Raw genomic sequence first — 54673 nt, forward strand, 5'->3', positions numbered from 1 at the left:
TGTCGAACACAGCGTGGTGTCGAGCAAGCTCGACACTACGATTACCGGTGGCCGCGCTCTTCGCGGGCGCGTGCGCGGCGGTCGAACAACAGCGCACTGGTGATGATGCCCAGGCCCAGGAATACGCCGATCAGCATCAATATCATCGCGATGGCCGGATACCCGAACAGGTGCACGCCGTTGTCCACCTTCATCATCAACGCCGACGCCAGGATCAGCGCGGCAGTGACGATGCCGGCGGACACGCGGTTGGCGATCTTCTGCAGGTTTTCCATCAGCCGCGATTCTTCCAGCCCGGTCACCTTCATCTGCAGGCGGTTCTCTGCCAACAGCGCCAGGATGTCGGTCATCTTGCGCGGACCGACCCGCAGCAGTTCCTGCACTTCCATCGCTTCGCTGGCCAGGTTGGCCGCCGACAGCGATTTCTTCAGGCGCGCGCGCATCACATGCTGCAGCTGCTTTTCCACGATGCGCCGCGTATCCAGCGTCGGCGACAACAGCCGGCACACGGTTTCCAGGTTCAACAGCGCCTTGCCGATCAGGCTCAGCTCCGGCGGCGTGCGCAGGCCGCTGGCGGTGGCGATGCGCACCATGTCCAGCACCACGCGGCCTTCGGAATAATGGTTGCTGGCGGCGTAGCGGGCGATCATCTGCCCGGTCTCGCGCAGGTAACGTTCTTCTTCGAACGATTCCAGCCGCGTGCTGATGGCGATGATCTCATCGGCCACTTCCTCACCGCGTCCGTCCACGGCGGCAAACAGCACCTTCAGCAGGCGCTCGCGCAGCCGCGGTGGCATGTGCGCGACCATGCCGAGGTCGAAGATCGCCAGGCGGCCGTCATGGGTCACCCGCAGGTTGCCCGGATGCGGATCGGCATGGATTTCGCCGTGCACGAAGATCTGGTCCAGGTAGCCGCGGATCAGCGCGGCCGCCAGCGGATCCATCGATTGTTCGGTGCGGCGGATGTCCGGGATCATGTCCACGCGCACGCCGTCGGCCAGCTGCATGGTCAGCACGCGATGGCTGCAGTAGTCCCACACCGGCTGCGGTACCCACAGCGGCTTGAAGGGGCGCAGGTGCTGGCCGAAGCGCTGCAGGTTCTCCGCTTCGGCCTGGTAGTCCAGCTCCTGCATCAGGGTCTTGGCGAACTCGTTGAGCCAGTCGCGCAGGCGCACCCGGCGGCCGACCTGGGTCAGGTGATCGGCGGCCAGCGCGAAGCTGCGCAGCGCTTCCAGGTCCGAACGCAGCTGCGCGGCAACCTCCGGCTTCTGCACTTTCACCGCCACTTCGCGGCCATCGCGCAGGGTGGCGCGGTGGACCTGGGCGATCGATGCACAGCCCAGCGGCACCGGATCGAAGCTGGCGAACAGGGTGGACACCGTGGCGCCCAGCTCCTTTTCGATGATGGTGTGGATGCGTTCGACCGGGATCGGCGCGACGCTTTCCTGCATCCGTTCCAGCGCCGTGGCGAACTCCACCGGCACCATGTCCGGACGGGTGGACAGCATCTGGCCCAGCTTGACGAAGGTCGGGCCGAGCGATTCCAGATCGGTGACGAACTGCTCCGGGTTGCCGTCCGGCGGCACGTCGGGGGCGCCAGCGGCTTCCAGGTTCATTCCGGAGAAAACGCCGGAATTGCGATAGCGCATCAGCAGGCGGAGGATCTGGCTGCGACGGTTCATGCCGGTGATCAGGGGCGGGTTGGCGGGCGCGGCAGACGGGTTGTTCAAGCAGGACTCCGCGACGGTACGGGAGGCCCAGTGTGGCTGCGCCCAGGTAGTGGAGTGGTGAATCCGGACGCCGTCTTTCAGGATTCACGCCTTTTCGGTCAGAATCCAGCCTCGACCTCCCTTCCAACATGGACCTTTCATGGCCGGCGCCAGCCTGTTCACCCTGCTCGATGACATCGCCACCCTGCTGGACGATGTGGCGGTCCTGACCAAGGTCGCGGCAAAGAAGACCGCCGGCGTGCTGGGCGATGACCTGGCGCTCAACGCGCAGCAGGTCACCGGCATGAGCGCCAACCGGGAACTGCCGGTGATCTGGGCGGTGGCCAAGGGGTCGCTGGTCAACAAGCTGATCCTGGTGCCGGCGGCGCTGGCGATCAGTGCGCTGGAGGCCTGGCTGAAGTCGCGCGGCTACAACGTGCCGCTGATCGTGCCGCTGATGATGCTGGGCGGTGCCTTCCTTTGCTACGAAGGCGTGGAGAAGCTGGCCCATCGCTTCCTGCATCCGGCCGAAGAAGATGAGGCCAAGCAGGCGGAGCGGCGCCAGGCGCTGGCCGATGAGCAGGTGGACATGGTCGCCTTCGAGAAGGACAAGATCAAAGGAGCGATCCGCACCGATTTCATCCTGTCGGCCGAGGTGATCGTGCTGACCCTGGGCGTGGTGGTCACCTCCGGCGCGGCATTCACCCAGCAGCTGCTGACCCTGAGCGTGGTGGCCGTGGCGATGACCGTCTTCGTCTACGGGCTGGTGGCCGGCATCGTCAAGATCGACGACGCCGGGCTGTACCTGGCCAGGAAGGGCGGCGCGGTAGCGGCCTTCGGGCGCGGCATGGTCGCCAGTGCGCCATGGTTGATGAAGTTCCTGTCCATTGCCGGCACTGCCGCGATGTTCCTGGTTGGTGGTGGCATCCTGGTGCACAACGTGCCGGCGCTGCACCACTGGGTGCTGGAGCATGGTGGTGAAGGGCAGTGGGCGTGGCTGGTCAACGCGCTGGCGAACGTGGGCGTGGGCGTGGTGATCGGTGCGCTGGTGCTGGGCGCGGTGATGCTGGTGCAGAAGCTGCGCGGCAAGCCGGCGCATTGACGAACAGGTGGCCTTGGTGGGTGATGACCGTTGGTCGTCACGCTTCTGAGGATCGAAGGCTGTGACGACCAACGGTCGTCACCCACCGAGAGCGGCCGTCACTATCGGGCGGTCATTACCCTTCAGCCGGCCTGCACGCGGTTGCGGCCCAGCCGCTTGGCCGCGTACAACGCTTCGTCGGCGCGTCGCAGCAGCGACTCTGCGGTATCGCCGGCGCTCCACTGCGCCAACCCGGCGCTGAAATGCACCGGAACGCGCTGGTCCTGCACGTTCAGCACGCGCTGGGCGAATGAACGCTGCAGGCGCTGCAGGGTCGACATGCTGTCTGCACCGGGGGTGTCCGGCATGACCAGCACGAACTCGTCGCCACCGAGCCGCGCCACGTTGTCGCTGGCACGCAGCAGCAGTTGGCAGACACTGACGAAATGCTTGAGCACGGCGTCGCCGCCGGCGTGGCCGAACTGCGAATTGGTCTGGCTGAACTCATCCAGATCGATCACCGCGACCGCCAGCGCAGTGCCGGCCCGGCCCGAACGTGCCAGTTCGGACTGCAACAGCTCGTCCAGTCCGCGGCGGTTGAGTGCGCCGGTCAGTGGGTCGGTACGGACCAGGTCGGTCACCTCGCGCAGGTCCTGTTCCAGCTGGGCGATGCGCTGTTCGGCCACTTCCACTTCCAGCCGTGCGTTGGCCAGATGGTCGCGTGCCTGCGCAGCCTGCTGCTGCACCCGGCCGGTGTCCTGCAGCACGCCCTGCAGCAGCTGGTTGAGGTCGGCGATGCTGCGTGCTTCACGCAGCGCCAGGGCGTAGCTGCTGATGCGGTCGTGGTACTCGCCGGTGCTGTTGGCCATGCCGTCCAGCTGTTGCACGAAGTCGCCCATCAGCCCGCGCATGGCGGCCTTGGATTCGCTGATGCCCTGCTTGAGCAGGCCCTGCTTGTAGATCACCTGGCGCAGTTCACTGCGGGTCCGCTCGACCGCCGCGGTGTCCAGCGGACCGGACAACAACTGGCGCACCGCGTCGATCTGTCCGTGCAGCCAAGCCCCGTCATCGAGCAGTTCGCTGATGTTTTCCAGCAGCAGGTCGAACAGGCCCAGCAGCAGCTCGTCGCGTTCCTGCCAGGCCTCGCTGCGCACGCCGATCTGGTGGCCCAGTTCGCGCTGGCCCTGTTCCAGCGCGTCCAGCGGCTGGCCGGGCTGCCATTGCTTCCATGCGGCGGCCTGCGCCACGGCCTGTTCGCGCAGCTGCGGATCGTGCTGCAGCAGGCCGGCCACGGTGATGCCCAGCACCTGGCGCAGCTGTTCGCGCAGGCGATCGCCGTCGGGCGGCGCATCGGGGGCATGCAGTTCGATGGTGCGGATGTACTTGTCGATCAGCTGGCGCATCGCGCGGCCGTAGCGTGGCCAGTCCGCATCGGCCTGCGCCGACTGCAGGCGGTCGCCCATGTCGCCGAGCTCCCCGGGCAGGGTCGCCATGCCATCGGCAAAGGCCGCCAGCAGGGATTCGGGGTGTGCGGCGTGCGCGAACAGCTGCTGCAGGCTGAGTCCGTTGCCACCGCGGGTCACTGCGCGGGGACCGGCGCCGCCCACGGCGGCCGCACGGACCAGCGCCAGCGGTCCAGGCTGGGCGCCGGGGGCGGGGCGGGAGTCACGGCGGTCCGTCATGCAGGAGTGTCCGGGGGAGGCCAAGGCTGGTGACAGCATATCGGCGCAGCCGTCGTTGGCTTTATACCCGTCCAGCGTTCACGATGGGGAAAATCAGCCAGGGGAGAAGGCGATGCGGGTAATGCTGTTGGGCGCGACCGGACTCGTAGGGAGCCAGGCACTGGCGTTGTTGCTGGACGATCCGCGCTGCACGGGGCTGGTGGCGCCGAGCCGGCGGCCGCTGCAGGCGAGCGCGTCCAAGCTGGACAATCCGGTGCTGGATTTCGAGCACCTGCCCGGCACCGCGCCGTGGTGGGCGGTGGATGCGGTGATCTGCGCGCTGGGCAGCACGATGGCCCAGGCCGGCAGCCGCGAGGCCTTCAAGCGCATCGACCACGACTACCCGTTGACCTTCGCCGGCCAGGCCCTTGCGCATGGTGCCGGCACCTTCGTACTGAACTCCGCGGCGGGCGCGGATGCGGGATCGCGGATCTTCTACAACCGCGTGAAGGGTGCGCTGGAACAGGAGCTGCGCGGGCTGGATTTCGATTCGTTGACGCTGGTGCGGCCCGGGCTGATCGGCGGCCAGCGTGCGCACAAACGCACCGGTGAACAGCTGGCGCTGCAGGTGCTGGGCGTGCTGGGTCCGCTGTTGCCGCGCGGCTGGCGGATCAATCCGGCGGAGAACATCGCGGCCGCGCTGGTGGATGCCGCATTGGCACCGCGGCCCGGCGAACACGTGGTCAGCGCCGCTGAGCTGGCCTGAGCACGTGTGGGTGACGACCAACGGTCGTCACCCACAAGGGCCGTCATTACCGCATCAGTTGGCCAGGGCCAGGTCGTCCATCATCGCGCGCAGGAAGCGGGCGGCTTCGCCGCCGGTGGCCACGCGGTGGTCGAAAGTGACCGACAGCGGGATCACCTTGTGCGATTCCACGCCGCCCATTACCGGAGTCATCTGGTAGCGGGCACGCCCGGCACCGACGATGGCCACGCACGGCGGCACCACCACCGGGGTGGCGTAGCGGCCGGCGAACATGCCGAAGTTGGACAGCGAGATCGTGTAGCCACTCAGTTCAGAGGCGGCGATCGAACGCGCTTCGACCTGCTCACGCAGGCGGTTGACGCCTTCGCGGATCCCGCGCGCATCGAGCATGTCGGCGTTGCGCAGGGCCGGCACGAACAGGCCTTCCTCGGTGTCCACCGCGATGCCCACGTCCACGTGCGCGTGCAGGGTGCGGGTCAGCGCTTCGCCGTCGAACCAGGCGTTCATCGCCGGGACCTTCTGGCAGGCGACCACGATCGCGCGCACCAGACGGGCGGTGACATCGTTGCCCGGCAGCCACGCATGCAGGTCGGCATCATCGTTCAGCGTGGTCGGCACCACCTTGCTGTGCGCATCGGCCATCACCCGCGCCATGTTGCGACGCACGCCCTTCAGCTGCTCCGGCTGGCCCTTGGCGGACACGCCCGGCGGCTGGGTGCGCATCGGCTTGCCGGCGGCCGACATCGGCGCGCGCGGGCTTTCCACGCGTGCCGGTGCCGGTGCGGACACCTGCGCGGCCTGCGGCGCCGCCGCTGCAGTCGGTGTAGCGCCGACCTTGGCACTGCCATCGGCGGCGGCCTGCTTGACGTCGGCCATGGTCACCGCGCCATCGGTACCGCTGGCACGCACGCGCGACAGGTCCACGCCCAGCTTGCGCGCCATCGCACGCACCGCCGGCACGGCCTTGACGCCGCCGACAGCGACCGCTTGTTCGGCGTGCACGGTGTTGGAGCTCTGCATCGCGCCGACCACGGTGCCGGCGTCATCGCGCTCGCCGGCGTCCTTGATCGCGCCGCCTTCATCAGAGGCCACCACGGCATCGGCCTGGGCCGGCGCCGGCTGCCCGGTGCTCGGCGTCGCCGCCGGTGCAGCGTGGCCGTGACTGTGGCCGGTGTCCTGGCCGTCCGCACGCTGCGGCAGGTTCGGGTCCAGTTCGAAACTGGCCAGCACCGCGCCGGTCGGGATGATGTCACCGGCCGCGCCGGACAGCTTCAGTATCCTGCCGGACACCGGCGAAGGCACTTCCACCACGGCCTTGGCCGTCTCCATCGATACCAGCGGCTCATCCAGGCGGATGGTGTCGCCTTCCTTGACGAACCATTCCACGATGGTGGCGTCCGGCAGGCCTTCGCCCAGGTCGGGCAGGTTGAAATTCTTGGTCTGGCTCATGTGCAGTTCTCTTCCAGCAGTTCCAGTTCGTGGGCCGGCAGCCAGCCCGTCGCGCCATTCGCGCGCTCGGACCACCACCAGCCCCCATGTTCATGATGCAGCCGTACCATCTCGCCGTTTTCCACGTCCAGCTCGCGGGCGTCATAGTCACGCAGGGCTTCTGCCTGGCCATCGTCCAGCAGCTGCAGCCAGGCGACCGGCGCCCAGCCTGCGCCACCTTCGCGGGTGCGCACCCAGGCGAATGCCGGCCATTCTTCGTCACGCACGCCGACCTCGACGATCTGGCCGGTGCGCAACCGGAGCGGGTTGGGGTACTGGCTGCGGTACGGGCCGAGAAGACGGGCCCGCATGTCAGCCTGCCGCAACGGCGCGCTTGGCCGCCGCCACGATCCGCTCCACGCTGGGCAGGTACTTCATTTCCAGGCGGAACAACGGAATGTGGGTGTCATAGCCGGTGACCCGCTCAACCGGTGCCAGCAGGTCGTAGAGCGATTCCTCGGCCAGCCGCGCGGCGATCTCCGCGCCGAAGCCCGCGGTCTTCGGGGCCTCCTGCACGATCACGCAGCGGCCGGTCTTGGCCACCGATTCAGCGATGGTGGCGAAGTCCAGCGGGCGCAGCGTGGCCACGTCGATGACTTCGGCACTGATGCCTTCGCCGGCCAGCTTGTCGGCTGCTTCCAGTGCTTCCTTCACCTGTGCGCCCCAGGTCACCAGGGTCACGTCGGTGCCGTCGCGCAGCACGAAGCAGACGTCCAGCGGCAGCGCTTCGCCATCGTTGGCCACCACTTCCTTGTACTGCCGGTAGATGCGCTTGGGCTCCATGTAGATGACCGGATCCGGTTCGCGGATCGCCGCCAGCAGCAGGCCGTAGGCGCGCTGCGGCGAGGACGGCAGCACCACGCGCAGGCCGGGCACGTTGGTGAAGATCGATTCGTTGGCTTCGCTGTGGTGTTCCGGGGCCCGGATGCCACCGCCCCACGGCACGCGCAGCACCATCGGGCAGTGCAGGCGGCCACGGGTACGGGTACGCAGGCGCGCGGCATGGCAGATGATGTGGTCGACCATCGGGTACATGAAGCCGTCGAACTGGGCTTCTGCGATCGGCTTCATGCCCTGCGCGGCCAGGCCGATGGTCAGGCCGGCGATGGTGGTTTCATCCAGCGGAGTATCGAGGATGCGGTTGGCCCCGAAGCGCTGCTGCAGGCCGGCGGTGGCGCGGAACACGCCGCCGTTGACGCCCACGTCCTCGCCCAGCACCAGCACGGATTTGTCGTGCTCAAGCTCCCAGGCCAGCGCCTGGGTGATGGCTTCGATCAGGGTGATGGGGGTGCTGGTCATGACCGTGTCTCCACCGGCGACAGCGGCGCTGTCGGCGGCATTGGTGCGGGAAGCAGGAACGCCGTGCTTGATGTCATCCATGACGCTGCTCCAGGGCAATGGCGGCAGCGCGCTGGGCCAGCAGGTCCGGTGGCGGATCGGCATACAGGAAATCAAACATCGCTTCGACCGGCTGCACCGGGGTGTTGAGGTACTGGTTCACGTCCTCGTCCACGCGCGCGCCGCACTGCTCGATCCAGGCCTTTTCTTCGGCTTCGCTCCACACGCCCTGGTCGGTCAGGTACTTGCGCAGGCGCAGCATCGGCTCCAGCAGCCAGGCATCCTTCACTTCGGCGTCGTCGCGGTAGCGGCGCGCGTCGTCGGCGGTGGTGTGGTCGGACAGGCGGTAGGTCATCAGTTCCAGCACCGTACCGCCGTTGCCGGACAGGCCGCGCTCGCGCGCCTGTTCCATCGCCGCCAGCACTGCGATCAGGTCGTTGCCATCCACCTGCAGGCAATGCAGGCCACCGGCCAGGCCCTTCTGGGCCAGCGTTTCGGCACCGGTCTGGGCCGAACGGGGCACTGAAATGGCCCAGCCGTTGTTGACGATGCACAGGATCAGCGGCAGCTTGTAGGCGCCGGCCGAATTCAGTGCCGCGTAGAAGTCGGTCTTGGAACTGCCACCGTCACCGCACACCGCCACGGCGATCTGCTTCTCCTCGTTGAGTTTGAACTTCAGCGCCGCACCGGCCGCGTGCAGGCACTGGGTGGAAATGGGCACGCAGAACGGGAAGTCCTTGGCCGCATTGCCGCCGTAGTCGTTGCCGCGCTCGTCGCCGCCCCAGTACATCAGCACGTCGTAGGGGCGCACGCCGCGCATGAACATGGCGCCGTATTCACGGTAGCTCGGCGCGAACACGTCGCCCGGATGCATGGCTGCACCGATGCCGACATGCGCGGCTTCGTGGCCCAGGCAGGCGGCATAGGTGCCGAGCTTGCCGGTGCGCTGCAGGGCGATGGACTTGCTGTCGAAGACGCGCACGTAGAGCATCTGCTTGAACAGCGGGACCAGCACCTTGGGATCCCGCAGCGAAGCGGGCAGGTCATCGCGGACGAGCTTGCCGTCTGCGTTGAGGTACTGGAGGTATTCGATCTTGAACTCAGCGGCAACTGTCATTGCGGACTGCACCTTCGACAGGAAGTTACAAATGATATGAATCGCCATGTTAAGGACGGCGTATGAAAAAGCTGTCCTGCGGCGCAGCAAGGGTTTCCCCCGCCAGGCTCCTGCCGGCGGGTAGGCGGCCCGTGACAGCAACGTATTCAGCCGTTGCTGCAGAGCACCAGAATACGCCCGTGAGGGCAGGGATGGGACCCTGCGGAAGCGGTTCCACGCGCCGGGAGGCGGGTTTGTGCGTTCCACGGGGCCTGTGACGACCAACGGTCGTCACCCACCGAAGCCAGCGGCCCACGGTCCTCACCCCCCGCACCGGCGATCCGCGGTCGGCCTGCTACGCTTTCTCTTTTCAGCCGGTCCCGCCCCATGTCCGTCGACAACAACCAACGTGATCTCGAAGCCGGCATCCTGACCGACCTGCAGGACCGGCTGACCTATGGCGGCTACCTGCGGCTGGACCAGCTGCTCGCCGCGCAGCAGCCGCTTTCCAGCCCGCCGCACCACGACGAGATGCTGTTCATCATCCAGCACCAGACCTCCGAGCTGTGGCTGAAGCTGCTGGCGCACGAGCTGGGCGCGGCGATCGGCTTCCTGCAGCGTGACCAGGTCTGGCAGTGCCAGAAGGTGCTGGCGCGCAGCAAGCTGGTGCTGCGACAGCTGACCGAGCAATGGTCGGTGCTGGAGACGCTGACCCCGTCCGAGTACATGGGATTCCGCGATGTGCTGGGCCCTTCCTCGGGCTTCCAGTCGCTGCAGTACCGCTACATCGAGTTCCTGCTGGGCAACAAGAACGCGCAGATGCTCAAGGTGTTCGAGCACGACGAAGCGGGCCAGCAGCGGCTGCGCCAGGCACTCCAGGCGCCGAGCCTGTACGAGGAATTCCTGCAGTACCTGTCGCGCTTCGGCCACGACATCCCGGCGCAGTACCTGGACCGCGACTGGTCACTGCCGCACGTGGCCGACGATGCGCTGCACCCGGTGTTCGAGCGCATCTACCAGGACACCGACCGCTACTGGCGCGAGTACGCGCTGTGCGAGGACCTGGTTGATCTGGAGACGGCCTTCCAGCTGTGGCGGTTCCGCCATATGCGCACCGTGATGCGGGTGATCGGCTTCAAGCGCGGCACCGGCGGCTCGTCCGGGGTGGGCTTCCTGGCCAAGGCGCTTGACCTGACCTTCTTCCCCGAACTGTTCCAGGTGCGGACCACGCTGGAAGGCTGAGCGGCCGGTCTCGCCCATTCAGATTGTTGCAGATGCAAGTTCCGCGACCGGGCAGTGACCTGCTTCGATCGGTGTGTATTTGACGTGAACGCCAGAAGTCGGTGATCCTCGCGCGTTAGCTCGGCACAGCGGACGTGCCTGTCATCCACCGAACCAGGAATCCCGCATGAGCCTGAACGCCACTGCGAATACCCCCGAACCGGCCGTGCCGGAATTCAAGACCACATTGGGCCACCCACGCCCGCTGTGGATGCTGTTCATGACCGAGTTCTGGGAACGTTTTGCGTTCTACGGCATCCGCTGGGCACTGGTGCTGTACATCGTCTCGCAGTTCTTCAACGGCGATGCCGGCGGTGAAGCCGCGGCCAGCCGCACTTACGGCGCCTACCTGGCGCTGGTGTACGCAGCGGCCATCTTCGGCGGCTACATCGCCGACCGCGTGCTGGGCTACCAGCGCTCGATCCTCACCGGCGCGGTGATCATGGCGGCGGGCCTGTTCATGATTTCCCTGCCCAACCACCAGGTGTTCGAACTGGGCCTGGCCACGATCATCGTGGGCAACGGCCTGTTCAAGCCGAACATCTCCACCATGGTCGGCAAGCTGTACGGCCTGAACGATCCGCGTCGCGACTCCGGCTTCACCATCTTCTACATGGGCATCAACATCGGCGCGATGATCGCCCCGGTGCTGACCGAATACCTCGCACGCAAGGTGTTCGGCACCAGTGCGATGCCGTCCTACAAGGTGGTGTTCATCGCCTCCGGCGTGGGCATGCTGATCAGCCTGGTGTGGTTCTACATCGGCCGCAAGGGCCTGAACGGCATCGGCGCACCGCCGGCCGGCGCCGAAGGCTATGGCCGCATCGTGATGGTCGCGGTGGGTTCGCTGGTGGCCATTCCGGTGGCGTTCTTCCTGCTCTCCACCGGCGCCACCGCGTTGGCCTGGATCCTGCTGGTGCTGTTCATCGCGCTGGCCGTCCTGCTGCTGGTCGAAGGTGTCCGCAACGGCAAGGTCGCGCGCGACCGCGTGATCGCCATGCTGATCATCTTCGCCTTCAACGTGATGTTCTGGATGTTCTTCGAACAGGCCGGCAGCTCGTTCACCTTCCTCGCCGACAACATCGTCAACCGCAACCTCGGCGGCTGGGAATTCCCGACCGCCTGGTTCCAGTCGGTGAACTCGGTGGCCATCATCACCCTGGCCCCGATCATCGCGTGGATCTGGGTGGCGATGGGCCGTGCCAACCCGTCCATCCCGCGCAAGTTCGGCCTGGGCCTGCTGTTCAACGGCGCGGCCTTCGCCCTGCTGATGTTCGCGTTGTCGCAGCTGGTCGTGGACGGCAAGATCCCGTTCTGGACGCTGTTCATGGTCTACGTGATCCAGTCCATCGGTGAGCTGTGCCTGTCGCCGATCGGCCTGTCGATGGTCACCAAGCTGGCCCCGGTCCGCCTGGTCGGCTTCGGCATGGGTGGCTGGTTCCTGTCCACCGGCATCGGCAACAACCTGTCGGGCATCTTCGCCGGCGTGGTCAGCGGTGAAGGCGGCATGACCGTGGAATCGGCGCTGAAAGGGTATACCTTCGGCTTCTGGGCGTTGATCGGTTCGGGTGTGATCCTGTTCCTGCTGGCGCCGCTGATCAACAAGCTGATGCACGGCGTCAAGTAAGAGGAAGAGCGAATGCGCAAGACCGCAGGTTGGATGTCCATGGGGGTTCTGGCCGCTGCACTGGCAGCGTGCTCGCAACCCGGTTCCGAGTCCGCCAAGGCGCCTGCGCAGCCGCTGGATACGCGTCCCACCGAGGCACCGGCCGCTGATCCCAGCGTGCCGGTGGCCTCCGGCAACACCCCGGCGGCCGCGGACATCGCGGCCATCGCCGCGCTCAACGCCTCGTTCGATCCGTCCCGCGACCCGGCCGCCGACCTGGAAACAGCCAAAGTGGAGGCGCAGCGAGGCAACAAGCGCATCATCCTGGACGTGGGCGGTGAGTGGTGCCCGTGGTGCCACATCCTGGACAAATTCGTCGAAGGCGATGCCGAAGTGCGCCGCCTGCGTGACGCGAACTACGTGTGGATGAAGGTCAATTACAGCGAAGACAACGAGAACAAGGCGTTCCTGTCGCAGTTCCCGGAAGTGAAGGGCTACCCGCACCTGTTCGTGCTGGACGCCGAGGGAGGCCTGCTGCATTCGCAGTTCACCGGTGAGCTGGAGCAGGGCAAGAGCTACGACCGCGCGAAGTTCCTCGCCTTCATGAAGGAATGGGCGCCGCGCTGAGGCGCGATGCCAGGCCGCAGCGCTCAATTCCGCCACGCTGCGGCCGCTAACGCCAAGGTACCGACGCCACGCTGACCGTGGCGCACGACCTGGAGCGTCCGATGCACAGCGAGCTGATCGACCATCCCCCTGCCGACACCGTGGCACTGCCTGCGGTGGATGTGCTGATGGACGATGGCGCTGCGGTGGCTGCGGTGGCGATACCGCCCGGCACGCACAAGCTGCCCGTGGTGGCGCTGCCGGACAACCCCGCATTGGCCGCTGCGGTGCAGAAGCTGGTCGAACAGAAAGAACGCCTGGACCTGCTCGCCCGTGACCCGAAACTGGCCGGCCTGCTGCCGTTGGAATGGCTGGGGCAGGGCGGACGGGCGGTGGACGTGGCGGCATTCGTGCAGGGCGTGCTGCCGTTCCTGCAGGCCGCCGAACGGGGCGAAACCGCGCCGATGCGCCTGCCGTTGCGGCATGTGCTGGGCGACAGCGGGCGCTGGTCGGTGGCCGATGTCGCCGAGCCGCAGTCGCTGGCCTGGTTGCTGGCCAGCGATGATCGCGCGACGGTCGGCAGCCGCGACCATGCCGACGCCCTGCTGCTCGGCGCGTTGGGCTTGGCGTGGATGCAGGAAGGACGCAGCCGTCCGGGCTTCCTGCGCGCGATGGGCGTGGACACGCTGGCCGCGCGGACCACCATGCTCGGCTACCCGCCGCCCGAAGAACTGGCCCTGTACGAGGTCACCGCGCATGGCCAGCGCGAGGTCTGGTGTGTACACGGACGCCGCCGACTGCGACCGCTGCCGACGCCCTGGCTGAGCGTGCCGCTGCTGGTCGCCTACGGAGTGAGGCCGCCGCAGCCGTGGCCGTCCAGCTATCCCGCCATCGAGGCGGTGGCGCGCGAGCTGGCCACTGCTCGGCAGGGCCGCGCGCTGCCGGAAATCAGCCTGCCGGTGGTGGTGCGCAAGATCGCCGAGGACGCCAACGGGGACATCTGGCAGCCGGTCAGCCTGCTGCAGCTGGGCACCTGGGTGCCGCGCTGGCCGTTCTTCCTGGCCATCTTCGTCGGCCTGCCCTCGCTGCTGCTGGTGACCGCTGCCCTGGCGCTGCCGGGGGCGATCGAAGCGGCCACGGTGGCGGCCTCGCTGGGCTTCGCCGCCGGTGCCATCGGCGCGCTGGCCGCGCCCTGGGTCTACGCCCGGCGCAAGCACCTGAGCTGAGGATCGGCTCTGGCCGGTGTCCAGGGCAGGCCGACGGAGTCGGCTCTACCCGACGCCCGTTCTTATTCGGCCATCCGCTGCAGGCCCTCACCGGCCAGGCGCAGGATCAGCTTTTCCAGCAGCTGTTCCTCGTCTTCGCTCAGCACGGACATCAGCTTGCGGGTGGTCTCGATGACCAGCGGGGCGATGGTCTCGTACACCTCGAAGCCGGCCGCCGACAGCGCCAGCACCGAGCGGCGGCGGTCATCGCCATGGGTTTCGCGCTTGATGAAACCGCGTTCCAGCAGGCGCGCCACCGCGCGGCTGACCGCGACCTTGTCCATCGCCGTGCGTTCGGACACTTCGCTGGCCGACGAGCCGGGGTACAGCGCCAGGATGGTGATCACCCGCCACTCCGGAATCGCCAGGCCGTAGCGGTCACCGTACAGTTTGGCGATGTTGCCACTGACCCGGTTGGAGAGCACGCTCAGCCGGTAGGGCAGGAACTGTTCCAGGTCGAGCAGGACGTGCGAGGCACGCACGCTGGTGGAAGCGGGATCGGGTGGGCTCATGCTGCGGTGCACCTTGCTGGTGGTTTCAGGTGTAACTATAAAGGGGATGTACTGGCCCTGCATTGTCGCGGGTCCCTCTGTCGCCCGCACCTGGTTTGATGCGGAAAAGATTCGGAGCCTTATGCCATGAATACCACCGTCCAGACCGCCTCGCATCCCAATCCGGGCATGCAGGTGACCACGTTCGAAAACCCGATGGGCATCGACGGCTTCGAGTTCGTCGAATTCGCCGCCCCCGCCGGGCGCGGCCAGGAGCTGCATGCCTACTTCCGCAGCATGGGATTCACCGCCGTGCTGAAGCACACCACCCGCCCGATCACCGTATACCGGCAGGGTGGCGTCAACTTCCTGGTCAACGAAGACCCGGATTCGTTCGCCGCCGACTTCGCTGAAAAGCACGGTCCGTGCGCCTGCGGTTTCGCCATCCGCTTCCAGAAGCCCGGTGCCGAGGTCTACCAGACCGCGCTGGGCAATGGCGCCGAGCCGGTCGACTTCAAGCCGGACTCCAAGGCGGTGGATGCGCCAGTGATCAAGGGCATCGGCGACTGCATGCTGTACCTGGTGGACCGCTACGGCGACGCCGGCAGCATCTACGGCGATGACTACGAAGCCATCGAGGGCGCCGACCAGGCACCGAAGGGCTTCGGCCTGACCTTCATCGACCACCTGACCCACAACCTGTACTTCGGCAACATGCAGCAGTGGTCGGACTATTACGAGCGGCTGTTCAACTTCCGCGAGATCCGCTACTTCGACATCAAGGGCCTGAAGACCGGCCTGGTGTCCAAGGCGATGACCGCCCCGGACGGCATCGTGCGTATTCCGCTCAATGAATCGTCCGATCCGAAGAGCCAGATCAACGAATACCTGGACGCCTACAAGGGCGAAGGCATCCAGCACATCGCCTGCTTCACCGAGAACATCTACGAGACCGTGGAAGCCATGCGCGAGCAGGGCGTGCAGTTCCTGGACACGCCGGAAACCTACTTCGACGTGATCGACCAGCGCGTTCCGGGGCATGGCGAGGACGTGGCGCGACTGGCCCGCAACAAGATCCTGATCGATGCCGATCCGGAAACCCACCAGCGCAAGCTGCTGCAGATCTTCACCCTGAACTGCATCGGTCCGATCTTCTTCGAGATCATCCAGCGCAAGGGCAACGAGGGCTTCGGCGAAGGCAACTTCACCGCGCTGTTCGAGAGCATCGAGCGCGACCAGATGCGCCGCGGCGTACTGTAAGCGGCATATCGCTCGGGTAAGGTAGGTGCCGGCAACGCGCCGGCACATGACGGGATGCCAGACATGACCAGCACCATCGAAGCACGCGGCTACCAGACCGGGTTCGGCAACGAGTTCGCCAGCGAAGCGCGGGCCGGTGCGCTGCCGATCGGGCAGAACGCGCCGCAGACCGTGGCCCACGGGCTGTATGCCGAACAATTGTCCGGGACCGCATTCACCGCTCCGCGCGGCAGCAACCGCCGCAGCTGGCTGTACCGGATCCGCCCGGCGGTAACCCATGGCGAGTTCACCGCGTTCGCGCAGGATCGCCTGCAGGGCCGCTTCCACGGGCTGCCGGCGGCGCCGAACCAGCTGCGCTGGAGCCCGCTGCCGCTGCCCGAGGCACCGACTGATTTCGTCGAAGGCCTGTACACGATGGGCGGCAACGGCGGCCCGGATGCGCATGCCGGTGTGGCCATCCACCTGTACGCCGCCAACCGTGACATGCAGGGGCGTTATTTCTACAACGCCGACGGCGAGCTGTTGATCGTCCCGCAGCTGGGACGCCTGCGCCTGCTCACCGAAATGGGCGTGGTCGAGGTCGAGCCGCAGCAGATCGCGGTGATCCCGCGCGGCGTGCGTTTCCGCGTTGAATTGCCGGACGGGCAGGCGCGCGGCTATGTCTGCGAGAACTTCGGTGCACTGCTGAAGCTGCCCGACCTGGGGCCGATCGGCTCCAATGGACTGGCCAATCCGCGCGATTTCGAAACCCCGCATGCGGCGTTCGAAGACCTCGACGGCGAGTTCGAGCTGGTGGCGAAGTTCGACGGCCAGCTGTGGCGGGCGCGCATCGACCATTCACCGCTGGACGTGGTGGCCTGGCACGGCAACTACGCGCCGTACCGCTACGACCTGCGCCGCTTCAACACGATCGGTTCGATCAGCTTCGACCACCCGGATCCGTCGATCTTCCTGGTGCTGCATTCGCCGAGCGATACCGCCGGCACCAGCAACATGGATTTCGCCATCTTCCCGCCGCGTTGGCTGGTGGCCCAGCACACGTTCCGCCCGCCGTGGTTCCACCGCAACATCGCCAGCGAGTTCATGGGCCTGGTGCACGGGGCCTACGATGCGAAAGCCGAAGGCTTCGTGCCTGGCGGTGCGTCGCTGCACAACTGCATGAGCGGCCACGGTCCGGATGCGCCGACCTTCGACAAGGCATCGGCGGCCGACCTGTCCCGCCCGGACGTGATCAAGGACACCATGGCGTTCATGTTCGAAACGCGCGGCGTGATCCGCCCGACCGCGCAGGCCCTGTCGGCCGCCCATCGCCAGGGCGACTACCAGCAATGCTGGAACGGCCTGCGCAACAACTTCCGCTGATAAAAAGGGGACGGAGGGAGTTAAGTCGTTTCCGGCACTGCCGGAAGTGACTTAACTCCCTCCGTCCCCTTTTTGAACGTGTTGAGGTGTTCATGCGGGATGACTTCCAGCAGCCGGCCGTGGACGCGTTCTGCGTAGCCGGCCGAGGTCAGGCCGGGGAGGGCGTCGAGGGCGCCCTGCATGGCGTCCACCACGTCGCCTTCCTGGCGCGCCTGCTGCAGTTCGCGCAGCAGCGCGGCGGCCTGCGGGTGGCGCTGCATTTCCAGGATGCCCAGCAGGTAGATGCGCGCGGCGGCCATCGAACGCCGGCGTTCAGCGGATGGCGCGGTCGGGGCAGCTGCCGGCGATGGCGCCGACATCGGTGAGACCGGGCGGGCAGGCGCTATCGGCGTGGGAGCTGACGCCTCCAGCACCTCCGGTGTGGTCACCAGATAGCCGGCCTGGACCAGCTGGATCACCATCGCCGGGGCATCCGCACCGATCATCGTGGTCAACGCTGCGAGGTCACGTTGGCCGTCGCAGAGGATCAGCAGGCGGCGCTGGCGCATGTCCAGCGGGGCGCGGTGGGCCTGCAGCGCGGTTCGGGCTTGGTCGGTCTTGCGCGGGAGCATGGGCGGCTGCAGAGAAGGCGGTGCAGGCCGAGCCTGAATGTCCGCCGTGAAACCCTGATGACAATGCGGCGCGTGCACATCCGGCGCGGTAGCGTTCGCGCACAGCCTTCCAGGAGATGTCCCGATGAAAGCCTTCCCCGTAGCCGGCCTGCTGGCCCTGTCCCTTGCCGCCTGCAGCCAGGGCCCGGAATCGAGCCCGGAGGCGACCTCGCCGATGACCGAAGCGGCCACCAACCCAGCCAAGGACGCCGACCTCTCCGCCGATCCCGACCTGAACAACGCCTCGCCGATCGATCCGCGGCGTGACAGCCCGGCGCGCCTGGACGGCTTCGGCGCGGTGGACCTGGGAGCGAGCCTGGACGATGTCCGCGCTCGATTCGGTGCACCGTTGCAGGGCGACGTACCGAACGATGAATGCCATTACATCCGCCCGCAGAAGGAGTCGGCCGAAGGCCCGTTGCTGATGATCGAAGGCAACAGGCTGGTGCGCTACGACGTGCGCGGCCCGGGCATTGTCGCCCCCGGCGGCGGTCGCGTGGGCATGAGCCTGGGTGAGCTGCAGCAGCTGTATCCCGAACGCGCCGATCTGGGCCCTGACAAATACGATCCGCAGGCCCAGCACCTGCGCGTGCGTCCGGAGCAGGAAGGGCACGGCATCATCGATTTCGCGCTTGGCGCCGACGGCAAGGTCAGCGCGTGGCGGGTGGGCCTGCCGCCGCAGGTGGATTATGTGGAAGGGTGTGGTTGAGGGGTGAGGGGTGAGGTGACCCTGTGACGACCAACGGTCGTCACCCACCAGAGGGGGAGCCCCACCCACCAGAGGCGGGGCCTCACCCACCAGAGGCGCGGCGTGACCCACCGGGACACGGGGATCCACCGTAGAATCGCCGTGACTCCCGCTCAAGGACTGCCTGATGATCGCCCTCGCCATCGCCTGGTTCGTGCTGGGCATCATCCTGCTGGGTCTTGGCGGCGACACCGTCGTCAAGGCCGCTTCCGGGCTGGCCCAACGTTTCGGCGCATCGCCCTTCACCGCTGGCCTGTTGCTGCTGGGCGTGGCGACGTCCGTGCCGGAGCTGGCAGTCAATGCACGCGCGCTGGCCGTTGGCCAGCCCGAGCTTGCGCTCGGCAATGCGGTGGGCAGCACGCTGGCCAACCTGGGCTTGACCCTCGCGCTGGCCGCACTCGCCGTCCCTCTGCTGATGCGCGCGCGGGTGATCGTGGCGAGCTGGTTCGGCGTGCTGGCGGCCGCGCTGCTGCTGATCGTATTCGGCCTGGATGGACAACTGCTGCGCTGGGAAGGCGGCGTGCTGTTGGCGGCCTTCGTCCTGTTCTTCGTACTGCTGCTGCGCCGTGGCCGGCATGAGGCGCCGCAGGTACAGGCGCTGATCGCCGACGCGGCGGTATCACGCCCGGGATTGGCCTTGAACCTGGTGCGCTTGGCGATCGCCGCATTGACGTTGTACTGGGGCGCCCGGCTGGTGGTGGGCGCCGCTGCGGACTTCGGCGCTGCGCTCGGCTGGACGCCATTGCTGGTCGGCCTGTTGCCGGTGGCGATCGGCACTGCGCTGCCTGAAGTCGCCGCTGCGGTGATGGCCGCGCGGCGCGGGCAGGGCGACATGGTGGTGGGCCACGTGCTGGGTTCCAGTGTGGTCAACCTGCTGCTGGTGATCGGCGTGATGGCGCTGGTGCAGCCGCTGGCACTGCCGGCTTCGTTCGTGCGGCTTGAACTGCCGGCCGTGCTGGCCTTCGCGCTGGTGCTGTACCCGATACTGCGCGGTGACCTGCGCATCAGCCGCGCAGAAGGCGGTGTGCTGCTGGGCGCATTCGTGGCGTGGGTGGGGTTGGAGCTGGCACTGTTGGTGGCCTGAGCCACGTAGTGTCGAGCTTGCTCGACACTCATCCCGCTCGGCTCGTCGAGCAAGCTCGACGCTACGGGCCTGTTATCGCTTGCTCTCGTTGGAGGTATACACATCGTCAGTCGCTTCCACGACCTTCTCGCGTACCGGCTCCGGCGGCGGCAACTGTTCTTCTTCGGCGCGTTCGTTGCCCGGCAGCGTGGGGCGCGTTTCCATCAGCAGCGACAGCGCCGCCTTGGCCATCAGGTGCGCGCTGATCGGTGCGGTGATGAACAGGAAGATGGTGATCAGCAGTTCGCGCGGCTGCGGGTCCTGGCCGAGGAAGATGTGGTAAGCCACCGAGGACACCAGCACGCAGCCGACGCCCAGCGTGCTGGCCTTGGTCGGGGCGTGCAGGCGCTTGAAGAAGGTGGACAGCTTCACCAGGCCCAGCGCACCCACCAGGATGAAGAAGCAGCCGAACAGCAGCACCACCGACAGCACGATCTGGATGGCGGTGATCATTCGACGATATCCCGGCGCAGCACGAACTTGCTCAGCACCACGGTGCTGCCGAAGCCGAGCATGGCGATGATCAGCGCGGCCTCGAAGTAGATCGCCGAATTGAGGTACATGCCGAACAGCATCAACTGCGCGATGGCGGTCACCGACAGGGTGTCCAGCGCGAGGATGCGATCAGGCACGGTGGGGCCGCGCAGCAGGCGCCAGGTCGACAGCAGCATGGCCAGCCCGACTACGTGCATGCACACCACCAGGGTGTTCTGGATGACATCGAATCCGGTCATGGGAAGATCTCCATCAGCGGGGCCTCGTAGCGACGTTTGATTTCGGTGATCAGGTGCTGCTCATCGTCCAGGTTCAGTACGTGGACCAGCAGGTACTTGCGGTCATCGCTCAGTGCAGCCGACACGGTGCCCGGTGTCAGTGTGATCATGCTGGTCAGCGCAGCGATGCCGTGCACATTGGCGATGTCCAGCGGAATCCAGACGAAGCCCGGATGGATCCTGCTTTCCTTGCCCAGCACCTGTCCGGCCACTTCGATGTTGGATACCAGGATGTCCCACAGGGTGGTCATCAGCAGTTTCGGTACCGGCCGCAGCGTACCGATGCGGGCGAACTCACGGTCCAGGCGCGCGGCGAACAGTGGCACCACCAGGCCCAGCAGCAGGCCCAGTGCGAGCAGGCCAACGCTGAAGCTGTCCGACATCAGCAGCCAGAACACGATGACCATGACGGTGAGCGGCAGCGAGGGAAAGATCCGGCGCAGCAGGGGGCGTTTCTGGTTCATGGGTGACGGATCTCCGGCTGTTCGCCACGCACCTGGTCGACATAACCGGAGGGCTGCAACAGGTCACTGGCGATGGCATCGGCGTGGCGCATCAGCGGGGCCGCGAAGACGGTCATGCCGATTCCGTACAGAAGGAGCAGGCAGGCGGCCAGCAGTTCCACCCGGCGCGTGGGCGCCTTGCGCGGCCGGGGACCATCGGGTTCGGCATGCGGCACGCGCCAGAACAGCCGGATGCCACCCCGCGCCAGCCCCATGATGACCAGCAGGCTGCTGCCCAGCACCGCCGTCCACACCGGTGCGGTCAGCTGTGGCGGCATGCCCTGCAGCAGCGCGGCCTTGGCCAGGAACCCGGACAGCGGCGGCAGACCGGCGATCGAAATGGCGGCGATCAGGAACAGCACCGCCGGTGTCTGCTTGCCCGGCATCGGCGCGATGACTTCCTTGCGGTCGCTGGCACCGCCGCGACGACGGCGGATCAGGTCGGCGATCAGGAACAAGGCGGCCGCCACGAAGGTGCTGTGCGGCAGGTAGTACAGGCCGGCTGCCAGCACCTGCTGGTTGCCGACCGAGAAGGCGATGAACAAGGTGGCGGCCGACACCACCACCAGGTACGAGATCAGCACCCGCAGGCGGACGGCGGCAAGCACGCCCAGCCCGCCCAGCACCAGCGTGGCGATTCCGGCCCACAACAGCCAATCGCGGCCATACCCGGCCATGGCACCGGCCTCATCACCGAACCACAGGCTCTGGATGCGCAGCACGGCGTACAGGCCGACCTTGGTCATGATGGCGAACAGCGCAGCCACTGCCGCCGGTGCGCGCGCATAGGATTCGGGCAGCCACAGGTACAGCGGCATCAGCGCCGCCTTCGCGCAGAAGACCAGCAGCAGCAGGCCCATGGTCGACTTGACCAGCACCAGGTGCGAGGGCGGTACTTCGGCGATGCGCTGGGACAGTTCGGCCATGTTCAACGATCCCAGCGAGGCGTACAGCAGCCCCAGCGCGATCAGGAACAGGGTGGAGGCGGTCACGTTGAACACGACGTAATGCAGGCCGATGCGCATGCGCAGGCCACGCCCGCCGCTGAGCAGCAGGCCATACGAAGCGATCAGCATCACTTCGAAGAACACGAACAGGTTGAAGATGTCGCCGGTAAGGAACGCACCGTTCAGGCCGACCAGCTGGAACTGGAACAAGGCATGAAAATGTGGGGCGCGCCGGTCCCAGCCGGAACAGGCATGCATCAGGCAGCCGATCGCCAGCAGCACGGTGGTCAGCAGCATCCAGGCAGAAAGGCGGTCGGCCACCAGCGCGATGCCCAGCCGCGCCGGCCAGTCGCCGAGCAGGTAGACCATCGCCGTGCCATCGGCAGTGCGTGCGAACAGCAGCAGAACCGAAGTGAACAGCGCGGCCATCGCCGTCCACGACACCGCACGCTGCACACGCGGCCCGTAGCGGCGATGTTCAACGAACAGCGACAGCGATGCGCCGAGCAGCGGGACCAGGATCGGCAGGATCACCAGATGGTTCATGCGTGGTCCTCGTCACGGCGCCGCGGAGCATCGTCGTCGGGCTCGTGCGCGTCGACGTGGTCGCTGTGGTTGTCACTGCGGCTGCGGATGGCCAGCACGATGGTGACCGCGGTCATGGCGAAGGCGATCACGATGGCGGTGAGCACCAGCGCCTGCGGCAGCGGGTCGGTGTAGTTGCCCAGGTTCGCGTCCAGGCCTTCCTTCAGCACCGGCGGCCTGCCGGCGACCAGTCGTCCGCCGGCAAAGATCAGCAGGTTGGTGGCATAGGAAAGGAAGGTCATGCCCAGGATCACATCGAAGCTGCGCGCGCGCAGCAGCAGGTACACGCCGAGCATGGTCAGCACGCCGATGGCGCTTGCAATGGCCAGTTCCATCAGTGCATCTCCCCGGTCAGTGCCGAACGCTTCTGCGGATCGATCTCGCCGCGACGCGCGGTCCGTGTCCGCGACGGCTTGATCGTGCCCATCATCGACAGCATCAACATCGCCCCGCCAAACACCACCAGGTAGACGCCGGTATCGAAACCGATCGCACTGGCCAGCGGCACTTCGCCGATGATCGGCAGGTGCAGGTCCAGGTGGCCGCTGGTCAGGAACGGTACGCCGAACAGCATCGAAGCCGAGCCACTGGCCACGGCGATCAGGAGGCCTATACCGATGCAGCGGACGTAATCGAAGCCGAAGCGCGACTCGACCGAGGCGGTGCCCTGGATGACGTACTGGATCAACAGCGGTACGGCCAGGATGAGGCCGGCGATGAAGCCGCCGCCCGGCGAGTTGTGGCCGCGCAGGAACATGAAGATCGACACGGTCAGGGTCAGCGGGAACATGATCTGCGCCAGGTCGGCCGGCACCGGCAGTTTGATCGGCGGGCCCGGCATGATCTGCTCCGGCGCCATGCGCGAGCGCCGCAGCATCGCATGCACCACCAGCGCGGCGATGCCGAACACGGTGATCTCGCCGAAAGTATCGAAGCCGCGGAAGTCGACCAGGATGACGTTGACCACGTTGCTGCCGTAGGCCTCCGGCAGGGAACGGGCAAGCATCTCGCCGGCCATCGTGTTCGGGGGCAGGGTCATCGCGGTGTAGGCCAGCGCGGCCAGTCCGACGCCGGCGACCAGCGCGATCGCGGCATCGCGGTATCTGCGCAGCTTGGAGCGCTCGGTCACCGACTGGGCGGGCAGGTAATTCATGCCCAGCAGCATCAGCACCAGGGTGACCATCTCCACCAGCAGCTGGGTCAGCGCCAGGTCCGGTGCGGACAGGAACACGAAGGTCATCGCCACCATCAGGCCCACCCCACCCACCAGCAGCACCGCCAGCAGGCGCTGCTTGTACATGCGCAGGGTGGCCATGGCGCAGGCCATCATCACCGCCCACAACGCCCAGCCCAGCAGCGGCATCGGCTGCGGAGAGGGCCAGTTCGGCCACGCCGGGGCGGCCAGCCAGGGCGCTGCGGCGGCCACCACCGCCACCACCACCAGGCCGAGCAGCATGCGCTGCAGGCTGCCGTTGGCGATGGCGCCGGTCAGTTTCTGCGCCAGCGCGGAAAGCAGGTCCAGCTGCAGATGGAAGGCGTCGCGGCCCGGCGTGGTGTTGCGCACCGCATACAGGTCGATCAGCCGGCGCAGGCCGAAATACAGCACCACGCCGCCCAGCACGCCGGCCGCGCTCATCGCCAGCGGCAGGTTGAAGCCGTGCCAGATGGAGAGGCTGTATTCGGGCATCTGCGCGCCGAGGATGGAGGCCGCACCGGCATGCAGCACCGGGGCGATGGTCAGCGCCGGGGCGATGCCCACGGCCACGCAGATCACCACCAGGATCTCCACCGGCACCTTCATCCAGCGCGGCGGTTCGTGCGGCATGCGGTCCAGGTCATGCGGGCCCTTGCCGAAGAAGGTGTCGTGCACGAAGCGCAGGCTGTAGGCCACGCCGAAGACGCCGGCCAGCAACGCGGCGATCGACATGGCCATCTGCATCAGCGCCGGACCGCCTGCATCGAGGGCCTCGGCGAACAGCATTTCCTTGGACAGGAAGCCGTTGAGCAGCGGAATGCCAGCCATCGCCAGCGAGGCGATGATCGCCAGCGCACTGGTGAACGGCATCAGCCGCCGCAGGCCGCCCAGCTTGCGCATGTCACGCGTGCCGGTTTCATGGTCGATGATGCCGGCGGCCATGAACAACGACGCCTTGAACGTGGCGTGGTTGAGGATATGGAACACACCGGCCACCACCGCCATCGGCTTGGACAGGCCGAACAGCATGGTGATCAGGCCCAGGTGGGAGATCGTGGAATACGCCAGCAGGCCCTTCAGGTCGTGCTGGAAGATCGCGTTCCAGGCCCCGACCAGCAGGGTCAGCGCACCGATGCCGCTGACCGTGTAGAAGAACAGGTCAGTGCCGGCCAGCGCGGGGTGCAGGCGGGCCAACAGGAACACACCGGCCTTCACCATGGTGGCCGAGTGCAGGTAGGCCGACACCGGGGTGGGCGCGGCCATGGCCTGTGGCAGCCAGAAGTGGAACGGGAACTGCGCGCTCTTGGTGAAGATGCCGGCCAGCACCAGGAACAACGCATACGGATACAGCGCGCTGGCACGGATCTGGTCGCCGGCGGCCAGCACCACGTCCAGGTCGAAGCTGCCGACGATGCGCCCGATCAGCAGCACGCCGCCGAGCAGCGCCAGGCCGCCGCCGCCGGTGATGACCAGGGCCATGCGGGCGCCGTCGCGGGCGTCCTGGCGGTGCGACCAGAAGCCGATCAACAGGAACGAGCTGATGCTGGTCAGCTCCCAGAAGATCATCAGCAACAGCAGGTTGCCGGACAGCACCATGCCCAGCATGGCGCCCATGAACAGCAGCAGGTAGCAGAAGAAGCGGTGCGCGTTGTCCTGCGGGCTCAGGTAGTAGTGGGCGTACAGCACCACCAATGAGCCGATGCCCAGCACCATGCCGGCGAACATCCACGCCAGGCCATCCAGGCGCAGGGTGAAGTCCAGACCGATCTGCGGCAGCCATTGGCCACTGCTGCGCAGCACCTCGCCATCCAGCACGGCGGGTGTCAGCGTGGCGAGGATGGCCAGGCCAGCCAACGGCGCGGCCGCGGCTAACCAGGCGGCCGTGCGGCGGGAACTTCGTGAGAATGCGGCAACCGCCACGGCCAGGATGAAAGGCAGGGCGAGCAGCAGGATCAGGCTTGGGATCATGCAGGGAATACGCGATTCACGAGCAGGTCATGCAGTCTAACAGGCCGACATTTGCTGCCGATACCCACGAATACGCCACCAATTGCAGGGAACGTGTGCTGATTCATTTTCTTCCCCTGTCGATGCCGGGCCGGCAGGGCTTGACTCGACCGGCATTGCTACTTTGCCGCATCTGTCGCGAATGGCGCGTGCAGCTCCAAGGTGCCCGTACGGCAGGGGCTGCAAAGGGATGGTGTGGCGCGTCGTGCACGCCGACGGCGCCTGGACGGGGACCCCGCATCGCCGCCGCGGGCGTCGAAAACAGCCCGCCCGCTCGTTCAGGGAATAAAGGTCAGTAACGCCAATCGAGGCGGCGGTAGACCTTGGCCAGCACCCAGGCCGGGCCGATCAGCAGGTAGGTGAGGTCGGTCAGGAAGCTGGGCCTGCGGCCTTCGAGCTTATGGCCGAGGAACTGCGCGATCCACGCCAGCACGAACACCACGCCGGCCAGGCGGGCCAGGTTGCCCAGCCCTATTTCCGCTTCCAGCAGGCGGCAGGTGCAGCCGATCACGAACAGCACGGCCAGCATGCCCAGCCCCAACGGGCGCGACAGGCGGTTGTAGAAGCACCACGCCCCGAACATCGCCAGGCCCGCCCAGATGCCGTTCTGGAACCAGGTGATCAGCGGCGGCAGGCACCACAGCAGGGCCACCACCGACCACAGGATGGCCGGCACCGCGACCACGTGGATGCGCTGGTTGGTGGGGTTGCGGTGGTCGTCGGAATAGCTGGCGAAATAGCGGTCTACGGGGCGGGCAAGCGAGGTGCTGGACATGGTGCCTCCGATCGTGCCGGCACATGGCCGGCGAGCTTTCCAGAGGAGGGCGGGCAGCGCCCGGCGCCCCCTCAGTCGACGCTGATGCCAGCCAGTCGCTGCAGGGCTTCGGCGTACTTGGCACGCGTGCGCTCGATCACTTCAGCTGGAATGGACGGGCCCGGTGCGGTCTTGCCCCAGTCCAGCGTCTCCAGGTAATCGCGCACGAACTGCTTGTCGTAACTGGGCGGGCTGCTGCCCACTTCGTACTCGTCGGCCGGCCAGTAGCGCGAAGAATCCGGGGTCAGCATCTCGTCCATGATGTACAGGCGGCCGTCTTCATCGGTGCCGAACTCGAACTTGGTGTCGGCCAGGATGATGCCGCGCTCACGCGCGTAATCAGCGGCGAAGGCATAGATGCGCAGGGTGGCATCGCGCACGCGTTCGGCCAGGTCCACGCCGACCGCCTTGACCATCGCATCGAAATCGATGTTCTCGTCGTGGTCGCCGACGGCGGCCTTGGTGGACGGGGTGAAGATCGGCTCGGGCAGTTTTTCGGCCTGGCGCAGGCCGTCGGGCAGTTCAATGCCGCTGACCTTGCCGGTGCGCTGGTAATCCTTCCAGCCGCTGCCGATCAGGTAACCGCGGGCGATCGCTTCCACCGGTACCGGTTTCAGCTTCTTGGTAACCACCGCGCGCTTGGCGTACAGCGCCGCGTCCACGCCGTCGGGCAGCACGCTGGCCACGTCGATGCCGGTCAGGTGGTTGGGCATCAGGTGCGCGGTCTTGGCAAACCAGAAGTTGGACACCTGGCAGAGCATTTCGCCCTTGCCCGGGATCGGGTCGGGCAGCACCACATCGAAGGCCGACAGGCGATCGGTGGCTACCATCAGCAGGTAGTCCCCCGGCGGCGTGCCTTCGGGCATGCGCTCGCGCGGAATATCGAAAACGTCACGCACCTTGCCACGATGGCGCAAGGGCAGGCCGGGAAGATCGGATTGCAACAACGTGGTCGGCACGGGCACTCCTGGGGGCTTCGTCGATACGAGCTGCCCAGGGACCCGGAGGGCCCGCCGGCCAGCGGGCGGCCTAGTGTAAAGCCGTCCGGGGCGGCTGTGACGTAAAATGGAAAGCCAATTGGCCAAATCTGCCCGGAGCGCCATGCGCTGGTACGGAAAACTGCTGGGTTTCATCGCCGGGGCCCTGCTGTTCCGGCCCAATCCCCTGTTTGGCGCGGTGCTGGGCCTGCTGATCGGCCATGCGTTCGACGCCGACTGGTTCCGCCTGAACAAGGAAAACCCGTATCGCGAGCTGGGCCTGACGTCTTCAGCCACGGAGGCGGAGATCGACCTGGCCTACCGCCGGCTGATGTCGCAATACCACCCCGACAAGCTGGTCGGCGCCGCGCCGGAACTGCTCAGGCAGGCCGAGGCCAAGAGCCGCCGCGTGAATGCCGCCTACGACCGCATCAAGACCCTGCGCAAGCGCTGAGTCCTGACCCTCTTTCTTCCTGCTCCGAAGGCCCCGGCCATGTCCAACTGCATCATCGCCCCGTCCATCCTGTCGGCTGACTTCGCCCGTCTCGGCGAAGAGGTCGACAATGTCCTCGCCGCCGGCGCGGACTGGGTCCATTTCGATGTGATGGACAACCATTACGTGCCCAACCTGACCATCGGCCCGCTGGTCTGCCAGGCGCTGCGCAAGCACGGCGTCACCGCGCCGATCGACGTGCACCTGATGGTGGAGCCGGTGGACCGGATCATCCCGGACTTCGCCGAGGCCGGCGCGACCTATATCAGCTTCCATCCGGAGGCCAGCCGCCACCCCCACCGCACCATCCAGTTGATCCGCTCGCTGGGCTGCAAGCCGGGCCTGGTGCTCAACCCCGGCACGCCGGTGGACATCCTGGACTGGGTGCTGGACGACCTGGACCTGGTGCTGCTGATGTCGGTGAACCCGGGGTTCGGTGGGCAGGCCTTCATTCCGTCCGCGCTGGACAAGCTGCGCGTGGTGCGGCAGAAGATCGATGCCAGCGGCAAGGACATCCGCCTGGAGATCGACGGCGGGGTGAAGGCCGAGAACATCGGGGCGATCGCCGCGGCCGGCGCCGACGCCTTCGTGGCCGGCTCGGCGATCTTCAACGCCCCGGATTACCAGCAGGTGATCAGCGCGATGCGCGCCAACGTCGCCGCGGCACGATGAGAAAAAAGGGGACGGAGGGAATTAAACTCGTTTAATTCCCTCCGTCCCCTTTTCTGCCCATGAACATCCGTCCGGCCACCGTCGCCGATGCAGGCCTGATCCTGCGCTTCATCCGCGAACTGGCGATCTACGAGAAGGCCGAATCATCGGTGCAGACCGACGAAGCGGGGATCGCCGCCAGCCTGTTCGGGCCCGATGCCAGTGCCCAGGCGCTGGTCTGCGAAGCCGACGGTGAAGCGATCGGCTATGCGGTGTATTTCCATAACTATTCCACGTGGCTGGGCCGCAAGGGCATCTACCTGGAAGACCTGTACATCAGCCCGGACAAGCGGGGGTCCGGCGCCGGCAAGGCAATGCTCAGGCACATCGCCCGGCAGGCGGTGGCCGAGGGTTGCGGGCGTTTCGAATGGTCGGTGCTGGACTGGAACCAGCCTGCGATCGATTTCTACGTCGCCGCCGGCGCGCGGCCACAGGACGAATGGACGGTGTACCGGCTGGAAGGCGATGCATTGCGCGCCTTCGCCGCCGCCTGAAAAAAAGACCACGCCGCTGCCGGCGTGGCCCTGCTGAAATAGTGGGAGGCTGATCCTGCCTCCATCCGTCTTCCCTGCTATGGCCTCCCATGTTCCGCGCTATCGGTGACAGGCCGATGACATTCACCGGCAAAGAACGCACGACTGCTAGCCTGTGCCGCCCCCACCCCCGGAACCCCCCATGAGCCTTTCGCGCTGGCGCTTGATCCTGAACGGAAAATCCGCCGGGGACGTCGATGTGCGCGACGCGGTCACGGCCTGGCGCGAACGCGGGATCGACCTTGAAGTGCGGGTCACCTGGGAGGCGGGCGATGCCGAGCGCTACGTGGCCGAAGCCATCGACAACGGGGTGGAGGTAATCATCGCCGGGGGCGGGGATGGCACCCTGAGCGCGGTGGCGGAAACGCTGGCGCACCGCGACGAACCTGCCGATGCGCTGCCCTCGCTTGCATTGTTGCCGCTCGGTACCGCCAATGATTTCGCCACGGCGGCGGGCTTCCCGGAAAGCCCCGCCGAGGTGCTGGCGCTGATCACCGCACAGGCCCCCCGCGCCATCGACCTGTTGCGTATCGACGCCGATGGCAAGGTCTGGTGGTGCGCCAATGTCGCCAGCGGTGGCTTCGGCACGCAGGTGACCGTGGAAACCGATGAAGGCCTGAAGAAGGTGCTGGGTGGCCTGGCCTACGTGCTGACCGGCATCTCCAAGCTGGGCCGCATCGAGCCGATCCTGGCGCGCGTGCACGGCCCCGGCTTCGACTGGGAAGGCGGCTTCATCGCGCTGGGCATCGGCAACGGTCGCCAGGCCGGTGGTGGCCAGGCGCTTTGCCCCCAGGCGGTCATCGATGATGGCCAGCTGGACGTCACCATCATTCCCGAACTGACCGGCGAAGTCGGCGCGATGCTGGGCCAACTGGTGACCGGCGGCAAGGAGGCTGCGCTGGAGCATGTCGCAACCCGCACCCGTTTGACCCGGGTGGAGATCCGCGCCGAAAAACCGCTGACCCTCAACCTGGACGGTGAGCCGGTGGAAGCACGGCATTTCCGCATCGAATGCGTGCCGCGCCGCGTGCGCATGCATCTGCCTGCGGATTGCCCGCTGCTGTCCCGGTCGACACGCTGATGGGTCTGGCATACTGGATTTGACCCGCGCAGCACGTCCCTGCGGTCAGCTTCATAACTCACTCACAAGGAGTACATGCCGTGAAATCAGCTGTCATCTCATTGGCTTCGATCACCCTGCTGGTTGCATTGACCGGTTGCAGCACGATCGCCGCGAAGACGAACGTTCTGGATGACGACAAGATCAAATCGCAGTCGGCCGGCGCCCTGGGCTACGAGCCGTCGCAGTTGACCCTTGTCAGCCGTCGCACCGAAGGCACCAACACCTACGCCAATCTGAAAGCATCGGACGGCAAGGAATTCGTCTGCATCATCAACGGGGGCAACCTGCTCTCGATGGGCATGACCAACCCGCCCGCCTGCAATAAGAAGGGTGAGCCGATCAAGGCCAGCCCGTTCCAGCGCTGATAAACGCACCTCGATTGCCGTAGCGGCGGCGCCGTCCCGGAAAGGGCGGCGCTGCCATGGCGTAATGCGTAGCGCGCGGATTGCGGCAGGTTGAGGAGTGTCACCGCCCCACAGCAGCGGGAACAGGAGCAGCAGGGCACGCGAACGGTAGCGCCGAGCCGTGCTCGGCGAGTGCAACGGCCAAGGCGTGACGACCAGCGGTCGTCACCCACCAGAGCAGAGGCTGACGGCCAGCGGTCGTCACTACCAGCGGGCCGCCCTGCGCATGGCCCGGCCCAGGGGAGGGGCACAGCCAGGCGCGGTGGACGGCTTCCGCCCGGGGCGGCCCATGCGGTACAGTGCCCGGGTGTCCATCCTGACGACCCCGCGATCCGTTTCTTCCGCACGCCGTAACTGGCGATGGTGGCCCGTAGCCGTCGTCCGCCCAGAAAACGCCGTATCCCGGAAGGAAAGTCGTGTTGAACACCCCCGCCCAGTTCCAGCAGCAGGCCGCTGAAGGCCACACCCGCATCCCCGTCGTCCGTGAAGTGCTGTCCGATCTGGACACGCCGCTCTCGGTCTACCTGAAGCTGGCCGACGGGCCGCACACCTATCTGTTCGAATCGGTCGAAGGCGGCGAGCGCTTCGGGCGCTATTCCATCATCGGCCTGCCGGCGCGCCGCGTGTACACCTTCCGCGGGAACACCCTGACCATCGCCGAACACGGCCAGGTCGTGGAAACCCGCGAAGTGGCCGACCCCTTCGCCGAAGTCGAGTCGCTGCGCAGCGCGCATTCGGTACCCAAGCTGGACGGACTGCCCGGCTTCACCGGCGGGCTGGTCGGCTGGTTCGGCTTCGAGTGCATCGGCTACATCGAACCGCGCCTGGCGCCGCCGGCCGGGCGCGATGAGCTGGACACGCCGGACATCCTGCTGATGCATTCCGAAGAGCTGGCGGTGTTCGACAATCTGAAGGGCCGGCTGTACCTGATCGTGCATGCCGACCCGCGCCAGCCCGGTGCCTGGGACGAGGCGCAGGCGCGGCTGGATGCACTGGCTGGCAAGCTGCGTGCACCCGGCGCCGGCTATCCCGCGCCGCTGCACAGTAACGTGCTGGACGAGGGCGACTTCATCTCCGGCTTCACCCGCGAAGGCTTCATCGATGCGGTGGAGCGCAGCAAGGACTACATCCGCTCCGGCGACATCTTCCAGGTGGTGCTGAGCCAGCGCCTGAGCGTACCCTTCAAGGCGCGGCCGGTGGATGTCTACCGCGCGCTGCGGGCGCTCAATCCTTCTCCGTACATGTATTTCCTGGATGTCGGTGACATGCAGGTGGTGGGCTCCTCGCCGGAGATCCTGGTGCGCCTGCAGCACGACGCCGATGGGGTGGGGCACGTCACCGTGCGGCCGATCGCCGGTACCCGGCCGCGCGGCGCCACGGTGGAAGAGGACAACGCGCTGGAAGCCGAGCTGCTGGCCGACCCGAAGGAACGCGCCGAACACCTGATGCTGATCGACCTGGGCCGCAACGATGCCGGCCGCGTCTCCAGCGCCGGCACGGTGGAGGTCGGCGAGCAGTTCGTGATCGAGCGCTACAGCCATGTGATGCACATCGTCAGCGAGGTGACCGGACAGCTGCAGCCGGGCCTGAGCTATGCCGACGTGCTGCGCGCCACGTTCCCGGCCGGCACGGTCAGTGGCGCGCCGAAGATCCGCGCGCTGGAAGTGATCCGCGAACTGGAGCCGATCAAACGCAACGTGTATGCCGGCAGCATCGGCTACATCGGCTGGCACGGCGATGCGGACACCGCCATTGCGATCCGCACCGCGGTGATCAAGGACGGACGCCTGCACGTGCAGGCCGGCGCCGGCATCGTCTACGACTCGGACCCGCAGAAGGAATGGGACGAGACGATGAACAAGGGCCGCGCGCTGTTCCGCGCGGTCGCCCAGGCGGCCAAGGGCCTGTAACGCACATCACTTTCCTGGCGCGCGTCCTGCGCGCCCGTCTCCCTACGCAGTCTGGAACCTGATCCATGTTGTGGATGATCGACAACTACGACAGCTTCACCTACAACCTCGTGCAGTACCTGCAGACGCTGGGTGCCGAGGTCAAGGTGGTGCGCAACGATGCGATGACGGTCGATGAGATCGCCGCGCACAAGCCCGAACGCATCGTGATTTCGCCCGGCCCATGCACGCCCAACGAGGCCGGCATTTCGCTGGAACTGATCCAGCGGCTGGGCCCGACCACGCCGATCCTCGGCGTCTGCCTGGGCCACCAGGGCATCGGCCAGGTGTACGGCGGCACGGTGATCCGTGCGGGCAACATCATGCACGGCAAGACCTCGCCGATCCGCCATGAAGGCAAGGGCGTGTTCGCCGGCCTGCCGGATCGCTACCAGGCCACCCGCTACCACTCGCTGGTGGTGGACAAGACGCGGCTGCCGGCGTGCCTGGAAGTCACCGCCTGGACCGAGAACGAAGACGGTTCGGTGGAGGAGATCATGGGCCTGCGCCATCGTGAACATCCGGTGGAAGGCGTGCAGTTCCATCCCGAATCCATCCTTACCGAGCACGGCCACGCGCTGCTGCGCAACTTCCTGCAGCGCTGAACTGCACGCCCACCCCAGGAGTCCAACGATGCGCTTCTCCCCCCAGGAAGCCCTGCAACGCACCATCGAACACCGAGAGATCTTCTTCGAGGAGATGGTCGACCTGATGCGGCAGATCATGCGCGGCGATGTGTCGCCCATGATGACCGCCGCGATCCTCACCGGGCTGCGGGTCAAGAAGGAAACGGTGGATGAGATCGCCGCCGCCGCGACCGTGATGCGCGAGTTCGCGCTGCCGGTGCCGGTCACCGATACCCGCCACATGGTCGATATCGTGGGCACCGGCGGCGATGGCTCGCACACCTTCAACATCTCCACCTGTTCGATGTTCGTGGCCGCCGCTGCGGGCGCGCGCGTGGCCAAGCACGGCAACCGCAGCGTGTCGTCCAAGTCCGGCAGCGCCGATGCGGTGGAAGCACTGGGCGCGGTGATCGAACTGCAACCGGCGCAGGTGGCCCAGGCCATTGAACAGACCGGCGTGGGCTTCATGTTCGCGCCCATCCACCACCCGGCGATGAAGGTCGTGGCGCCGGTGCGGCGCGAGATGGGCGTGCGCACCATCTTCAACATCCTCGGCCCACTGACCAACCCGGCCAGCGCACCGTCGGTACTGATGGGCGTGTTCCATCCGGACCTGGTCGGCATCCAGGCGCGCGTGCTGCGCGAGCTGGGAACCGAACGCGCGATGGTGGTGTGGGGCCGCGACAACATGGATGAGATCTCGCTCGGTGCCGGCACCCTGGTCGGTGAGCTGCGCGACGGCACGGTCCGCGAGTACGAGATCCATCCGGAAGACTTCGGCATCGCCATGTCGGCCAGCCGCAACCTGCGCGTGGACGGCCCGGAACAGTCCATCGCGATGCTGCGTGCGGTGCTGGACAACGAACCCGGCCCGGCGCTGGACATCGTGGCGCTGAACGCGGGTGCGGCGCTTTACGTGGCCGACGTGGCCAGCGACATCGCCGATGGCCTGGCGCGTGCCCGCGCCGCGATCGCCGATGGCAGCGCCCGCGCGCGCCTGCAACAGTACGTCGACATCACCCGCGTGCTGGCAGGCTGAGGCGGCAACGCTGGAACCGACTTGACTCCCTCCGTCCCCTTTTTCGTGTGAACACCATGAGCGACATCCTGCAGACGATCCTGGCCCGCAAGGCCGAAGAAGTGGCCCAGCGCCGCGCCGCCGTGCCGCTGGAACAGCTGCAGGCCCGGCTGGCCGATGCGCCGCCGGTGCGCGGGTTCGTGCGTGCGTTGCAGGCAGCGATCGCCAACGGCGACCCGGCGGTGATCGCCGAGGTCAAGAAGGCCAGTCCCTCCAAGGGCGTGATCCGTCCGGATTTCCATCCGGCCGATATCGCGGTCAGCTATGAATTCGGCGGAGCCAGCTGCTTGTCCGTACTGACCGACGTGGACTTCTTCCAGGGCAGCGATGCCTACCTGCAGCAGGCACGCGAAGCCTGCACGCTGCCGGTGCTGCGCAAGGACTTCGTGGTCGACCCGTACCAGGTGGTCGAAGCGCGCGTGCTGGGCGCCGACTGCATCCTGTTGATCGTCGCCGCGCTGGAAGACAGCCAGCTGGCGGAATTGTCCGAACTGGCGATCAGCCTGGGCATGGACGTGCTGGTGGAAGTGCACGACATCGATGAGCTTGAGCGCGCGCTGCAGGTGCCGGCGCCGATGATCGGCATCAACAACCGCAACCTGCGCACCTTCGAGGTGTCGCTGCAGACCACGCTGGACATGCGCAGCGCGGTGCCGAAGGACCGCCTGCTGGTGACCGAAAGCGGCATCCTGGGGCCACAGGACGTCGGCCTGATGCGTGATGCCGGGATCAACGCGTTCCTGGTGGGCGAAGCGTTCATGCGGGTGGAGGAGCCAGGCGAGGGCCTGCGTCAGCTATTCTTCGCTGCATGAGCACGATCTATCCAACCCCGCAGGACAATGCGCCGCTGGTGGTGTTCGATTTCGACCACACCCTGTATGACGGCGATTCCGGCAGCCATCTGTTTGCCACTCTGATCAAGCGCAATCCGTTGCGGTTGCTGGCTGCGCTGCTGGTGACGCCGATCGCCGGCCCGCTGGTGGCGATGCTGCCCACCCGCCGCGCCGGCATTTCGATCTACGTTTGGATCGCCACCTTCGGCATGCACCGCGCACGCGAGTTCAACCGCGTCATCGATGCCTATGTGCTGAAGCACGAACCGACACTGCGCGCGAAACTGCTGCCGCAGGCGCTGGAGGTGTTCGCCGCGCACCGTACCAAGGGCGACCGCGTGGTGGTCGCCACCGGCGCGCCGCCTGAGTTGGCGCGGGCGATCCTGGCCTTCGTCGCGCACGTGGACGTGCCGGTGATCGGCAGCGAAGTCGGGCCGCGCTTCGGCGCCGTCGGCGCCACCCGCCACTGCCACAACGAAGAGAAGATGCGCATGCTGCGCGAGCGTGGCTACGGCAACATCGATGTGGCCTACTCCGACAGCACCGCCGACCTGCCGCTGCTGGTGGCGGCCAAGGCACCGGTGGTGGTCAATCCCAAGCGTGGCAGCGTGGACTTCTTCCGTCGCGTGTTGCCCGAAGGTACGCGCATCCTCAACTGGGGCTGCGAAGACCGCGGCGGAGAAAAAGCCTGAGGCCGCGGGTCCGGTAGTGACGGCCGCTGGCCGTCAGCTTCTGCTGTGGTGGGTGACGACCGTTGGTCGTCACGACATTGCTGCCGCCCCCGCCTTAGGCGCTACCGCTGCAGCAGGCCGAACAGGGTGTGGCCGATCTGGTACAGGCTGATCGCCAGCACCAGCACGCCTACCGCGACCAGCACCCAGCGTTCCTTGACCCGCTTCACCAGCACTGCGGCCAACGGGGCGGCCATCATGCCGCCGATCAGCAGGCCGGCGACGATCTGCAGGTGCTGCAGCCCCATCGACAGCAGGAAGGTCGCCGAGACCGTCAGCGTGACCACGAATTCGGCTGCATTGACGGTGCCGATGGTGGTCCGCGCCTGGCCGCCGCGTGCCAACAGCGTGGAGGTGGCCACCGGCCCCCAGCCGCCACCGCCGCTGGCATCCAGGAAGCCTGCGATGGCACCCAACAGCGGTACGCGCTTGATGTCGCCCTTGGGCATCAGCCGACCGGCCGCGCGCAACAGGATGACGATGGCGAGCACCAGCAGGTACAGATAAATCAATGGCCGGATGATGTCGCCAGGCAGCTGGGTGAGTCCGTATGCGCCGACCGCCCCGCCGATCGCGCCGGGTATGGCCAGGCGGAAGAACAATCCGCGGTCCACGTTGCCGGCCATCAGGTGGGAAACCCCCGACGCGCCGGTGGTGAAGACTTCGGCGGTGTGGACGCTGGCGCTGACCTGTGCCGGTGGCAGGCCCATGCTGAGCAGCACCGAAGACGACACCAGGCCGAACGCCATGCCCAACGCGCCGTCGACCAGCTGCGCGCCGAGGCCGATCAGGATGAACCACCAGAACTCGCTGCTCAGCTCCATCACATCATCCTGCAGGACTGCCGTGCACCGGCAGGTGACGGCGGGGGTGACGCAGTGACGACCAACGGTCGTCACCCACCAGGGGCAGGGTCACCCACCAAGGGCAACGTCACCCGCCAAGAGACCTTCAGCGCGTGCCGTACAGCACCACGGTCTTGCCACGGGCATGCAGCAGGCCGTCCACCTGCAGCTTCTTCAGCACCCGGCCGGCCATCTCGCGCGAGCAGCCGACCAGCCGCGCCAGTTCCTGCCGGGATACCCGCAGCTGGCTGCCTTGCGGGTGGGTCATGGCCTCCGGTTCTTCGGCCAGGTCATGCAGGGTGCGCACGATCCGGTCGGTCACGTCCAGGAAGGCCAGGCGGCTGGCCTTGCGGCTGGTATCGAGCAGGCGCTTGGATATCTGCTGGCCCAGCGCGTACAGCAGGCGCGGCGCATCGTTGGACAGCGGGCCCAGGAACAGCTGGTGCAGGCGTTCGTAGCTGATCTCGGCCAGTTCGCAGGCGGTCCGGGTGCGCAGGATGACCTCGCGGCGGTCCGATTCCACGAACAGGCCCATTTCACCAACGAACTCGCCGGTGCCGAAGTAGCCGAGCACCAACTCGCGCTCCTCGTCCTCTTCAGCAATTATTGAAACCGACCCACTGATCACGTAGTACAGGGTCCCGGCCGGGTCACCGGGACGGAACACATCGGTTCGGGCAGGGTAGCGACGCCGGTGGCTGTGGGCCAGGAAGCGGTCGATGGTAGCGATGTCCAAAGCCAAAGGACTGGTAGCAAGGCGCACGGTTGACACGATGGTGGCGCTCCCTCTGCGCATGAACGGATTCACGGGGTGGAGAGCAGCTTAGCGGAGCGCAAATGTTAAGAGCAAACAATTAGCCGTTCACGGCAGCCCGTTCAGGTCCCCCCTCGGGGAACAATTGCCTCATAATTGATCCTTTCCCCGCTCTTACAGGATCGCCGCCCGTGGTCAAGCCGTTGCCTCGCCTGAGGTTGCAAGGTTTCAACAACCTCACCAAGGCGCTGAGCTTCAACATCTATGACGTCTGTTACGCCCGCACCGAGGAGGAGCGTCAGCGTTACATCGACTACATCGATGAAGAGTACAACGCCGACAGGCTGACTCAGATTCTCACGGACGTCGCCGAGATCATCGGTGCGAACATCCTCAACATCGCGCGCCAGGATTACGATCCGCAGGGTGCCTCGGTGACGATCCTGATCTCCGAAGAACCGGTGATCGACAAGAAGCAGGCCGGCAAGGAGTTGATCTCCGATGCCGTGGTCGCGCACATGGACAAGTCGCACATCACCGTGCACACCTATCCGGAAACGCACCCGCAGGAAGGTATCGCCACCTTCCGCGCCGACATCGATGTGGCGACCTGCGGCGTCATTTCGCCGCTGAAGGCCCTGAACTACCTGATCGAGAGTCTGGAATCGGACATCGTGATCATGGATTACCGCGTGCGTGGCTTCACCCGCGACGTGAAGGGCAAGAAGCATTACATCGATCACAAGATCAACTCGATCCAGAACTTCCTGGCCAAGAACATCAAGTCGCGTTACGAGATGTTCGACGTCAACGTCTATCAGGAAAACATCTTCCACACGAAGATGCACCTGAAGGACTTCGACCTGGACCAGTACCTGTTCGAAGAGAAGGCCAAGAACCTGTCCTTCAAGGAACGCATGAAGATCGAGGCGCTGCTGCGCCGTGAAATCGAAGAACTGTTCCACGGGCGCAACCTGTCCGAGTGATACCGGCAGGGTCCTCCGGGGCCGTGCTTATGAAGGCGGGACGTTCCGCCCCGTGGAACCCCGATCTGCGCAGATCAGCGTTTCACGGCAGTCGACCGACCGACGGCCCGGTGTGAAGACACCGGGCCGTTTTGTTTTCGTTTAAAAAGTTGAGGAGTACCCCCATGCCCTGGATCTATCTGCTGCTGGCCGGCATCTTTGAAATCGGCTTCGCCATCGGCATGAAATATTCCGACGGTTTCAGCAAGCCGTTGCCGACCGTTGCCACCGTGGTAGCCGCATTGATCAGCCTGTTCCTGATGAGCCAGGCGATGAAGACCATCCCGGTGGGTACCGCCTACGCCATCTGGACCGGCATCGGCGCACTGGGCGTGGCGGTGCTGGGCATCTTCCTGTTCAACGACAGCGCTTCACCGGCCCGGCTGGGCTGCGTGGCGCTGATCGTGGCCGGTGTGATCGGCCTGAAGCTGGTTTCCACGCCCTGACCGGCTCATAAAAAAGGGGTCAGAGTCCTTTTCCGCAGGAAAGGACTCTGACCCCGGTTCCGACCCCGGTTTCGAGGCCATGCCCGGCGCCGCCTCACAACCGGTAGGCGATCGTCTTCATCACTTTCGATGCCAGCGCCATCGCGCCGGGAATCGGGAACGGCAGGCGGCGCGCACCGGCCTGCTCGGCGTGCTCGGCATGCCGGGCTTCGTCTTCCTTCATCACCTTGATCACTTCGCGGCTGCGCAGGTCGGCTGGCGGCAGCGTCTCAAGGTGCTCGTCCAGGTGGGCTTCCACCTGGCGTTCGGTCTCCACCACGAAGCCGAGGTTCCAGCCGTCACCCCGCAGCCCGGCCAGCGTGCCGATCGCATAGCTGCCGGCGTACCAGACCGGATTGAAGCGGCTGGGGCGGCTGTCCAGCTCGCCCAGCCGGATCGCACACCAGGCCAGGTGGTCGGTTTCTTCCTGCGCCGCTTCCAGCAGGTGGGCGCGGGTTGCCGGATCCCGGGCGACGGCCGCCTGGCCGAAGTACAGCCCCTGTGCACAGACCTCGCCGACATGGTTGATCCGCATCAGGCCGGCCGCATGCCGCCGCTCGCCAGCGCTCATCCCGGGCTCGGCCGCGTTGGTGGCGGGGTAGGGGCGTTCTGCCGGCGGATTGCCGAACACCGTGTCCAACGCACGCTGTGCCTCGGTCAGCAGGTGGTCCAGCGGGGTGGTCTGGCGGAGCGCGCTCATGGTGGGGCCGGTGACGTCAGGGGAGCCTTGATTCTCGCCGCCCGGCGCGCCCCTGCCAACCCATGGGCGTGGGTGAACTTGCGCGGCGGGACGAAGCTGGGTAAAATCCCGCCTCTTGCGTTTCACCTTCACAACGCGTGGCAGAGTTCCGGCCCTCCTGGCCGCAATGAGCCCGACGACCTACATAGAGTTCTTCATGAGCACTTTCACCGCTAAGAACGAGACCGTCCAGCGCGACTGGTACCTCGTTGACGCCGAGGGCAAGACCCTGGGCCGTCTCTGCACCGAGCTGGCCCGCCGTCTGCGTGGCAAGCACAAGCCGGTCTACACCCCGCACGTTGATACCGGCGACTACCTGGTCGTCATCAATGCAGAAAAGATTGTCGTCACCGGCAAGAAGCTGCAGGACAAGATGTATCACCGTTTCACCGGTTACATCGGCAACCTGAAGACCGAATCGCTGGCCCAGGCGCTTGAGCGCCACCCGGAGCGCGTGATCGAGATCGCCGTGAAGGGCATGCTGCCGAAGGGTCCGCTGGGTCGCCAGATGTACCGCAAGCTCAAGGTCTACGCAGGCACTGAGCATCCGCACGCCGCACAGCAGCCGCAGGTTCTGGATATCTAATCATGGCTATCACTCAAAACTACGGCACTGGCCGCCGCAAGTCCTCCACTGCCCGCGTGTTCCTGCGCAAGGGCTCTGGCAAGATCACCGTCAATGGTCGTCCGCTGGACGAGTTCTTCGGTCGTGAGACTGCGCGCATGATCGTGCGCCAGCCGCTCGAGCTGACCAAGAACACCGAAAGCTTCGACATCCTGGTCACCGCCGCTGGCGGCGGCACCACCGGCCAGGCCGGTGCGATCCGCCTGGGCATCGCCCGCGCGCTGGTCGAGTACGACGAAACCCTGAAGTCCGAGCTGCGCAAGGCTGGCTTCATGACCCGTGACGCCCGTGAAGTCGAGCGTAAGAAGGTCGGCCTGCACAAGGCACGTCGCGCCACCCAGTTCTCCAAGCGCTGATTTGCCGCGTCTGGGGTGGGGTCATTCGTGGCCCTCCTGGGAGGAAAGCAAAAACCCGGCTTCGGCCGGGTTTTTGTTTGCGCGTTGTTTGGGTTTTTGACCCTGCGTGTCGAGCAAGCTCGACACGCAGGGACCCCATCCGGAGTAGAGCCCCCTTGTTGTTCAAGGGGGCGCGCCAACGGCGCGGGGATAAGGTGGAATGCGCGGACATTTCCGCGGCGCCGCAGGCGCGGCGAAAATGTTCAAGGGGGCGCGCCAACGGCGCGGGGATAAGGTGAAATGCGCGTCCAAATACTAAAAAAGGCCTGATCAAAGATCAGGCCTTTTTTAGTATTTGGCTGCCCCGGATGGATTCGAACCACCGAATGCCTGAGTCAGAGTCAGGTGCCTTACCGCTTGGCGACGGGGCAAAATAGGTGAAGCAATTGTCTCACTTTCCAAGTCGAAAACCAACCTCGACATGGTGGCTATGGGTGGACTCGAACCACCGACCCCAGCATTATGAGTGCTGTGCTCTAACCGGCTGAGCTACATAGCCTTGTGTGAGCCGGCTATTCTGGGCATGTGTACGAAACATGTCAATAGTTTTGTGTGCTGCTTGTGGGCCGACAGACGGCATGGGATAGTCCCTGTCAGTAGATTTCTAGGAGTCCGCATCGTGATCGATCCGGACGGCTATCGACCGAACGTCGGCATCGTGTTGATGCGCCAGGACGGTCAGGTGTTCTGGGCACGTCGAGTGCGCCGGGATGGCTGGCAGTTCCCACAGGGCGGAATGAACACCGATGAGACGCCCGTCGAGGCCATGTATCGTGAACTGCAGGAAGAGACCGGCCTGCTGCCCGAACACGTTGAAGTGCTCGGTGCTACCCCCGGTTGGCTGCGTTACAAGCTCCCTGCGCGCGCGATCCGCCGCAATGAGCGCCAGGTGTGCATCGGCCAGAAGCAGGTCTGGTTCCTGCTGCGCCTGACCGGTGACGAGTCGCACGTTCAGCTGGACCTGACCGAGACCCCCGAATTCGACAATTGGCGCTGGGTCGATTTCTGGTATCCGGTCGAGCACGTGGTGATGTTCAAGCGCGGCGTGTATGCGCGTGCGTTGCGCCACCTCGCACCGATGGCGCGGGGCGTGGCCGGTGCCGGGGTGACGCAGATGCCGACGGGTGCGCAGGAAGCCTGGATGCCGGGGCATGCGGCAGGCCACGATCGGCCGCGCAAGCGTCCGACCAAGCGCGGTTACTGGCCCAAAAAAGTGCAGGGCGATCCCACCTGATGATCGCCCCAGGCTGAACTCCATCGAGAATGATTCAGCTTGTCAATTGACAACCATTCGCGTTTGAAGTGGAATATCGGCAGGCCAGCATCGGCCTGCCAACCCCGGCCGCCATCGTGTACGTCTGCATCTGCAACGGAGTCACCGACCACCAGATCCGCGAAGCTGCGGTGGATGGCTGCATGACGGTGGCCGAACTGACGATGCGGACCGGTTGCGGTGCTACCTGCGGGTCCTGCCTGGACATGGCCGGCGACCTGCTGGCCAAGGCACGCAACACGCACGGTCTGCCCCTGCCGGTTCTCGGCAGCCTGCAGGCCGCCTGACCGCGCGCGCCTGCGCGGCGACGCGCAACTGAGCACGATTCGCGTTCCTTCATCGCCGGCGCAAAGCCGATACAGTGCCTGCGTTTTCAGCGTGCAGGAGCACCCCCATGAAAGGCGACGCCAAAGTCATCCAGTACCTCAACAAGGTGCTGTACAACGAACTGACTGCGATCAACCAGTACTTCCTGCACGCCAAGATGCTGAAGAACTGGGGCATCAAGGAACTCGCCGAGCACGAGTACAAGGAATCGATCGAAGAGATGAAGCATGCCGACATGCTGTCTGATCGCATCCTGTTCCTCGAAGGACTGCCGAACTTCCAGGCGCTGGGCAAGCTGCGCATCGGCGAAAATCCGTCGGAGATCCTGCAGTGCGATCTCGCCCTGGAAAGCGAGGCGGTCGAGGTGCTGCGCGAAGCGGTGGCCCACGCCGATTCGGTTGGTGACTACGTAAGCCGCCAGCTGTTCACCAAGATCCTGGATTCCGAAGAAGAGCACATTGACTGGCTGGAAACCCAGCTGGAGCTGATCGGTCGCCTTGGCGAGCCGAAATACCTGCTCAGCAAGCTGGAAGACTGAGCGGGGGCAGCGGTGCCGACCAAGGTCGGCACTACGGTCGGCACTACCGCCGCTGCCAGCCTGCCAGTGCCATGCGTGCACGCGCGAACTCGGCGACCACGCGCGCGGCGGCGACTACCGGCATCTGCAGCGTGCCGTTGCGCGCCTCAAGTTCGATGCGCCGCGCAGCAGAAGACAGGGCCATCGCGCCGACATTCGCACTGGATGACTTCAGGCTGTGCGCCAGCGCGCGCAGCTTTTCCTGATCGTCTTCCTGCGCCGCCGCCTGCAGCTGCTGCACCGCGATCGGTGTGTCATGCAGGAACGCGTCGATGATCGCCTGCGTGCTCGACCCGATCACCTCGTACAGTTCATCCAGCACGGTCGGGTCCAGTGCGGCCTGCGACGACTCCGCATCCTCGTCCGCTGCGACCAACGGGTGTCGCGCTTCGGTGCTGCCGATGTCCTGCGCGCCCAGGGTCCAGCGCTTCAGCATGCTTCGCAACGCCGAAAGTTCAACCGGTTTGGACAGATAGTCATCCATGCCCGCCTGCAGGCAGCGCTCACGGTCACCGGCCATGGCATTGGCGGTCATGGCGATGATCGGCATCCGGGGGCGGGTGGATGTTGCTTCCTGCGCGCGCCATTGGCGGGTGGCGGCGTAGCCATCCAGCACCGGCATCTGGCAGTCCATCAGCACCACGTCGATACCCCCTGCGTGCAGTTCGCCCAGCGCCTGTTGGCCATCGTGCGCGGTGCGCACCGTGCAGCCCATCACCTCCAGCACGCGCTCGGCCACCATCAGGTTGACCATGTTGTCTTCCACCAGCAGCACCCGCAGGTCCAGGCGGTCGGGCGTGCCCGCAGTGGAGGGAGCCAGCGTTGCATCGCCAAGCAGCGCCGCAGGCCGCGCCGAGCGCGTTGCAGCCGGCACCAGTACCGCGTGCAGTGCCGCGTCGGCCTGCAGTTCGTCCACCCAGTGCTGGCCGTTGCGTGCGGGTGCGTTGCCCAGGTGCAGCCACAGCACCTGGGGTGCTTCGGTACCGCGTTCGGCGAGCGCCCGCTGCACGGACGCATCGCCGTTGCGCAGCAGGCGTCCATCGACCACCAGCCAGGCCAGTGCACGGGTCCTCGCGCGGACGGCCTCCAGTGCCAGCGCCAGCGTCTGCACGGCCTGCACCTGCAGGCCATGCTGCGCGCCGACGCGCTGCACGCGCTGCTGCAGCAGGGGGTCGCAGCTGAGCAGCAGCAGGTTGCCCAGTTCCGGGCCGTGCCCGCTGCGGGTGTCTCCCAGCGCCTTCAACAGCGGGATCTCGAACCAGAACGTGGCGCCTTGGCCGGGCGCGGAATGCACGCCGATCTGGCCCTGCATCAGCTCGATGATGCGGCGGCAGATCGCCAGCCCCAGGCCGGTACCGCCGTACATGCGCGTGGTGGACGCGTCGGCCTGGCTGAAGGACTGGAACAGGCGCGACTGCTGTTCCTGGTCGATGCCGATGCCGGTGTCGACGACCTCCAGACGCAGCTCGTGCCGGAACGCGGTCTCCCCCAGCCGGCGCACCTTCAGCGTGACCTGGCCGCGGGCGGTGAACTTGATCGCGTTGGCCAGCAGGTTGCCGAGTACCTGGCGCAGCCGCACCGGATCGCCGCGAACCGACAAGCGCACGGCAGGGTCCAGCTCCAGCACGATGCGCAGGCCCTTGGCCTCGGCCGCACGCTGCATCAGCTGCACCACGCCTTCCAGCAGTTCGCGCAGGTTGAAGGTGGTGGTCTCCAACACCAGTGCATTGGCTTCCAACCGCGAGTGATCGAGGATGTCATCGACGATGCGCAGCAGCTGTTGCGAGCTGGTGACCGCGGTGCCGAGCATCTGCCGCTGCTCCGGTTCCAGGCTGCCGCGCCCGATCAGGTCGAGCATCGGGATGATGCCGTTGAGCGGCGTGCGGATTTCATGGCTCATGGTGGCCAGGAACTCGCCCTTGGCCAGTACCGCTGCTTCGGCGGCCTGCTTGGCCAGCAGCAGCTGCTGCTCCAGCTGTCCCTGCTGTTCATGCAGCCGTTGCAGGCGCTCCAGTTCCTGCTGCAGTTGGCGCAGGCGCTGCTCGGCCTCGGCCGGGGCTGCCCCGTGCGCGCGGTGCTGCTGCGCCCGCAGCGGCCACAGCAGCAGCGCCACGCAGGCCGCTACCAGCCCCAGCCACGGCCAGGGGCCGTTCCAGCGCAGTGCCACGGCCAGCAGGCAGCCCACGCTGATGGCCGCCGCTGCCAGCCCGGCCCGGTAGATCCATCGGCCCCGTCCGTGGGTCACCGGGTCAGAGCACCGCGTTGAGGAAATCGAAATCCAGGTCGCTGCCGGCCGACTGCACCATGTTGCCCTGGATGAAGTCCACGCCGCCTACCCACATCGCGGCCGCGGCTTGGGGATCTTCGATCTGCTGGCCGATGATCAGCAGGTTGGCGCGGTGCGCCACGTCGATCGCAGCGCGCATTTCGTCGCGCGTCTGCGGGTTGGCGTGGCTGCTGGAGAAACGTCCTGCCATGCGCACGAACGACAGCGGCAGCTGGGTCAGCAGGGCATTGGCCTCCGGCCCGGGTTCGAACTGACTCAGGCAGAAGCGCACGCCCAAGGCACCGACCCGCGTGCAGAACTGCTGCAGGGTGACGGTGTGGATCAGCGCATCGGGCAGGCGCACGTCGACCACCAGTGCACTGCCGTCCAGTTGCCGCTGCTGCAGCGATTCGATCAACCAGTCGGCGAACGCATCGCGTGCCAGCGTGCGCAGCGACTGCGATACGAACAGGTGCAGCGGTGGCGTGGCATGGCGGTAATGGTCGAGCAGGCCCAGCGCATGGTCGATCACCTGCTGGTCGAGGTCGGCGATGCGGCCAGCCGCCTCGGCCGCAGGTATGACCTGACCGGCGGTCAGCACGCTGCCATCGGCCTGGCGCAGCCGCAGCAGCACCTGGTACTGCGCGTTGCCGCCGCCGGCCACGGCGACGATCGGCTGGTAAGCCAGTTCCAGCTGGCCGTCCAGCATCGCCAGGTGTTCATCGCTGCTGGTTTCTTCGTGCGGTACGAACCCGGCTACACCGGCGGTCAGCAGGCGTGCCTGCAGCGTGGTGCGCTCGATCGCCTCCAGCGCGCTGCCGACGTCCGGGAAGCCCGGCGACAGCGCCGCGAAACCGATCACCCCGCGCAGGTGCACCGATTCATCGTCGCGGATCACGAAGGCACGGCTGGACAACTGTTCGCGCAGCGACTGCGCGGTGGCGTCCAGCTGCTCTTCGTCCACGCCGCGTGCCAGGGCAAGGAAACTGTTGTCGTTCAGGCGTGCCAGCAGGTGCGGCTGTGCGGCTTCGGCCAGCCGTTGTCCAGCCTGCACCATCAGGCGCTCGAAGGCGGCATAGCCATAGCGCTCGCGCAGGCCCAGCGCGCTGGCGATTTCGATGAAGAACAGACCGCCGCAGTCGCGGTGGCCGAGCGCGGCAGACAGCTGCTGCAGCAGGTGGTGGCGGGTTGGCAGCCCGGTTTCCGGATTGTTGAGCAGCGGGCCGCCACGGTCACCGCTCTGCGCCGCCGCCTGCGCACGTGCGCGACGGATGCGGTTGGAGACCGCCGCGATCAGGTGGCGCGGGCGGATCGGCTTGCTCAGGTAATCATCGGCGCCGCTGTCGAGGACTTCGAACTGGCGTTCCGGATCGGGATCACCGCTGAGGAAGACGATCGGCAACATCTGCAGGCCGGGCAACTGGCGGATCATCGCAGTGAGCCGCATGCCATCCAGTCCCGGCAGATGCAGGTCCATGAGGATCAGGTCCGGCGCATGTTCCTTGAGGGCCGGCTGCACGCTCTCCGCATCGCCCACCACGATCGCCTCCATGCCGGCGCCGTGCAGCACGCTCTGCGCGAACAGGGCCTGCGCCCGGTCGTCTTCCACCACCAGGATGCGATAGGGCGCGTCGCTGGGGATGAAACCGGTCGGTAGATCGTCTTGTGCATCAGCGGCGGTGTGCAGCGGGGGCGGTGTCGCACCGGGCAGCGCGATGACATTGTCGTCTGCCGCAGTCGTCGTCGCAGCGCTGGACGGCGTCTGCGAGGGCGCGCTGGCCCAACGCTGCCAATGATCGGCGGGCGGAGTTTCTGCACGCGCGTTGCGTGGCGGGTGGGTATCGTTCACGGATTCGCCGGCAGGGGAGTAGGGGGAGTAAGGGGATTATGCGGCAGGCCCGGTGCGGGGCGCGTCGCGATCGCTACCGGCCAGCCAGCGCACGCCTTTCCAGAGTGCGCGCCAGACCAGCCAGACCGTCAACGCGCCGGCCAGGCTGCAGGCCAGCACCACGCCCAGCGCAAGCCACGGATGGGCCAGCGCCAGCGCAAGGCCGCCGACCACCACGGTATCTTCGGCCGCCGAGGCGACCCAGTTGCTGGCCGGTTCAGGCGAGGTATTGAGCAGTGCGCGGGTGCCTGATTTCAACCCATGGCTGGCCAGCGCGACGCCCGCACCGGCCAGCAGCGTGCCGGTGCCGAGGTCCCCATCGGGCGACAATGTCGCGGCGGCGAGGAAGGCGCCGGCCGGCACGCGGGCCAGGGTCTGCAGCAGGTCCCATGCCGAATCCACGCCGGGGATCTTGTCGGCGAAGAATTCAGCGACGGCCAGTACCGCCGAGGTGCCCAGCACCCACCACGATTCGGTGGCCTGCAGGGCCGGTGGCAGGTCGACCCAGCCCAGCAGCCCGGCCAAGCCCACGCCGAACACGGTGAGGTAGACGCGGATGCCGGCCAGCCAGGCCAGCAGGATGCCGATCACGAACAGGTGGGCGTCGGTCATGGCGAAGGCTCCGGTCAGCGACGTGGAAGTGCCTGCCGCGGGTAGCCGGCCAGCACGAACGGCACGTTCGAAGCCTGCACTATCGGCGATGGAGAGGCTGAACGCCACAGCTGCGGTCATGGACGGCAGCCAGTGTCACCTGCGTCGTGAACTACAATGGCCCGACTGATCCGCCGAGGCCGAGCCTGCATCGCACTGACCGATGCTCCGGAGACCTGCCATGAACAACCGTCCGCCTTCGCGCGTCCAGATCCGCATGCCCGGCCAGGCCGCCGGGCCGCATGACCGTCGTCGTCTCTGGGTGCTGGCTGCCGGCGCCCTCATCGCCCTCCTGCTGGCCGGCCTGCTCGGCTACTGGCTGGGTCGTCCGGGCGGTGAACTGGGCGATACCCTGGAAGGCGCGCAGCAGCGTGCCGAAAGCCTGCAGCAGCAGCTGGTCGAACTGCGCCAGAAGCAGGCCACGCTGGAGGCCTCCGACCGCATCAGCCGGGCAGCCAACAATGAGGTGCAGGCCTCGCTGGCCGAACGTGATGAGGAAATCGCCGGTCTGCGTGCCGATGTCGCGTTCTATGAACGGCTGGTCGGTGCCACCAGCCAGCGCAAGGGCCTCAACACCCATTCCATTGAGTTCCGCCCTGAAACGGCGGGGACCTGGCAGTACAGCGTGGTGCTGACCCAGAACCTCAACCGCGGCGCCATCAGCCAAGGGCAGATGCGCTTCACCGTGGAAGGGGTGAAGAATGGCCGGCTGGCCACGGTCAGCTGGGATGAGCTGCACCAGCGCAGCAACGTTCCGGGGCAGGAGTATTCTTTCCGGTACTTCCAGCAGCTGGGCGGCAGCGTGATCCTGCCGGCGGACTTCACCCCGCAACGGGTTAAGGTGACACTGGGAAGTGGGACGGGGGGTTCCACGCAGGTATTTGACTGGAAACAGGCCGGGGCACCGGCCGCGAACGGGGAGTAGGCAGATGTTTGGAAGCAGCAAGTCCAGCCGCGACGGACAGCTGGTGGTCGATGCGTTGATCGGCAGCCAGGTGGTGATCCGCGGCGACGTCGAATTCAGTGGTGGGCTGTACGTCGAAGGCCGCATCCACGGCAAGGTCATTGCCCAGGAAGGTGCAAGCAACGCCAACATCACCCTGGCCGACAATGGCGTGGTGGAAGGCGAGATCCGCGCCCAGGTGGTGGTCATCAGCGGCCGCATGGACGGCGACGTGCACGCCAGCGAGCGGGTTGAGCTGACCCCGAGCGCGCGGGTGAACGGCAATGTCCACTACCAGGTGGTGGAGATGGCCGCCGGGGCGCAGCTGAATGGCCGACTGATCCACGCCAGTGCGCCGATGGCCGCGCTTCCGCCGCCTGAAGGCGCTGCCGACGCGACGGGCACCGGCAAGGGTGATACCGCTGCGCGCCGCAAGCTGGCCGAGGCCATGGCTTGAAAGCCGGCGCGGGCGGCCCCATGCTGACCGCATGAGCACGCTGATTTCACTACCCGGTACCGCCGAAGCGGCGCCGGGCTACCAGTCCCTTGACCGCCCGTTGAACTTCACCGAGTCCGCTGCGGCGAAGGTGCGCGAGCTGATCCAGGATGAAGGCAATGCCGAACTGGCGCTGCGCGTCTACATCGAGGGCGGTGGCTGTTCGGGCTTCCAGTACGGCTTCGAATTCGACGAGAACCGCGCCGAGGACGATCTGGCCGTGCAGACCAGCGGGGTCACCCTGCTGGTGGATCCGCTGAGCCTGCAGTACCTGATGGGCGCTGAGGTGGATTACACCGAGAGCCTGACCGGTGCGCAGTTCGTGATCCGCAATCCGAACGCCAAGACGACCTGCGGCTGCGGCAGCAGTTTCAGCATGTAAACGGCTTGCGGCAGCACTTCGCGTGCTGCCGAGGCTTGCCAGCAACCGTCCATCCGGGCAGGCTTGCCGCATGTCTACCCCTCTTTCGCCGCTGTCCGGTTTTTCCTTCGTTGGTGAGCCGCTCGAGCGCGCCGACGCCCTGCGTGCCGACGCCGATGCCCTTGCGCGTCTGTGGCCGGATGCCCGCCTGCTGGTGTTGGACCGCGATGGCACCGCGTTCACCGGCGCCGATGACCAGCCATTTCCGTTGACCGGCGCCGATATCGGTGGAGGCCCCGGCACCGCGGTGTTCCTCGGCCTGCGCGGCGACCAGGCGTGGTTCTCCGTCGAAGCCTCCGTGGTTGATGTGGCCGCACCCGGACGCATGGACCTGCGCCAGGCGGCGCTGTCCTGGTCGGTGGCCGATGCCAGTGCCTTCAGCTATGCACGGGGAATGTCGTATTGGCATTCGCGCAACCGTTTCTGCGGGGTGTGCGGCGGCGATGTGCGCTTCGAACGCGGCGGTTTCGTCGGCCGCTGCCAGCAGTGCGCGGTGGAACATTACCCGCGCGTGGATCCGGCGGTGATCGTGGCGGTGGAAAACCGCGGGCGCCTGCTGCTGGGTCGCCAGGCCAGCTGGGCACCGCGGCGTTATTCGGTGCTGGCCGGCTTTGTCGAACCCGGTGAAATGCTCGAGCAGACCGTGGTGCGCGAAGTGTTCGAGGAGAGCAAGATACGCGTCCGTGCCTGCCAGTACCTCGGCACCCAGCCGTGGCCGTTCCCCGGTGCCCTGATGGTGGGTTTCAGCGCCCAGGCCGACGATGGCGAACCGGAAGTGGACGGTGAGCTGGAAGACGCGCGCTGGTTCACCGCCGAAGAAGTGGGCGCGGCGATCGCGCGCGACGTGCACGACGACGGCGAAGGCATCCGCCTGTCGCCGCCGATCTCCATCTCCCGCAGCCTGATCGAACACTGGTACCGGCAGCAGCCTGGGAGCGCCTGATGTTCACCACGCTGGTCGCCGTGCTGGTTGCCCTGGCCCTTGGCCATGTTGCGCCAGCGGCTGCCGCAACGCTGCGCCGATTCGATGGCTTCCGACGGTGGCTGGGATGGCTGGACCTGCACGCCGGTCCGTCCGCCCGGGGGCCACTCGGCGTCGTACTGGCGGTGCTGCCGCCAGTGCTGCTGCTCGGGCTGCTGGCGTGGTTGCTGCGCGGCACGCTGTTCGGCCTGCCATCGCTGTTGCTGGGCATTGCCGTGCTGGCGTGGTGCTGGGGTCCGCGTGACCTGGACCGCGATGTCGAAGCGGTCATCGATGCGGACGAACCGGCGCTGCGCCACGCTGCCCTTCACACCCTGCAGGCGGCCGGAGGCAGCCTGCGTGATGACCTTCCCTCGCTGGTCGATGCCACCGTCTACAACGCGCTGCGGCGCTGGTTCGCCGTACTGTTCTGGTTCCTGCTGCTGGGGCCGGCCGGTGCGCTGGGTTACCGCCTGCTGGCCCTGATGTCGATCAGTCCGATGCGCGCGCTGGTGGCCCCGGAAACATTGCTCGCTTCGCAGCGGGTGCTGGGCTGGCTGGAGTGGCCGGTGGCCCAGTTGATGGCGTTGTCGATGGCGCTGGTGGGCAATTTCGATGCCGCCTGGAAAGCGTGGCGACAGGCCCATGGCGAGCGCTGGCGGCACGATATCGGTTTCCTCGGTGCGGTGGCGCGGGCCAGCGTGAATGCCGAACTGCGCGAAGAAGCACACGACTACACCGAAGCCGGCCTGCTACCGGTATGGCAGCGCCTGCCCGAACTGCGTGATGCGATGAGCCTGGTCTGGCGCATGCTGCTGCTGTGGCTGGCGGTACTGGCGCTGCTGGTGATCGCCGGCTGGGTGACGTAGCGCCGCAGCAAAGGCGTGACGACCAACGGTCGTCACCCACCGGGGGGAATCAGCCCGGTGCCAACCCGGTGAACGGTGCCCACGGCAGGTTGCGCAGCACCGCATAGCCCACCAGCACGATCAACCAGAACATCGGCTTGGCCAGCAGGCGCATCAGCGGGTCGAACAGACGCGGGCGGATGCCGGCGCCGTTGAGCAGCATCAGCAGCAGCAACGGAAGGCTGAGCACCAGCAACGGGTTCATCGCCAACGCGCCGGGCAGGTCGAAATGCACGAGGGAATAAAGGCAGCGGGTGCTGCCGCAACCGGGGCAGTAGAGCCCGGTCAGCGCATACAACGGGCACGACGGCAGCGGATTGCCCGCGGCGTAGGGATCGACGTTGTGCAGGACCAGCGTGGCGCCCACCGCGAGGGTGGCCACGGTTGCCAGGGGCAACCAGCGTTGCAGGGAAGGCGAGAGGGCAGGCACGGACATGGCGGAAAAACGGGACCCGGCGCTATGCCGGATCCCGTCAGGCAAGTCAGTAGCCGCTGTTGCTCAGCGCGCCCATGCCACCAAGGGCAACGACGAAGATCGCGTACAGCACCATGACCACGACGCCGGCGATTGCCGCCCACATGGCGAACTTCTTGGCTTTGTCCGAGGCCTCGCGGGCACCGGCGATATCGCCGGCAGCGACCTTGCCGTTGACCTGCGCGGCGAAGACGATCGACACGATGCCCAGCGGCAGGCAGCAGAACAGCGTGCTCAGGATGGCCCACACGAGGTGGTTCGGGATCTGCGGGGTGGTGGCATTCATTGCATAAGCTCCTTGCGGGTGGGTGGTGGTGACTCAGTTACCGGAGAGAGCGCCCAGCGCGGCAATGCCGCCGAACAGCCCGAACCACAACAGCAACAGGACCGGCAGCGCAGCAGCCGAAGCCACTGCCCACCACCCCGCCTTGCGCGATGCCTCGTGCGCACCCACCAGGTCACCGGCAGCGCGGCGGCCATCAACCTGGGCGGCATAGACGATCGACACCACACCCAGCGGCAGGCAGCAGAACAACGTCGACAGGATCGCCCAGACCAGATGGTTGGGGATGTAGACCGACGAGGTGCCGATTGGCGGTGGGTGATTCAAGTACGAGACTCCATTCCTTGGTGGCCGGCGATTGCGTGGCGTGCCGGTGCGCCCCCCTGTGGCTGGGTAATCTACAGCAACATGCGTCATCTGTATCCGTTTTCGGCACGAATTCTGGAAACGCTTACAGGCTTCCCAGACGGACTCGCCAACTCAGGCGTGGTCGCCGCGCAAGATGCGCACCCGTGCCTCCAGCAGCTCGGCGGTGGCGGTGCTGCCCTCCACCGGCGGCGCGGCCACTACTTCGATGGTGGCGCGGAAACGGCGCGGCACGCGCATGCGCCCCAGGCGGCTGTCGCGCCGGCTCCACATGCTGCTCCACATGCCGCGCAGGGCCATCGGGACCACCGGTACCGGGCGCCGTTCCAGGATCTTCTCCACGCCGCTCTTGAAGGCGCCCATCTGCCCGTCGCGGGTCAGTGCACCCTCCGGGAAGATGCACACCAGCTCGCATTCGGCCAGCGCCGCGTCGATTTCATCGAAGGCGCGCAGCATCAAGGCACGGTCTTCCTTGGCGCCGGCGATCGGGATGGTCTTGGCGGTGCGGAAGATCCAGCTCATCACCGGGATGTTGAAGATGCGGTAGTACATGACGAAGCGCACCGGGCGAGGGATGCTGGCCGACAGGATCAGCGCGTCCAGGTAACTGACGTGGTTGCAGACGATCAGCGCGGCACCCTCATCGGGCACGTTGGCTTCGATGCCGTGCGGGCGCAGGCGGTACAGCGTGCGCACCATCAGCCAGCTGAGGAAGCGCATCAGGAACTCGGGCACGATGGTGAAGATGTAGATCGCCACGAGGGCGTTGGCGATGGCCAGGCCCAGGAACAGCTGCGGGATGGTCACCCCGGCCGCGTGCGCAGCCAGCCCGATCCCTGCGGCGGCCACGATGAAGCCGGAGTTCTGGATGTTCAGTGCGGCGAACACGCGCGACATCTCCGACTTCGGCGTACGACTCTGTATCAAGGCGAACAGCGGTACCACGAAGAACCCGGTGAACAGGCCGATGCCGAGCAGGTCGAAGATGATGCGCAGGCTGCCGGCCTGCTGCACGAAGGCGGTCACCGACAGCCCCTGCGCGGTGGCAACACCAGCGCGGGCGAAATACAGGTCGAGCAGGAAGGCGGTCATGCCGAACGCACCCAGCGGCACCAGGCCGATTTCCACCGTGCGGCCGGACAGCTTTTCGCACAGCAGCGAACCCACGCCGGTGCCGATGGAAAACAGGGCCAGCGCGAAGATGTACAGCGTGGGCTCGCCGCCCAGGTTGGTGATGGCGTAGGTCGGCAGCTGCGAAGTCAGGATGGTGCCGACGAACCAGAACCACGACACGCCCAGAATCGCGTTGCGCACCGCCTTCTGTTTCTTCGCCATGCGCAGCACGGCCAGCGATTCGGGCAGGGGATTCCAGTTGATCTTCAGGTCCGGCGCACCGGCGTCGACCTTCGGGATCATCCGCGCGCAGACATTGCCGAGCACGGCCAGCACGATCACCGCGGTGGCCGCGACGATGGGCCCCTGGCTGCCGGCCAGGGTGAAGATGAGGCCACCGACGATCATGCCGGTCAGGATGGACATCGAGGTGCCCATCTCCACCAAACCGTTGCCGCCGGTCAGTTCCTCCGGCCTGAGCACCGAAGGCAGCACCGAGTACTTCACCGGGCCGAACAGGGTGGATTGCAGTCCGGTGCAGAACAGCGCGATCAGCAGCAGCGTCATGTTCTGGGTGAGGAAGCCGGCTGCGGCGAGCGTCATGATCACGATCTCCATGGTGGTGGTGATCACGATCAGCCGCGATTTCTCCAGCTTGTCGGCGATCTGCCCGGCCAGTGCGGAGAACAGGAAATACGGAAGGATGAAGATGGCCGGTGCCAGGTTGGTATACAGCGTGCGTTCTTCGTCGGAGACACCGAGGTAGAACAGCAGGCCGATGATGGCCTGGCGGTACACGTTGTCATTGAACGCGCCGAGCGACTGCACGATGAAGAACGGCAGGAAGCGGCGCTGGCGGAGCAGGGCGAACTGGCTGTGGCCTGACATGGAAACTCCCTTCGGACCGGCGAAGCCTAGCACTCGCGCGTGTGCGGGTGTTTGCCTGCGGCAGGCTTCAGGCAAGATCAAGTTCAACGTCAACTTCAGAAGCTGCAGGGCTGCGTGTTGGCGGGGGGGGGGGGGGGGGGGGGGGGGGGGGGGGGG

Annotated in this window: 58 protein-coding genes and 2 tRNA genes; 32 read left to right on the top strand and 28 right to left on the bottom strand. The window is 66.4% G+C overall.

The genetic code is table 11. From position 1 onward, the window contains the following. Positions 1-41 precede the first annotated feature (41 nt). Complete coding sequence (locus tag H9654_RS15765) at positions 42-1682, bottom strand: ABC1 kinase family protein (RefSeq protein WP_182656401.1); 1641 nt, start codon at positions 1680-1682, stop codon at positions 42-44. 187 nt (positions 1683-1869) lie between these two features. Here H9654_RS15765 and H9654_RS15770 point away from each other — a divergent pair, with 187 nt between their 5' ends. Next, complete coding sequence (locus tag H9654_RS15770) at positions 1870-2811, top strand: DUF808 domain-containing protein (RefSeq protein WP_182656255.1); 942 nt, start codon at positions 1870-1872, stop codon at positions 2809-2811. 122 nt (positions 2812-2933) lie between these two features. Here the strand turns inward: H9654_RS15770 and H9654_RS15775 are convergent, their stop codons facing one another. Further along, positions 2934-4472: a GGDEF domain-containing protein gene (locus tag H9654_RS15775; protein ID WP_191771729.1), complete on the bottom strand. Its 1539-nt coding sequence runs from the start codon at positions 4470-4472 to the stop codon at positions 2934-2936. A gap of 112 nt (positions 4473-4584) precedes the next feature. Between H9654_RS15775 and H9654_RS15780 the strand changes: the two genes are divergently transcribed. Continuing rightward, on the top strand, positions 4585-5217 hold the full coding sequence (locus tag H9654_RS15780) for a Rossmann-fold NAD(P)-binding domain-containing protein (RefSeq protein ID WP_191771730.1): 633 nt from the start codon (positions 4585-4587) through the stop codon (positions 5215-5217). A gap of 54 nt (positions 5218-5271) precedes the next feature. Here the strand turns inward: H9654_RS15780 and H9654_RS15785 are convergent, their stop codons facing one another. From H9654_RS15785 to pdhA, 4 genes are read right to left on the bottom strand one after another with little or no spacing between them, the layout of a single operon-like run. Beyond that, a complete protein-coding gene (locus tag H9654_RS15785) occupies positions 5272-6666 on the bottom strand; it encodes a dihydrolipoamide acetyltransferase family protein (protein WP_191771731.1) in 1395 nt (464 codons plus the stop codon). Next, complete coding sequence (locus H9654_RS15790) at positions 6663-7016, bottom strand: SH3 domain-containing protein (protein WP_191771732.1); 354 nt, start codon at positions 7014-7016, stop codon at positions 6663-6665. The genes H9654_RS15785 and H9654_RS15790 overlap by 4 nt, the downstream gene beginning before the upstream one ends. Position 7017: 1 nt before the next feature. Further along, on the bottom strand, positions 7018-8085 hold the full coding sequence (locus tag H9654_RS15795) for an alpha-ketoacid dehydrogenase subunit beta (RefSeq protein ID WP_101099354.1): 1068 nt from the start codon (positions 8083-8085) through the stop codon (positions 7018-7020). After that, positions 8078-9160 (bottom strand): pyruvate dehydrogenase (acetyl-transferring) E1 component subunit alpha, encoded by a 1083-nt coding sequence (pdhA, locus tag H9654_RS15800; RefSeq protein WP_042615244.1) that lies wholly within the window; start codon positions 9158-9160, stop codon positions 8078-8080. Before pdhA ends, H9654_RS15795 begins: the two co-directional genes overlap by 8 nt. A gap of 366 nt (positions 9161-9526) precedes the next feature. Between pdhA and H9654_RS15805 the strand changes: the two genes are divergently transcribed. The 4 genes from H9654_RS15805 to H9654_RS15820 all read left to right on the top strand — a co-directional run bounded on the left by H9654_RS15805 (position 9527) and on the right by H9654_RS15820 (position 13858). Further along, complete coding sequence (locus tag H9654_RS15805; protein WP_191771733.1) at positions 9527-10381, top strand: tryptophan 2,3-dioxygenase; 855 nt, start codon at positions 9527-9529, stop codon at positions 10379-10381. A gap of 166 nt (positions 10382-10547) precedes the next feature. Further along, positions 10548-12047: a peptide MFS transporter gene (locus H9654_RS15810; RefSeq protein ID WP_042615242.1), complete on the top strand. Its 1500-nt coding sequence runs from the start codon at positions 10548-10550 to the stop codon at positions 12045-12047. A gap of 12 nt (positions 12048-12059) precedes the next feature. Then, a complete protein-coding gene (locus H9654_RS15815; RefSeq protein ID WP_191771734.1) occupies positions 12060-12653 on the top strand; it encodes a thioredoxin family protein in 594 nt (197 codons plus the stop codon). 101 nt (positions 12654-12754) lie between these two features. Further along, positions 12755-13858 carry a hypothetical protein gene (locus H9654_RS15820; protein WP_191771735.1) on the top strand — a complete coding sequence of 368 codons (1104 nt, stop codon included), beginning with the start codon at positions 12755-12757 and terminating at the stop codon, positions 13856-13858. Positions 13859-13920: 62 nt separating this feature from the next. Here the strand turns inward: H9654_RS15820 and H9654_RS15825 are convergent, their stop codons facing one another. Further along, positions 13921-14472, bottom strand: a complete 552-nt coding sequence (locus H9654_RS15825) for a MarR family winged helix-turn-helix transcriptional regulator (protein WP_101099298.1) — start codon at positions 14470-14472, stop codon at positions 13921-13923. Between the two features lie 63 nt (positions 14473-14535). Here H9654_RS15825 and hppD point away from each other — a divergent pair, with 63 nt between their 5' ends. Together hppD and hmgA are read left to right on the top strand one after the other, a co-directional pair. Continuing rightward, complete coding sequence (gene hppD / locus H9654_RS15830; RefSeq protein WP_191771736.1) at positions 14536-15648, top strand: 4-hydroxyphenylpyruvate dioxygenase; 1113 nt, start codon at positions 14536-14538, stop codon at positions 15646-15648. Positions 15649-15711: 63 nt separating this feature from the next. Continuing rightward, positions 15712-17010 (top strand): homogentisate 1,2-dioxygenase, encoded by a 1299-nt coding sequence (gene hmgA, locus H9654_RS15835; RefSeq protein WP_191771737.1) that lies wholly within the window; start codon positions 15712-15714, stop codon positions 17008-17010. A gap of 20 nt (positions 17011-17030) precedes the next feature. On the opposite strand, the gene H9654_RS15840 is transcribed toward hmgA, so the two are convergent. Further along, positions 17031-17621 carry a hypothetical protein gene (locus H9654_RS15840; protein WP_101099300.1) on the bottom strand — a complete coding sequence of 197 codons (591 nt, stop codon included), beginning with the start codon at positions 17619-17621 and terminating at the stop codon, positions 17031-17033. A 124-nt stretch (positions 17622-17745) separates the two neighbouring features. Here H9654_RS15840 and H9654_RS15845 point away from each other — a divergent pair, with 124 nt between their 5' ends. Both H9654_RS15845 and H9654_RS15850 read left to right on the top strand, forming a co-directional pair. Then, positions 17746-18369: a hypothetical protein gene (locus H9654_RS15845; RefSeq protein ID WP_191771738.1), complete on the top strand. Its 624-nt coding sequence runs from the start codon at positions 17746-17748 to the stop codon at positions 18367-18369. A 166-nt stretch (positions 18370-18535) separates the two neighbouring features. Next, complete coding sequence (locus H9654_RS15850; RefSeq protein WP_191771739.1) at positions 18536-19492, top strand: sodium:calcium antiporter; 957 nt, start codon at positions 18536-18538, stop codon at positions 19490-19492. A gap of 72 nt (positions 19493-19564) precedes the next feature. On the opposite strand, the gene H9654_RS15855 is transcribed toward H9654_RS15850, so the two are convergent. From H9654_RS15855 to H9654_RS15890, 8 genes are all read right to left on the bottom strand, one after another. Then, positions 19565-19984, bottom strand: a complete 420-nt coding sequence (locus tag H9654_RS15855; protein ID WP_191771740.1) for a Na+/H+ antiporter subunit G — start codon at positions 19982-19984, stop codon at positions 19565-19567. After that, a complete protein-coding gene (locus H9654_RS15860; RefSeq protein ID WP_042614266.1) occupies positions 19981-20265 on the bottom strand; it encodes a K+/H+ antiporter subunit F in 285 nt (94 codons plus the stop codon). Before H9654_RS15860 ends, H9654_RS15855 begins: the two co-directional genes overlap by 4 nt. Next, on the bottom strand, positions 20262-20768 hold the full coding sequence (locus tag H9654_RS15865; RefSeq protein ID WP_042614267.1) for a Na+/H+ antiporter subunit E: 507 nt from the start codon (positions 20766-20768) through the stop codon (positions 20262-20264). The genes H9654_RS15860 and H9654_RS15865 overlap by 4 nt, the downstream gene beginning before the upstream one ends. Then, positions 20765-22300: a monovalent cation/H+ antiporter subunit D gene (locus H9654_RS15870; RefSeq protein ID WP_191771741.1), complete on the bottom strand. Its 1536-nt coding sequence runs from the start codon at positions 22298-22300 to the stop codon at positions 20765-20767. Before H9654_RS15870 ends, H9654_RS15865 begins: the two co-directional genes overlap by 4 nt. After that, the gene (locus H9654_RS15875) at positions 22297-22674 is read right to left on the bottom strand and encodes a Na+/H+ antiporter subunit C (protein ID WP_191771742.1); all 378 of its coding nucleotides are present in this window, start codon (positions 22672-22674) and stop codon (positions 22297-22299) included. Before H9654_RS15875 ends, H9654_RS15870 begins: the two co-directional genes overlap by 4 nt. Further along, positions 22674-25502 (bottom strand): monovalent cation/H+ antiporter subunit A, encoded by a 2829-nt coding sequence (locus H9654_RS15880; protein WP_191771743.1) that lies wholly within the window; start codon positions 25500-25502, stop codon positions 22674-22676. The genes H9654_RS15875 and H9654_RS15880 overlap by 1 nt, the downstream gene beginning before the upstream one ends. Before the next feature lie 331 nt (positions 25503-25833). Then, the gene (locus H9654_RS15885; protein ID WP_191771744.1) at positions 25834-26316 is read right to left on the bottom strand and encodes an Mpo1 family 2-hydroxy fatty acid dioxygenase; all 483 of its coding nucleotides are present in this window, start codon (positions 26314-26316) and stop codon (positions 25834-25836) included. 71 nt (positions 26317-26387) lie between these two features. Next, entirely contained in the window at positions 26388-27314 is a 927-nt protein-coding gene (locus H9654_RS15890; protein ID WP_191771745.1) for a phosphoribosylaminoimidazolesuccinocarboxamide synthase, read from the bottom strand. Between the two features lie 142 nt (positions 27315-27456). On the opposite strand from H9654_RS15890, the gene H9654_RS15895 reads away from it, so the two are divergent. From H9654_RS15895 to H9654_RS15940, 10 genes are all read left to right on the top strand, one after another. Further along, positions 27457-27786, top strand: coding sequence for a J domain-containing protein (locus H9654_RS15895; protein WP_191771746.1), 330 nt, complete (start codon positions 27457-27459; stop codon positions 27784-27786). A gap of 39 nt (positions 27787-27825) precedes the next feature. Then, positions 27826-28497: a ribulose-phosphate 3-epimerase gene (gene rpe / locus H9654_RS15900; protein WP_191771747.1), complete on the top strand. Its 672-nt coding sequence runs from the start codon at positions 27826-27828 to the stop codon at positions 28495-28497. A 59-nt stretch (positions 28498-28556) separates the two neighbouring features. After that, the gene (locus H9654_RS15905; RefSeq protein WP_101099310.1) at positions 28557-29030 is read left to right on the top strand and encodes a GNAT family N-acetyltransferase; all 474 of its coding nucleotides are present in this window, start codon (positions 28557-28559) and stop codon (positions 29028-29030) included. A gap of 181 nt (positions 29031-29211) precedes the next feature. After that, positions 29212-30150: a lipid kinase YegS gene (yegS, locus tag H9654_RS15910; protein ID WP_101099311.1), complete on the top strand. Its 939-nt coding sequence runs from the start codon at positions 29212-29214 to the stop codon at positions 30148-30150. 101 nt (positions 30151-30251) lie between these two features. Further along, positions 30252-30557: a hypothetical protein gene (locus H9654_RS15915; protein WP_225212112.1), complete on the top strand. Its 306-nt coding sequence runs from the start codon at positions 30252-30254 to the stop codon at positions 30555-30557. A 458-nt stretch (positions 30558-31015) separates the two neighbouring features. After that, positions 31016-32506, top strand: coding sequence for an anthranilate synthase component I (gene trpE / locus H9654_RS15920; RefSeq protein ID WP_191771748.1), 1491 nt, complete (start codon positions 31016-31018; stop codon positions 32504-32506). Between the two features lie 65 nt (positions 32507-32571). Next, positions 32572-33150, top strand: a complete 579-nt coding sequence (locus H9654_RS15925; protein WP_191771749.1) for an anthranilate synthase component II — start codon at positions 32572-32574, stop codon at positions 33148-33150. 28 nt (positions 33151-33178) lie between these two features. Then, positions 33179-34210 carry an anthranilate phosphoribosyltransferase gene (gene trpD / locus H9654_RS15930; protein ID WP_101099314.1) on the top strand — a complete coding sequence of 344 codons (1032 nt, stop codon included), beginning with the start codon at positions 33179-33181 and terminating at the stop codon, positions 34208-34210. 56 nt (positions 34211-34266) lie between these two features. After that, positions 34267-35061, top strand: a complete 795-nt coding sequence (gene trpC / locus H9654_RS15935; protein WP_191771750.1) for an indole-3-glycerol phosphate synthase TrpC — start codon at positions 34267-34269, stop codon at positions 35059-35061. Beyond that, positions 35058-35774 carry a haloacid dehalogenase-like hydrolase gene (locus H9654_RS15940; protein WP_191771751.1) on the top strand — a complete coding sequence of 239 codons (717 nt, stop codon included), beginning with the start codon at positions 35058-35060 and terminating at the stop codon, positions 35772-35774. Before trpC ends, H9654_RS15940 begins: the two co-directional genes overlap by 4 nt. Before the next feature lie 101 nt (positions 35775-35875). Here the strand turns inward: H9654_RS15940 and H9654_RS15945 are convergent, their stop codons facing one another. After that, the gene (locus H9654_RS15945; protein WP_191771752.1) at positions 35876-36637 is read right to left on the bottom strand and encodes a sulfite exporter TauE/SafE family protein; all 762 of its coding nucleotides are present in this window, start codon (positions 36635-36637) and stop codon (positions 35876-35878) included. Between the two features lie 127 nt (positions 36638-36764). After that, positions 36765-37454, bottom strand: coding sequence for a cAMP-activated global transcriptional regulator CRP (gene crp / locus H9654_RS15950; RefSeq protein ID WP_042614302.1), 690 nt, complete (start codon positions 37452-37454; stop codon positions 36765-36767). A 149-nt stretch (positions 37455-37603) separates the two neighbouring features. Between crp and speD the strand changes: the two genes are divergently transcribed. Beyond that, positions 37604-38398 carry an adenosylmethionine decarboxylase gene (gene speD / locus H9654_RS15955; protein WP_042614283.1) on the top strand — a complete coding sequence of 265 codons (795 nt, stop codon included), beginning with the start codon at positions 37604-37606 and terminating at the stop codon, positions 38396-38398. A 164-nt stretch (positions 38399-38562) separates the two neighbouring features. After that, positions 38563-38883 carry a quaternary ammonium compound efflux SMR transporter SugE gene (gene sugE, locus H9654_RS15960; protein ID WP_042614284.1) on the top strand — a complete coding sequence of 107 codons (321 nt, stop codon included), beginning with the start codon at positions 38563-38565 and terminating at the stop codon, positions 38881-38883. Between the two features lie 94 nt (positions 38884-38977). Here sugE and coq7 read toward each other — a convergent pair whose 3' ends face one another. Next, positions 38978-39622, bottom strand: coding sequence for a 2-polyprenyl-3-methyl-6-methoxy-1,4-benzoquinone monooxygenase (gene coq7, locus H9654_RS15965; RefSeq protein WP_191771753.1), 645 nt, complete (start codon positions 39620-39622; stop codon positions 38978-38980). Between the two features lie 196 nt (positions 39623-39818). Between coq7 and rplM the strand changes: the two genes are divergently transcribed. Both rplM and rpsI read left to right on the top strand, forming a co-directional pair. Further along, positions 39819-40247 carry a 50S ribosomal protein L13 gene (gene rplM, locus H9654_RS15970; protein WP_042614286.1) on the top strand — a complete coding sequence of 143 codons (429 nt, stop codon included), beginning with the start codon at positions 39819-39821 and terminating at the stop codon, positions 40245-40247. A 2-nt stretch (positions 40248-40249) separates the two neighbouring features. Further along, the gene (gene rpsI / locus H9654_RS15975) at positions 40250-40642 is read left to right on the top strand and encodes a 30S ribosomal protein S9 (RefSeq protein ID WP_042614287.1); all 393 of its coding nucleotides are present in this window, start codon (positions 40250-40252) and stop codon (positions 40640-40642) included. Between the two features lie 335 nt (positions 40643-40977). On the opposite strand, the gene H9654_RS15980 is transcribed toward rpsI, so the two are convergent. Next, positions 40978-41052, bottom strand: a tRNA-Gln gene (locus tag H9654_RS15980). A gap of 51 nt (positions 41053-41103) precedes the next feature. After that, a tRNA-Met gene (locus H9654_RS15985) sits at positions 41104-41180 on the bottom strand. Positions 41181-41300: 120 nt separating this feature from the next. On the opposite strand from H9654_RS15985, the gene H9654_RS15990 reads away from it, so the two are divergent. The 3 genes from H9654_RS15990 (at position 41301) to bfr (ending at position 42819) form a co-directional block, all read left to right on the top strand. Continuing rightward, positions 41301-41915 (top strand): RNA pyrophosphohydrolase, encoded by a 615-nt coding sequence (locus H9654_RS15990; protein ID WP_101099320.1) that lies wholly within the window; start codon positions 41301-41303, stop codon positions 41913-41915. Between the two features lie 116 nt (positions 41916-42031). Then, positions 42032-42241: a (2Fe-2S)-binding protein gene (locus H9654_RS15995; protein WP_191771762.1), complete on the top strand. Its 210-nt coding sequence runs from the start codon at positions 42032-42034 to the stop codon at positions 42239-42241. 107 nt (positions 42242-42348) lie between these two features. Beyond that, positions 42349-42819 (top strand): bacterioferritin, encoded by a 471-nt coding sequence (gene bfr / locus H9654_RS16000; protein WP_042614289.1) that lies wholly within the window; start codon positions 42349-42351, stop codon positions 42817-42819. A 43-nt stretch (positions 42820-42862) separates the two neighbouring features. On the opposite strand, the gene H9654_RS16005 is transcribed toward bfr, so the two are convergent. From H9654_RS16005 to H9654_RS16015, 3 genes are all read right to left on the bottom strand, one after another. Continuing rightward, a complete protein-coding gene (locus H9654_RS16005) occupies positions 42863-45043 on the bottom strand; it encodes an ATP-binding protein (RefSeq protein WP_318241151.1) in 2181 nt (726 codons plus the stop codon). Between the two features lie 64 nt (positions 45044-45107). Next, positions 45108-46973, bottom strand: coding sequence for an EAL domain-containing protein (locus tag H9654_RS16010; protein ID WP_191771754.1), 1866 nt, complete (start codon positions 46971-46973; stop codon positions 45108-45110). A 36-nt stretch (positions 46974-47009) separates the two neighbouring features. Next, a complete protein-coding gene (locus H9654_RS16015; RefSeq protein ID WP_191771755.1) occupies positions 47010-47624 on the bottom strand; it encodes a DUF4126 domain-containing protein in 615 nt (204 codons plus the stop codon). Positions 47625-47844: 220 nt separating this feature from the next. On the opposite strand from H9654_RS16015, the gene H9654_RS16020 reads away from it, so the two are divergent. From H9654_RS16020 to ampE, 5 genes are all read left to right on the top strand, one after another. Continuing rightward, complete coding sequence (locus tag H9654_RS16020) at positions 47845-48588, top strand: DUF6776 family protein (RefSeq protein ID WP_191771756.1); 744 nt, start codon at positions 47845-47847, stop codon at positions 48586-48588. 4 nt (positions 48589-48592) lie between these two features. Further along, positions 48593-49063 (top strand): bactofilin family protein, encoded by a 471-nt coding sequence (locus H9654_RS16025; RefSeq protein WP_191771757.1) that lies wholly within the window; start codon positions 48593-48595, stop codon positions 49061-49063. A 31-nt stretch (positions 49064-49094) separates the two neighbouring features. Next, entirely contained in the window at positions 49095-49484 is a 390-nt protein-coding gene (gene erpA, locus H9654_RS16030) for an iron-sulfur cluster insertion protein ErpA (protein WP_042614293.1), read from the top strand. Positions 49485-49554: 70 nt separating this feature from the next. After that, positions 49555-50466: an NAD(+) diphosphatase gene (gene nudC / locus H9654_RS16035; protein ID WP_191771758.1), complete on the top strand. Its 912-nt coding sequence runs from the start codon at positions 49555-49557 to the stop codon at positions 50464-50466. Continuing rightward, positions 50466-51353 (top strand): regulatory signaling modulator protein AmpE, encoded by an 888-nt coding sequence (gene ampE / locus H9654_RS16040; protein WP_191771759.1) that lies wholly within the window; start codon positions 50466-50468, stop codon positions 51351-51353. The genes nudC and ampE overlap by 1 nt, the downstream gene beginning before the upstream one ends. A 49-nt stretch (positions 51354-51402) precedes the next feature. Here the strand turns inward: ampE and H9654_RS16045 are convergent, their stop codons facing one another. The 4 genes from H9654_RS16045 to H9654_RS16060 all read right to left on the bottom strand — a co-directional run bounded on the left by H9654_RS16045 (position 51403) and on the right by H9654_RS16060 (position 54517). Next, the gene (locus tag H9654_RS16045) at positions 51403-51828 is read right to left on the bottom strand and encodes a DUF2752 domain-containing protein (RefSeq protein ID WP_191771760.1); all 426 of its coding nucleotides are present in this window, start codon (positions 51826-51828) and stop codon (positions 51403-51405) included. 46 nt (positions 51829-51874) lie between these two features. Continuing rightward, a complete protein-coding gene (locus H9654_RS16050) occupies positions 51875-52153 on the bottom strand; it encodes a CD225/dispanin family protein (protein WP_101099327.1) in 279 nt (92 codons plus the stop codon). 33 nt (positions 52154-52186) lie between these two features. Then, positions 52187-52477, bottom strand: coding sequence for a CD225/dispanin family protein (locus tag H9654_RS16055; RefSeq protein ID WP_042614298.1), 291 nt, complete (start codon positions 52475-52477; stop codon positions 52187-52189). A 153-nt stretch (positions 52478-52630) separates the two neighbouring features. After that, positions 52631-54517 (bottom strand): MFS transporter, encoded by a 1887-nt coding sequence (locus H9654_RS16060; RefSeq protein WP_191771761.1) that lies wholly within the window; start codon positions 54515-54517, stop codon positions 52631-52633. Positions 54518-54673 lie beyond the last annotated feature (156 nt).

The organism is Stenotrophomonas lacuserhaii (assembly GCF_014836545.1).
Lineage (GTDB): Bacteria > Pseudomonadota > Gammaproteobacteria > Xanthomonadales > Xanthomonadaceae > Stenotrophomonas > Stenotrophomonas lacuserhaii.

Coding starts and splice junctions, on each gene's coding strand:
- H9654_RS15785 (WP_191771731.1), bottom strand. CDS start 6,666: ATGAGCCAGACCAAGAATTTCAACCTGCCCGACCTGGGCGAAGGCCTG.
- H9654_RS15880 (WP_191771743.1), bottom strand. CDS start 25,502: ATGATCCCAAGCCTGATCCTGCTGCTCGCCCTGCCTTTCATCCTGGCC.
- H9654_RS15925 (WP_191771749.1), top strand. CDS start 32,572: ATGTTGTGGATGATCGACAACTACGACAGCTTCACCTACAACCTCGTG.
- erpA (WP_042614293.1), top strand. CDS start 49,095: ATGAGCACGCTGATTTCACTACCCGGTACCGCCGAAGCGGCGCCGGGC.
- hmgA (WP_191771737.1), top strand. CDS start 15,712: ATGACCAGCACCATCGAAGCACGCGGCTACCAGACCGGGTTCGGCAAC.
- H9654_RS15865 (WP_042614267.1), bottom strand. CDS start 20,768: ATGAACCAGAAACGCCCCCTGCTGCGCCGGATCTTTCCCTCGCTGCCG.
- rpsI (WP_042614287.1), top strand. CDS start 40,250: ATGGCTATCACTCAAAACTACGGCACTGGCCGCCGCAAGTCCTCCACT.
- H9654_RS15875 (WP_191771742.1), bottom strand. CDS start 22,674: ATGGAACTGGCCATTGCAAGCGCCATCGGCGTGCTGACCATGCTCGGC.
- H9654_RS15820 (WP_191771735.1), top strand. CDS start 12,755: ATGCACAGCGAGCTGATCGACCATCCCCCTGCCGACACCGTGGCACTG.
- hppD (WP_191771736.1), top strand. CDS start 14,536: ATGAATACCACCGTCCAGACCGCCTCGCATCCCAATCCGGGCATGCAG.
- H9654_RS15815 (WP_191771734.1), top strand. CDS start 12,060: ATGCGCAAGACCGCAGGTTGGATGTCCATGGGGGTTCTGGCCGCTGCA.
- H9654_RS15870 (WP_191771741.1), bottom strand. CDS start 22,300: ATGAACCATCTGGTGATCCTGCCGATCCTGGTCCCGCTGCTCGGCGCA.
- rplM (WP_042614286.1), top strand. CDS start 39,819: ATGAGCACTTTCACCGCTAAGAACGAGACCGTCCAGCGCGACTGGTAC.
- H9654_RS15860 (WP_042614266.1), bottom strand. CDS start 20,265: ATGACCGGATTCGATGTCATCCAGAACACCCTGGTGGTGTGCATGCAC.
- H9654_RS15790 (WP_191771732.1), bottom strand. CDS start 7,016: ATGCGGGCCCGTCTTCTCGGCCCGTACCGCAGCCAGTACCCCAACCCG.
- H9654_RS15805 (WP_191771733.1), top strand. CDS start 9,527: ATGTCCGTCGACAACAACCAACGTGATCTCGAAGCCGGCATCCTGACC.
- H9654_RS15840 (WP_101099300.1), bottom strand. CDS start 17,621: ATGCTCCCGCGCAAGACCGACCAAGCCCGAACCGCGCTGCAGGCCCAC.
- H9654_RS15905 (WP_101099310.1), top strand. CDS start 28,557: ATGAACATCCGTCCGGCCACCGTCGCCGATGCAGGCCTGATCCTGCGC.
- yegS (WP_101099311.1), top strand. CDS start 29,212: ATGAGCCTTTCGCGCTGGCGCTTGATCCTGAACGGAAAATCCGCCGGG.
- rpe (WP_191771747.1), top strand. CDS start 27,826: ATGTCCAACTGCATCATCGCCCCGTCCATCCTGTCGGCTGACTTCGCC.
- H9654_RS15795 (WP_101099354.1), bottom strand. CDS start 8,085: ATGGATGACATCAAGCACGGCGTTCCTGCTTCCCGCACCAATGCCGCC.
- H9654_RS15895 (WP_191771746.1), top strand. CDS start 27,457: ATGCGCTGGTACGGAAAACTGCTGGGTTTCATCGCCGGGGCCCTGCTG.
- H9654_RS15770 (WP_182656255.1), top strand. CDS start 1,870: ATGGCCGGCGCCAGCCTGTTCACCCTGCTCGATGACATCGCCACCCTG.
- H9654_RS16050 (WP_101099327.1), bottom strand. CDS start 52,153: ATGAATGCCACCACCCCGCAGATCCCGAACCACCTCGTGTGGGCCATC.
- H9654_RS15945 (WP_191771752.1), bottom strand. CDS start 36,637: ATGGAGCTGAGCAGCGAGTTCTGGTGGTTCATCCTGATCGGCCTCGGC.
- crp (WP_042614302.1), bottom strand. CDS start 37,454: ATGCGCAGAGGGAGCGCCACCATCGTGTCAACCGTGCGCCTTGCTACC.
- H9654_RS15775 (WP_191771729.1), bottom strand. CDS start 4,472: ATGACGGACCGCCGTGACTCCCGCCCCGCCCCCGGCGCCCAGCCTGGA.
- H9654_RS15885 (WP_191771744.1), bottom strand. CDS start 26,316: ATGTCCAGCACCTCGCTTGCCCGCCCCGTAGACCGCTATTTCGCCAGC.
- H9654_RS16025 (WP_191771757.1), top strand. CDS start 48,593: ATGTTTGGAAGCAGCAAGTCCAGCCGCGACGGACAGCTGGTGGTCGAT.
- H9654_RS15825 (WP_101099298.1), bottom strand. CDS start 14,472: ATGCAGGGCCAGTACATCCCCTTTATAGTTACACCTGAAACCACCAGC.
- trpD (WP_101099314.1), top strand. CDS start 33,179: ATGCGCTTCTCCCCCCAGGAAGCCCTGCAACGCACCATCGAACACCGA.
- H9654_RS15765 (WP_182656401.1), bottom strand. CDS start 1,682: ATGAACCGTCGCAGCCAGATCCTCCGCCTGCTGATGCGCTATCGCAAT.
- H9654_RS15810 (WP_042615242.1), top strand. CDS start 10,548: ATGAGCCTGAACGCCACTGCGAATACCCCCGAACCGGCCGTGCCGGAA.
- H9654_RS16015 (WP_191771755.1), bottom strand. CDS start 47,624: ATGACCGACGCCCACCTGTTCGTGATCGGCATCCTGCTGGCCTGGCTG.
- H9654_RS16020 (WP_191771756.1), top strand. CDS start 47,845: ATGAACAACCGTCCGCCTTCGCGCGTCCAGATCCGCATGCCCGGCCAG.
- H9654_RS15845 (WP_191771738.1), top strand. CDS start 17,746: ATGAAAGCCTTCCCCGTAGCCGGCCTGCTGGCCCTGTCCCTTGCCGCC.
- H9654_RS15850 (WP_191771739.1), top strand. CDS start 18,536: ATGATCGCCCTCGCCATCGCCTGGTTCGTGCTGGGCATCATCCTGCTG.
- H9654_RS15940 (WP_191771751.1), top strand. CDS start 35,058: ATGAGCACGATCTATCCAACCCCGCAGGACAATGCGCCGCTGGTGGTG.
- H9654_RS16045 (WP_191771760.1), bottom strand. CDS start 51,828: ATGTCCGTGCCTGCCCTCTCGCCTTCCCTGCAACGCTGGTTGCCCCTG.
- H9654_RS16060 (WP_191771761.1), bottom strand. CDS start 54,517: ATGTCAGGCCACAGCCAGTTCGCCCTGCTCCGCCAGCGCCGCTTCCTG.
- bfr (WP_042614289.1), top strand. CDS start 42,349: ATGAAAGGCGACGCCAAAGTCATCCAGTACCTCAACAAGGTGCTGTAC.
- ampE (WP_191771759.1), top strand. CDS start 50,466: ATGTTCACCACGCTGGTCGCCGTGCTGGTTGCCCTGGCCCTTGGCCAT.
- H9654_RS15855 (WP_191771740.1), bottom strand. CDS start 19,984: ATGATCACCGCCATCCAGATCGTGCTGTCGGTGGTGCTGCTGTTCGGC.
- coq7 (WP_191771753.1), bottom strand. CDS start 39,622: ATGAGCGCGCTCCGCCAGACCACCCCGCTGGACCACCTGCTGACCGAG.
- trpC (WP_191771750.1), top strand. CDS start 34,267: ATGAGCGACATCCTGCAGACGATCCTGGCCCGCAAGGCCGAAGAAGTG.
- pdhA (WP_042615244.1), bottom strand. CDS start 9,160: ATGACAGTTGCCGCTGAGTTCAAGATCGAATACCTCCAGTACCTCAAC.
- H9654_RS15780 (WP_191771730.1), top strand. CDS start 4,585: ATGCGGGTAATGCTGTTGGGCGCGACCGGACTCGTAGGGAGCCAGGCA.
- nudC (WP_191771758.1), top strand. CDS start 49,555: ATGTCTACCCCTCTTTCGCCGCTGTCCGGTTTTTCCTTCGTTGGTGAG.
- sugE (WP_042614284.1), top strand. CDS start 38,563: ATGCCCTGGATCTATCTGCTGCTGGCCGGCATCTTTGAAATCGGCTTC.